We start from the raw sequence: 57,225 nt of genomic DNA, 5'->3' as shown, positions 1-57,225 counted from the left end.
TACCGAGAAGTCGACCACCCGCACCCGCATTCGCCGCGTCGTGACCAGCCGAGCCGGTGGTGTTTCCGCGTCACCGTACGAGTCGTTCAATCTGGGCGATCACGTCGGAGACGATCCGGCAGCCGTCGATGCGAATCGCCGACGTCTGGCACGCGAAATAGGCGTCGAGCCTGACCATCTCGTGTGGATGGAACAAATCCATTCGCGCAACGTCACTGTCGTGACGGAACCGACCGACGAAGTGATTCCGGTGACGGATGCTCTGGTCACCACTGTTCCCGGCCTGGCGCTCGCCACCCTCAGTGCAGATTGTGTTCCCGTTCTGCTCTCCGACGAGGAGGCCGGTGTGATCGCGGCCGTTCATGCCGGACGGATCGGTGCCCGCATCGGTATCGTCCCGCGCGTCCTCGCGGAGATGGTGCGTCAGGGCGCGGACGTTTCGCGTATCGGCGCCTTCCTCGGTCCGGCTGCGAGCGGACGCCAGTACGAGGTTCCCGCTGCGATGCGCGCGGACGTGGAAAAGCACTTGCCGGGCAGTGCAACTCGCACCGAGAAGGGCACGCCGGGGCTCGATCTGCGTGCGGGACTGCGTAAGCAGTTGCTCGCCGCGGGTGTGTCCGGTGTCGCCGAGGACCCGCGGTGCACGATCGAGGATCGCGCGTTGTTCAGTCATCGCCGAGAATCTCTGACCGGGCGTCAAGCTGCAGTGATCTGGATGGAAGCGCCCGCAGCGCAGGAAACCGTCTAGGCAGAAATGCGCGAGACGGAAATGCGGCTGACAGAAATATCGACGGCACTCGACTCGGTGAGGGCGCGATTGGCGGCCGCCTGCCTTGCCGCCGGTCGCGAGGTTTCCGACGTAGCACTGCTGCCGGTGACCAAATTCTTTCCGGCGTCCGACGCTCGAATTCTGTACGAACTGGGTTGCCGTGAATTCGGTGAGTCTCGTGAGCAGGAAGCAGTGGAGAAGGTCGCGGACTTCGACGGCGCTGCACAGACGGGCGCGATCGATGATCCGGTTCGCTGGCACATGATCGGACAGTTGCAGCGCAACAAAGCTCGGTCGGTAGCGAAGTGGGCCTATGCAATTCACTCGGTGGACAGTGCGCGACTGGCCGATGCACTCGATCGGGCTGCGCTGAGTGCTTTGTCGGACGGTGAGCGCACGGAGCCGCTCCGGGCGCTCATCCAGGTAAGTCTCGACGGAGACCCCGCGCGTGGCGGAGTTCCGACGGGCGAGCTAACGCCTCTCGCCGAGCGGATCGAATCAGCCGAAGGTCTCGAATTCGCGGGACTGATGGCAGTCCCGCCGCTTGGATCAGATCCGGACGAGCAGTTCGAAATCCTCCGCAGGGCACATCTTTTGATCCTCGAATCGCATCCCCGGGCAACCGAACTCTCGGCCGGTATGACCGGCGATCTGGAGGCTGCAGTGCGCCACGGATCAACCTGCGTGCGTGTCGGAACCGCACTGCTCGGCTCACGACCAGTAATCTCGAGGTGATCGCTCAGGTGATCGCCCAACCCGTCCACACCGCTGCGACCGGTCGCAGTCGGATTGATTCCGCCGCGCCAAGGAAGGTCGATCAATGAGCAACCTGCATAAGTTCAAGGCTTACTTCGGCATGGTTCCCCTCGATGACTACGAGGACGAATACGTGGAGGAGCCCGATCAGGCTCGCCGCGCACCCCGTCGTAGTCACGACGGCTATGCCGAGCGCGACGACCGCGAGTTCGTCGAACCTGCCTTCTCGAAGGCGAGCTATGCGCCCAGTCGTCGTGACGAAGAGGACGCGGAGTTCGATCGCTACGACTCCCGGCCCCGCGTCGACACCGTTCCCAGCCGCAGCAGCCGCCCGGCGATGGCGCCGCGCCCGGCAAGCCGTGGCAACCTCGCGGTCGACGCGCGCGCAGAGCGACCCGAAGCGCGACGTGCGCCGGTTGTCGACGACGGCGGCCCGCTCGCCAAGATCACGACACTGCGTCCGCAGAGCTACGCAGAGGCCCGCACCATCGGTGAGCGGTTCCGGGACGGCACTCCCGTCATCATGGATCTGGTCGACATGAGCAACGCCGACGCGAAGCGTCTGGTCGATTTCGCGGCCGGCCTGGCATTCGCATTGCGTGGTTCTTTCGACAAGGTAGCCACCAAAGTGTTTCTTCTCTCACCGGCCGACATCGACGTTTCCGCCGAGGAGCGCCGTCGGATCGCCGAGACGGGTTTCTACAGCCAGAAATGATGGTCTCGACCGCAGTCCGGCCCCTGAGCAGGGGTGACGTGAGCACATTCGAACGGCGGCCCGCCTCGGCGGACGCCGCATTCGGACCCATCGCCGGCCGTTACAAGACGGACTCGATGCGGACCGGTTCCGGAATTGCTGCGGTGTGTCTGTTTTGGACACACCGCAGAAGTCAGGCAGAGTGAGGGTGTGGACGCGCTTCTCTCTGTGATCTATCTGGTGCTGGTTGTCTTCTGGCTGTTGCTGATCGGCAGAGTGATCGTCGAGTTCGTTCGTTCGTTTGCCAGAGATTGGCGACCGACCGGATTGGTCGCAGTCATTCTCGAAACCATTTTTACGATCACCGATCCTCCGGTGAAACTGCTCCGCAGGTTGATCCCTCCGATCAACCTCGGTGGAGTTCGCTTGGATCTATCCATCATGGTCTTGCTTTTCATCGTCATCATCCTGATGTCGGTTGTTCGCTGAGCGCAGTCCGAGTGAGTGGTATGCCAGAATGGATGCCATAACTCATCCAGTGGTTCGCCACTACGTAGACTGTGTTGCAACTGAATGCTTGCTAGACCGCCAAATGACGCGTGAAGGGATCCTTCCATGCCGCAACTGACTCCAGCTGACGTGCACAACGTTGCGTTCAGCAAGCCGCCTATCGGCAAGCGTGGCTACAACGAGGACGAGGTCGACGCATTCCTCGACCTCGTCGAGCAGGCGCTGTCGCAGCTCATCGAAGAGAATGCGGACCTGCGCCAGCGCGTAGGTGAGCTGGATCAGGAGCTCGCGGCTGCCAAGAAGTCGCCGGCACCTGCTCAGCAGGCAGCACCCGTCGCAGCGCAGCCCAAGCCGGAGCCCGCTCGGGTCGTCGAACCGCCCAAGCCTGCACCTGTTGCAGCGCCGGTTCCCGCCGCCGCTGCCGTTGCAGCGCCGCAGAGTGGCGACACCCACATGCAGGCCGCAAAGGTCCTCGGACTGGCTCAGGAGATGGCGGATCGCCTCACCAACGATGCCAAGACCGAGTCCGAGCAGCTGCTCGGCAGTGCCCGCACCAACTCCGAGCAGCTCATGAGCGAGGCTCGCAGCAAGGCTGACGGCATGATCGCGGATGCGCGCAACAAGTCGGAGGCGATGCTCACCGACGCTCAGACTCGCTCCGAGACCCAGCTTCGCCAGGCTCAGGAGAAGGCAGACGCTCTCAAGGCGGACGCCGAGAAGAAGCACACCGAAATCATGGCGACCATCAACCAGCAGCGTTCGGTCCTCGAGGGCCGTATCGAGCAGCTCAAGACGTTCGAACGCGAGTACCGGGTGCGCCTGAAGTCCTACCTGGAATCGCAGCTCGAAGAGCTCGAACAGCGCGGCTCGGCCGTTCCGGTCGACGGTGGACAGGATTCCTACAGCCCGTCCTTCGCCAAGGGAAACAGCTGACCGAGAGCGCCCCGTCGGCTCAGCTATCGGACCGGACAAAGGTTGATACGTGCTGGTCGTGACGTTGGTTCTCGCGGGAGTTGGTTTCGCTCTCCTGATCGTCGCCCTGACCACAGGGTCGTTGATCTGGGCGTGGGCATGTATCGCGATTTGTGTAGCAGGTGCCGTCCTCCTGCTGGTCAGTGCGCTGACCAGCAGGAAGGCGGTTCCTTCGTTGGATGACCCGGCATCGGGCAGCGGAATGTCGTCGCCTTACGGTCGAGTCGAGAGTTCCTCGAATTCGTCGATCGACGATGCAGCCACCGCCAACGATGACAATCAGAGAAATGATGGCGAGTCGCCGGGTGGCCCCGACAAGTCCTAGGGCGAGTTCCGACAAGGTCCAGGACGAGTATTAGACTGTCCAACACGAATACCAGGCTGTGATCCGGCAATCACCGGGGAGCTTTCGGAAGAACGGTTCTTGTCGCTTCAGGCGCCCAGAACTCAGTAGAACCGAACGGGTGAGCCCGTCACAGCTCGATCGAGTGGCACCTCGGGATCCAAGCGCGGATCTACGGGGTGCAAACGGGGTGGTACCGCGGTGTCGGCGCACAAGCGCCACGTCGTCCCCGTGCCGAGTCCGACTGGCACGAGGAGATCGCCATGGCGAGTAACGGGTATCCCAAAGTCGACTACGGTGTCCCCGCCGACACCGGAGTCAAGTTCCCCGAACTGGAACAGAAAGTCCTGAAACAGTGGGACGACGACGACACCTTCCGTGCGTCGGTTTCCAATCGGGACGGCAGCGAAGAGTTCGTTTTCTACGACGGACCGCCTTTCGCAAACGGCTTGCCGCATTACGGTCACCTGCTGACGGGGTACGTCAAGGACCTGGTGCCGCGCTTCCAGACCATGCGTGGACGCAAGGTCGAGCGACGCTTCGGCTGGGACTGCCATGGCCTGCCCGCAGAACTCGAAGCGGAGAAGCAACTCGGCATCAAGGACAAGGCCGAGATCGAAGTCATGGGTCTGGCCAAGTTCAACGAGTACTGCAAGGCCTCGGTGCTCAAGTACACCGACGAGTGGCGCGACTACGTCACCCGCCAGGCACGTTGGGTCGACTTCGACAACGACTACAAGACCCTGGACGTCGACTTCATGGAGTCCGTCATGTGGGCCTTCAAGGAGCTGCACGACAAGGGCCTGATCTATCAGGGCTTCCGCGTGCTGCCCTACAGCTGGTACGAGCAGACTCCGCTGTCCAATCAAGAGACTCGTCTCGACGACGCGTACAAGATGCGTCAGGATCCTGCAGTCACGGTCGACATGCCGCTGGTCGCTCCGGGTTCACCATTGGACGGCGCAAACGCGATCATCTGGACCACGACTCCGTGGACACTGCCGTCCAACTTGGCCACTGCGGTTCATCCCGAGGTCGACTACGTCCAGGTGCTCGGCGAGGACGGAAAGCGGTACGTGCTCGCGGAAGCACGGGTTGCTCATTACGCACGTGAGCTGGGGGAGGACCCCGAGGTCGTTTCCCGTCACAAGGGCGCCGAGCTGGTCGGACTGTCGTACACACCGCCGTTCGACTTCTTCCTCGGACATCCGAACGCGCACGTCGTGCTTTCGGCCGACTACGTGACAACCGATTCCGGAACCGGAATCGTCCACCTCGCACCGGCTTTCGGTGAGGAGGATATGGATGTCGCCACGGCCAACGGTATCGAGGTCGTGCAGCCGCTCGATCCGGGTGGAAAGTTCACCTCGATGGTTCCGCCGTACGAGGGCTTGATGGTCTTCGACGCCAACCCGGTCATCATCAAGGACCTCAAGGCCGCTGGAAAGCTGCTGCGGCACGAGACGATCGAGCACTCGTACCCGCACAGTTGGCGCAGTGGGCAGCCGCTCATCTACATGGCGGTTCCCTCGTGGTTCGTCGCGGTCACCAAGTTCCGCGATCGCATGGTCGAGCTGAACAAGGACATCACGTGGGTGCCCGAGCACATCCGTGACGGCCAGTTCGGCAAGTGGCTCGAAGGTGCACGCGACTGGAACATCAGCCGAAACCGCTACTGGGGCAGCCCGATCCCGGTGTGGGTGTCGGACGATCCGCAGTACCCGCGTACGGACGTCTACGGATCGCTCGATCAGTTGGAGGCAGACTTCGGTGTGCGTCCGACCGATCTGCATCGCCCGATGATCGACGACCTGGTCCGCCCGAACCCCGACGACCCGACCGGGAAGTCGATGATGCGCCGCGTTCCCGAGGTGCTCGACTGCTGGTTCGAATCCGGTTCGATGCCGTACGCGCAGGTGCACTACCCATTCGAGAACCGTGAATGGTTCGAGGGTCATTTCCCGGGCGATTTCATCGTCGAGTACAACGGGCAGACTCGCGGCTGGTTCTACACGCTGCACGTGCTGGCCACCGCACTCTTCGATCGTCCGGCGTTCAAAACCGTTGCTGCGCACGGCATCGTGCTCGGCGACGACGGACTCAAGATGAGCAAGTCCAAGGGCAACTACCCGGACGTGAAGGAGGTGTTCAACCGCGACGGCAGCGATGCGATGCGATGGTTCCTGATGTCTTCGCCGATCTTGCGCGGCGGAAACCTCATCGTGACCGAGCAGGGCATCCGCGAAGGTGTGCGTCAGGCATTGCTCCCGCTGTGGAACGCCTGGAGCTTCCTGCAGTTGTACGCCCCGGAATCCGGTGTGTGGCGTACCGACTCGGAGAACATCCTCGATCAGTACATCCTGGCCAAGCTCGCTACCACCCGCGACGTGATCACCGAGGCCCTCGAGGTCAACGACATCGCCGGCGCGTGCGACGAGCTTCGGTTGTTCTGTGATGCGCTCACCAACTGGTATGTGCGACGGTCTCGTTCGCGGTTCTGGGACGAGGATCGCGACGCGATCGACACCCTGCACACCGTGCTCGAGGTCGTGACGCGTCTCGCTGCGCCGCTGTTGCCGCTGGTGTCCGAGGTGATCTGGCGCGGGCTGACCGGGGAGCGCTCGGTTCACCTGGCTGATTGGCCCGAGGCGTCGGAGCTCCCCGCGAACCCCGAGCTGGTAGCGGCGATGGACGACGTCCGGACCGTGTGCTCCACGGTGCTGAGCCTGCGCAAGGCGCAGAATCTGCGTGTTCGTCTTCCGCTGCCCGAGGTCACGGTTGCGGCGCCGGATGCCGAGCGTCTGCGTCCGTTCCTCGGACTGATCGCCGACGAGGTCAACGTCAAGAAGGTTGATCTGACCGATGACGTCGACGTGCACGGGCGCTTCGAGATCGCGGTCAATGCGCGTGCTGCAGGACCGCGTCTGGGCAAGTCCGTTCAGACTGTCATCAAGGCGGTCAAGGCGGGCGACTGGACCGAGAACGCGGACGGCGTCGTGGTTGCGGCGGGCATCGAACTGCTGCCCGAGGAGTACACGCAGAAACTGGTTGCGGCCGAGCCGGATTCGACGGCTGCACTGCCGGACGGTGCGGGACTGGTCGTACTCGATTCCGCGGTGACGGAGGAACTCGAAGCCGAGGGATGGGCGAAGGACCGTATCCGTCAGTTGCAGGATGCGCGCCGCGCCGCCGGTTTCGACGTCTCGGACCGGATCAACGTCGTGCTCGAGGTTCCGCAGGACTGCAAGGAGTGGGCGGAGCGTCATCGCGAATTGATCGCCGGTGAGGTTCTGGCCACCTCCTTCTCGGTGGGTGAAGCGGGAGACGACGCCGTCGATCTCGGTGACGGTATCCGCGCCGCGATCACGAAGGTCTAATACCGCCATAGCTACTCCGGCTCCCCGATGAATGTCTGTATGTCGGGGTGCCGGAGTAGTTTGCTCTCATGAGCACGAGCAAGGAAACCGTGGCGCGCATTCTCGAGCAGTTGGAACCGCTCGACGTGCGGGCAAGGGCGATGTTCGGCGAGTACGGACTGTATTGCGACGAGAAGATCGTGGGCTTGATCTGCGGAGACGTTCTGTTCGTCAAACCCACCGAGGTCAGTACGGAGTTCGGATCAGAGGCCGATCTGGCTCCGCCGTACCCGGGAGCGAAGGATTATTACCGGGTGACGGAGGAACGGTTGCAGGACCTCGATCACCTGCACGCCTTCATTCAACGGACTGCCGACGTATTGCCCCTGCCGAAGAAGAAGTCGCCGAAGAAGAAGGCGCGGACGTAAATTCTGCACCTACTTTTGAGAGAACCGTAACGCCCGATGAATCAAGGTGATCCCACACGAAGTCGTAGGTGGGTGCTGCATCTCGACATGGATGCGTTTTTCGCTTCCGCCGAGCAGTTGACGCGTCCCACTCTGCGAGGTCGCCCGGTGCTGGTCGGCGGCTTGGGCGGGCGCGGGGTGGTGGCCGGGGCAAGTTACGAAGCGAGAGTTTTCGGTGCGCGTTCGGCAATGCCGATGCATCAAGCACGCCGGATGGTCGGTGGTGGAGCGGTGGTATTGCCACCGCGGATGTCGTTGTATTCGGTTCTGAGTAAACGCACCTTCGACGCGTTGCGCCTTCGTATGCCGATCCTCGAGCAACTGTCGGTGGACGAGGCTTTCGGGGAACCGGTGGAGTTGGCCGGTGTCGGAGCTGACGAGGTCCGCGCGTTTTGCGAGGACCTGCGGGCGTTGATCAAAGCCGAGACCGGGTTGGTCGCTTCGATCGGGGCCGGCGCAGGTAAGCAGGTCGCCAAGATCGCGTCGGGACTGGCAAAGCCCGACGGCGTCGCAGTGATTCCTCCCGGGATGCAGCACGAGTTGCTCGATCCACTGCCGGTGCGAAAGCTCTGGGGGATCGGTCCCGTCGCCGAGGAAAAGCTCAAGCGTCTCGGCATCGAAACCATCGGTGGGTTTGCCCGCACTCCCATAGCGGAGGTGGCGTCGATACTCGGAACCACTGTCGGTCCGGGGTTGCATCGGCTTGCGCAGGGGATCGACGATCGGCCGGTCGCCGAGCGTGCCGAATCCAAGCAGATCAGCGCGGAATCCACTTTCGCCGCAGACATCGTCACGATGGCGCAACTGCGCGCCGCCGTCGAAAGTAGTGGTCGTGCAGCATTTTCCAGGCTGGAGAAGGACGGAAGAGCTGCTCGCACCGTCGTACTGAAGCTCAAGAAGTCCGATATGAGTATCTTGACTCGATCCGTGACGCTGCCGTTTGCCACCATCGACCGCCAAATCCTCATCGCGACTGCGCAGAAACAGGTCATCGATCCACAGGAATTGGGGCCGATTCGCCTGGTCGGTGTGGGATTCGCCGGTTTGTCCACCGTTCGGCAAGGATCACTTTTTCCCGAGTTGGATCAGGATGTTCCCGGCTATCCGGTCGAGACTCTCACGGGCGCCCTCGATGAGGCCGAACTCGACGTTCCGGTGGCAGCACGTGTCCCTCAGCGCTACTGGCACCCCGGTTTGGACGTGAAGCATCCAGAATACGGACACGGTTGGGTGCAGGGCGCCGGGCACGGTGTGGTCACCGTTCGCTTCGAAACCCGTTCCAGCGGAACGGGAATCGCCAGAACCTTTGCCGAATCCGATGAGGTGCTCGAGGTAGCAGATGCGGTCGACAGCCTTCTCTGAGGATGTCCTTAGACTTTTTCCGCTTACCGTTGGGTAATGTTGTCGACGATCCTCGAGCAAGCACGATGTTCGACTGACGCTCGAATGTGAACACCCGAATGGATAGGACTGAGAAGTTGAAGCTTCAGAAGATGACCGTTGCAGCCGTGGCGATCGCAGCAGCCCTGACGATGACCGCTTGTGGCTCGGATGACAAGACCGACTCGCCCACCACGACGTCGAAGACCACGACGACCACGACGGCCTCGGACTCGACAGATGCGCCGGTCGCGTTGCCGACCGCCCCTGAGCTCAACGCCAAGGTCGCCCAGGCACTCGACGAAACCGTTCCGGCCGCAGACAAGGTCAACCTCGTCCAGGGCGCCGAGGCTGATCCCGAGCTGATCAACCAGGTCGCCGCTGCCGCCAAGGCTGCCGGCGCGCAGGTCGAGATCCTCGACCCGGTCACCGACACGGGCAGCGAGACGGCAGCAGCTTCGCTGAACATCGTCGTCAACGGCCAGCCGCTGCAGCAGGGCCTGCAGGCTTCGTTCGTCTACGAAGACGGCGTCTGGAAGCTCTCGAAGACCACCGCTTGCCAGATCGTCGGCGTTGCAGGTCTGACCTCGCCGGCTTGCGCTGCTTGATCTCTCGGTAACACCTGAAACACCAGAGCGGCCGCCGACTCCCGAAGGGGAGTGGGCGGCCGCTCTTCACGTGGTAAGCGACGTCAGTGATGGAATCCCTCGGTGACGCGCGGCCGCGGCATCGGGCTGTCCAGTTCGTCGAGGAACGCGGTTTCCTCTTCGATGATGCGCAGCAGATTGGCCGCCAGGTCCATGCTCAGTCCGTTACGAACCACGATGCGCTGCACTGTCAGATCCGCGAGATCGTCCGGCATGGGGTAGGCCGGCACCAACCAGCCCTTGCCTCGCAACCGGTCCGAGAGGTCGTACAGCGTCCAGTTGGACGTGTGCCCCTCGGCGAGGCGCCACGCGAAGACCGGGATGTCGGAACCGTCGTTCCACAGTTCGAACGCGTCGAGTTTCCCGATCCCTTCGGCGAGAAATTTCGCCACGTCCTGGGAGGACTGCTGGATCGCGCGATAGCCGTCGTGGCCGAGACGCAGGAACAAGTAGAACTGCAGGATCACCTGAGCGCCGGGGCGCGAGAAGTTCAGTGCGAAGGTCGGCATACTGCCGCCGAGGTAGCTCACCTTGAAGACGAGGTCGTCGGGAAGTAGATCCTGCGATCGCCAGACCACCCAGCCGAGGCCGGGGTAGACGAGCCCGTACTTGTGCGCCGAGGTGTTGATGGAGTGGACGCGCGGGAGCCGGAAATCCCATTCGAGTTCGGGCTGAAGGAACGGTGCGATCATCGCACCGGAAGCGCCGTCGACGTGGATGGGGACGTCGAGTCCCGTCTTCGCCTGGATCGCATCGAGTGCCTTCGAGATTTCCAGGACCGGCTCGTACATCCCGGTGTACGTGACGCCCATGATCGCGACGACGCCGATGGTGTTCTCGTCGACATACTTGTCCAGATCGTGACCGTCGAGGGTGCGGTGTTCCTCGCTGATCGGCACGTAACGCGCTTCGACGTCCCAGTAGTTGCAGAACTTCTCCCAGCACACCTGGACCGCGGAACTCATGATGAGATTTGGCTTTTCGGTGGACTTGCCCGCGGCTTTTCGTGCGTGCTGCCAGCGTCGTTTCATCGCCAGGCCGCCGAGCATGCAGGCTTCGGACGAACCGATCGTCGAGGTGCCGATTGCGTCCTTGGGGGAGGGCGAGTGCCAGAGGTCGGCAAGGATGCGCCAGCAATAGGTTTCGATCGCGGCGGTCTGCGGATACTCGTCCTTGTCGATCATGTTCTTGTCGAACGACTCGGCATACAGTTTGGTGGCGTGATCGTCCATCCACGTGCTGACGAACGTCGCGAGATTGAGCCGCGCATTGCCGTCGAGCATCGTTTCGTCGTGGACGATCTGATACGCGGTCTCGGGAAGCATGCCGTCGGGTTCGAGTGTGTACTTCGATGCAACCGAATCCTCGCCAGGCCTCGAGAAGATCGGATTGACGGCTACGTAATCGGTGTGATCTGACCTTCTGGGTTCCGGCATGAACTCTGGCTCCTCACATCAGTGTGTCGCGTTGGTCTGTTTCGTACCTACTCTCACCGTTCAGTGTGGACGGGCAGTTGTCAAAGGGTCCATGATCAATCAAGTATCCGGTCTGAAGTCCTAGTCTGCACACATCGTAGAAAGCGGCGAAAGAACACACGGTGGTGACAATCATGAGTGGGCCTACGATGCGAGGCAAGGACAGGCGAGAATCAGAGGCCCTGCGCCCGCCGCGCCGCAATCGAGGACGGACTTCTGTTTCGCTGATCGCAACTGCGACGAAAGGGCCGGATCGCAGATGGCTTGCCTCCTGGAGCGATCCGCCGGTTGACATGAATTCGCAGAGTCACCGCGACTCCGACGGTCTTAGTAGCGTCACCCGGGAGATTTCGTGGCTGGAGGAACCAGGCACGATCGAACGCGAGTTGCGACAGCGCGAGTGAAGCTTCGGGCCGGATCCTGTCGGCAAACACCCTTCGGCCGACAGGATCCTGCCCATCGCTCGTCAGTGCAGCGAGCGAGTTCGCATGTCTGTCCCGCGGCGACCTGATCGCCGGTGAGCCTGTCCGCCAGCGGATTCCACATCTTCGAAAACCGTCGAACTTTGGAGGTTTGGTGATTCGGGTGTCGGGGGCGCCTGGCCTCGGCGCTCGGCTCCTTTGGTGAAATTGCGTTCAGGGCGCCGTGCTTGGTCGTGGAGCATCATCGATTCACAGGCTGGCGAGCACCAAGATCCCGGCGCTGATGGCCAAGGTGGCGACCAGCAACACCAGCGCTGAATTTCGTGTTGGCCCCGGGAAGCTGCGGCCGATCCCGAAATCGTCGGATCTGCGGCGGTGCCCTCGGTGACTGATTGCAATAATGCCGACTGCACCGATCAGCGTGCTTCCCCCGAGAATACCGATTGCGACTGGTGGGCCGGGGACATAGCGCAGGTAGATCAGCGCCGCCGTAGCCAAGGAGGTACCAGTCCGAACCCATGCCATCGTGGTCCGTTCTGGCTGTAGCCCTCGGTCGGCATGTGTGGGTTGAAGGGGTGTCACCGCGTCACCTCGACCATCAACAACGTCAGCGCGGATCCCAGTACAAGCCCCGCGGCGATGCCTGCGAACGTAGGGACTGGGAGGCTTCGCCCCAACCGCAAAGCGCGTTCGACCGCGATCCATCGATGAAATGCACTGACAGACAGCATGGTTGACCCAGTCAACACGCCAACTACCAGGGTGGCGTGAACGGTGGGGCCAACCATCTCGGAGCCGAATGCCTCGAAGCCGACGGCGGCGGCAACCAAAGCCAGGGCGGTCCGGATCCAGGCGAGGAATGTGCGTTCGTTGGCCAGGGTGAATCGAGGGTCCGGGTCTTCGCCGACCCGGAACGCACCGGGGCACCAGAACGGTCTCATTTGGCGACGGCGACGAAGGGGGCCGGCGGGGTGAGCTTCGTGAGATGATCCGCGTGATATGCGGCGAAGGCCTCGAGGACCTCCGGCTGTGTGCCGATCCAGAATGCGCCTTTCGCGAGCTGAGCGAAGATGCTCTCTGCAGCCTGCTCGGGTGTCAGGCCCTGGCCGAGGTACCGGTCGAGTTGCTCGCGAAGCGCTTCACCGGCCAGGCCGCTGGCTGAAGCACCTGAATAGATCTGGGTCCGTACCGCGCCCGGGAGCACTGCCGATACCTGAATGGGAGCGCCGACGGTCTTCACGTCCAGGTAGAGCGTCTCGGTCAGGGCTAGCACCGCGTGCTTACTCGTGAGATATGGCGATTGCAGTGCGCCCGCGCTGAGGCCACCGATAGAGCTGAGATTGAGCACGTATGCCTCCTCGCCAGACGCGATCATTCGTGGGAGGAATGCGTGGACCCCGTTGAGCACACCGCCCACATTTATCGAAAGCAACCGCTGCCAGCGGTCTATCGGAACCTCCCAAAATAGGCCAGGGGCCTCGATCCCGGCGTTGTTGACGAGCAATCGGACAGAGCCGAACCGCTCGTACGCGGCCCGGGCCAGCCCCTCCACCGACGACGGGTCACTGACGTCCGTCTGGACCGCAGTGGCCTCGGTGGCTGCCGTTGACAGTTCGGCCGCGAGTTGTTCGGCCCGGGGCATGTCGATGTCCGCTAACACCACGTTCATTCCGATGGAGGCCGCGTGTCGTGCGAGCCCCTCGCCGATTCCGGATGCCGCGCCGGTGATGACGGCGGTGCCGCCGGAGAACTTGTCATGCGTGATAGTCACTTGTGGCCTCCGTGGGGGACTGTTGCTTGACCGGTATTGTCGCGGCGGCAGGACGTGCAGTATTCGCGCCAATCGTTGCTCCGCCGGAGGCGGGGGCGCGTCCGTGACTCATCGTGAACGCCACTATGAGACCGATGGCGCCGAGTGCACCGAGTAGTAGGAAGACGTAGGTGAATCCCGCATCCGTGTAAATGATCTGGCGTGTGCCTTGGTCGACGGACCAAATGTGCGCGGAGAGGATCGCGCTGAGGATGGTGACGCCGAATGCAGCGCCGAGGCTGTTGCTGGAGCCGAGTACGCCGGCGTTCGCCCCCGTCTGAGATGGCGGTACCGCTTCGACGACAAGGTTGGCGCTGGCTGCGTAGAAGAATCCCTGGCCGACGCCGAAGATGGCGACCAGTGTGATGATCTGCCACTGTTGGTCGTGCACAAAGGCCAGCAGGCTCAGGCTGATCATGATCGCGGTCATGGCGACGATGAGGCTCGCCCGGGGGCCACTGCTGCGCGCGAGCAGTCCGGCCAGGGGGCCGCTCGCCATGGCGGCGATGCCATGTGGGAGAGTCCACAGCGCGAAGGCGAAGGCAGTGAGCCCGAACCCGTAAGAGATGCCGTCAACCCGTGGCGTCATGAGCATCAGTGGCAACGCGAACGCGTATCCACCGATAGCGAATGAGCCGAGTAAGCTTGCGAGCATCGTGCTGCGCATGGCACGCGCCCACAGCACCCGCATGTCGATCAGAGGTTGCGTGGTGTGCAATTCGTAGAGGACGAACACCGCGATCAGGACCGCAGAGACCGCGAACGCAATCAGCGTCTTTGGTGAGTCCCATCCCCAAGAGCGACCCTGGTTGATGGAGAGCATCAGCAGCAATGATCCGCCGCCCAGCAGGCCCGCGCCTACCCAGTCGAGCTGGTGGGACAGGCGCAGCGGCGATTCCGGCGCGGTGAAATAGACCGCCGGGGCGATGACGGCGACATAGGCGAGGAGGAACCAGAAGATTGCGCGGTAACCGAACTCGGTCGAGAGGTAGCCGCCGATGAGCGGGCCGGCGATACCGTTGAATCCGATGCCGGTGGACACTGCCGACAGGGCCACGGGGATCATGCGTCGTGGGAAGACATCGCGGATGAGGCCGTAAGCGAGCGGGGTCATGCCGACGCTCGCGGCCTCGAGGGCGCGCCCGAGCAGCAGAATCGGAAAGGTCGGGGCGAGGGCGCAGGTCAGCGTTCCGATGGCGAATATGCCGGCGACGATCATCAGCATGCGCTTCTTGCCGTAGATGTCTCCGAGCTTGCCGATGATCGGCAAGCTGACGACCCCGACAAGACCGAGGATGGTCACCACCCAGCCGATGTCAGGAGTGTTGAATTCGGCCGCCATGTATCGCAGTGATGGGTACACCATGCTGTATTCGAGGGGAGCGACTTCGAACAGTAGAACGATCGAGATCAACAGGCCCACATAGTATTTGGTTGATCGTTCAGGCGCTCGGCGTTGTTGCGGCGGTGGGGGGGTAGGTCGAGTCACGACAGTCTCGTTTCCTTGAGTTGTGGTTTCGTGGCGATTCGAACGTCGATCCATGAGTCCGCGGACCCGGAACATTCGGCGATGTCGGCCGTGAGGGACTTTGGTAGCACGGAGTGCGCGTATCAAGGTTGTGTCGCAATTGGTCGAAATATCGACCGATGCGGTAAGGTGATGCGCGTTACTGTAAGTGCCTTGGGAAGGATTGGTCAATGGTTGATTCCGAAGTGGCGGACCGCTCGGCAGGCAGGGAGGTCGTGTCGCCGCCCACTGCGCGCGTAGTGCAGGTTATCGACTTTTTGGTGCGTAACCAGGGGAAGCGCTTCGGTCTTTCAGAGCTTGCGCGCCGATGCGAAATCACCAAACCGACCTGTCTCGGCATCGTGACCGAACTGACCGCGTGCGGATATCTCATTCGTGACACACAGACCAAGTCTTACGGGCTTGGGCCAGCATTGGTCTCGGCCGGGCGGGCGGCCCAGCGCGATTTTGCGCTGGGCTCGATGGTGCGCGACCGTCTCGAGGGCCTGAGTGAGCAGTTCAGCGCTATCTGTATGGCATCGGCCGTGGTTGGCGACAATGTCATGGTTCTCGAGATGGTCGCGCCCCCGGGCGTCGAGCCGCCGGCCAGTGTCGGCGACGTGTATCCGTTCGCGCCGCCGCTGGGGCTCATGTTCATGCTGTGGGAACCGGACGAGGAGCTGGAACGTTGGCTGCGGAGCGAGTCCGCGCTGGCTGTCGGGACAGACTTCGAACACATCCGGCTGATGGCCGCCGAGTGCCGGGCGGAAGGATATCTGGTTGAGAACCTCTCGCCGACCGTTCAGCGGTTGCACCGGCTGATGGCCGGGGTTGCTGCGCACGACGTGCCGCCTGCCGTACTCGAGCTTGTCGGTGACCTGGTGTCGAGTCTGGGCGAGCGGAGATTCCTCGGGGAAGCGGTTCGCGCTTCCGCTGGAAAACACCCAGTCAGCCTGGTAGCGGCCCCGACCTTCGACGCGGACGGTCACCAGTCTCTCGTTTTGACCGTCTACGTCGGCGGCGAGATCAGCAACCTTGAAATCGCCAACCGAGCGTTGGCACTGAAACAGGTGGCCGACGCGGTGACATCCGACGTCGGTGGCCGCAATCCCTTTGCCGGCCGCGGACATTGACCGTTGACTGATCAGGAATTGGCTTGTAACCTCAATCCGTTCCCATATCCGACCGTGCTGGTCGATATTTAGACCGTCAATGGAAGTTGCGGCGCCCGAGTCCGATTGCTCCCGGTCGCCGCACTGCCCGGGTCGTTCAGTTCTGGGACGCAATTTGTGTGAGGCGTATCGACGCTAAGGCTGCGGCCGTGCGAGGAGGCTGTCGCCGACGTCTCTTCGGCGATGTGTGGGGCTTTGCGTCGAGCGAATCTCACTGACACGTAACGACTCCCGAGGAGTTCCTTGATGACCACCATGATCGACCAGTCTTTGAGTGTCGACGATGTCAGCGATCTGATCGCCGATGCCTTCGACTGGGGCATACATCTTGCCGGGTTTTACGAATTGCGGCACGTCTACACGGGTTTGGAGGGGCAGCCGGCATATCGCGGGCTCAATCGTCTCCAGCCGATCCTCGATTTGTTCGACGCCAAGGTTCGCATCGCCACGACAGTAAATGCCTCGACGCTCTATTCCGGTGGGATGTTCGACTTGTCGAACGATCCGGTCGTCATCGAAGCTCCGGGCGTAGCTGACGGTCGGTACTGGAGTATTCAGGCACTTGGCCCGAACATTGACTGGTTCTTCATGGCCGGATCGCAATTCACCGGAAATGGGCCGCAGCGATACGTGATCGTTGGTCCGAGGTGGAGAGGCCTCCTACCGGCCGGGTTCGCTGGCACTGAGGTCGTGCGATCACCGTCCGATGCATTCGTGCTCACTGTTCGCGTGGCAGTGACGAGTCGAACTGAGCAGGACCTGGCCGGTGCACGGGCCGCGGTGACGGGCGTCCGCGCGGCTCCACTTTCGCTGTGGCACGCCGGCGGTGGCCGCGTTCCGGACCTCGTGGATCAGCCAATTGTCAAGTCCGACTACGCCACGTTTCCGCGGATGGACCTGATTGCCGACATCGGAAAGTCGATGACCGCGATCGACTATCTACAGCTCCTGAGTTTGGTAATCAACGATCCTTCCATGACTCGCCGGTCGGATTCGGTAAAGGAGCGGGAAGCCCTCGCGAATCTCGCTCGGCTCGGGTTGCGTCCGGGGACTTGCTTCGACCCCTCGCAGATCACCGATGAACAGCGCGAGGTGATCGATCGCGGATTCGCGCGGGCGCGGACCGATGCCAGGCAGGCATTCGAGAAGACGCAGGTGGATATGAGCGGGTGGAAGTTGCAATCCAGCCTTTTCTACGACGATCTCGACTACCGTGCCAAAGCTGGTGCTAACGACGTGGCGTGGGGCACCCCAGTGCCCTTTCAGTCCCACACAATTGGTTACCTGTTCGACGACGCCGAGGGTTTCCCTCTCGATGGTGCGAACTGCTACACCATTACATTCGACGTGGAGGATTTGCCGCCGGTCACCGAGTTCTGGGAGCTCCCGGTATACGACTCTCAGGGGTACTTTATCGAAAACTCTGAGAACCGTTACAGCGCAACGAGTTACCTCGCGCGAGCCGGAGAATACGCCGTTCGGGACGGGAAGTTGACGTTCTACCTCCAGGCTGAGCGACCCTCTGATTCTGATCTTGCCAGGAATTGGCTTCCTGTCTCCGCGACGGATGGCTTCCAGATTGCGGCTCGCTTCTACGGCCCCCTGGCGCAGCTGATCGACGGCACCTATCCGATGCCCCCGGTGGTGCGCGCGGGGGCATGACCCTCGGGTTCCGGTCCCCGCCTTCGTAGGCGCGAATGGCCACTCTTTCATCGACTGTCTGTGTATGAATTGAGTTGGTGTACAAGTTGAGTCGGATCCATGATGCGAGCCGGACCCAGTGCCGAGGCGGTCCGGCAGTAGTGGAAATCTGCCGGACCGTATCGGTTCCGCGACTGTCGAAGGCAACCTGTGCGAGAAGATCCGCACCTCTGGGTATCACAACGGAAGGTGGAAGATCTCGAATCGTTTCGGGAGAAGTACGCGGCCGAGCGCGACAAACGTCTGCCGAATACCGGGGCCGACACCGTTCAGGCGATTGATTTCGAAGGTACTTTCGCATCGTTCGACAGCGATCCGAATGCGAGCGATTCTCGCACCGCACCGCCGTTGACCGCCGATCTCGACGTGCTCATCGTCGGCGCCGGCTTCGTGGGCATCAGTGCTGGCGTCGAACTGAAGAAAGTCGGTGTCACCAACTTCAAGATTCTTGATGCCGCAACGGACTTCGGCGGCACCTGGTATTGGAATCGGTACCCGGGTGTGCGCTGTGACGTCGAGTCGTACGTCTACCTGCCTTACCTGGAAGAGACCGGTTACATCCCGACTGAGCATATCTACTCGGGCTGCATGATCGGTCCAGGCTGGTTCGCAGGTCGCCGTTGGGTGGCGCCGATGCGACTCAAGGACCTGCGCTTCCCGGCGAGCGGACCGGTCGCGGCCGAGATCGCGGACGGTTCGTACCTTGCGATCTACTGGGTACACGAGCCGGAGACGGAACAGGCCGAGGCATGGGCCCGTACCCAGGTTGGCGAGCTGTACGCCGCCGGCCGCGGATTCGCCGAGCGTGAGCACGTGTGCATAATGACGCCTGCCGAATGAGGCACCCTGATCTCGATACGCCGGCGCGTGCGGACATCGAGCCGATATTTTGCGGGCCTTAACGGCCAGTCGGTCGACGCGGGCGCGGTGGCCGTCACCAATTGACATTCCCTGCTCGGCGTAGATGTTCGAGACGGTGCTGTTCACTGCGGTCGTAGATGCATTCGCACGCTCGCCAGGGTGCCGGTGAACGGAACGGAATCGAGGGCTGTCGGCGCTCTGCGAACGCCGCCGTCCTTTTGGTGTTCCAAGGCCGAAGACAGCGATCTTCCGAGCGCTGACAGACCACAGAAGCGTCAGCGAGGCAATTCCATTCACAAGAACATAGTCCGGAGGTTCGCGAGAGTGTTTCCGGCCGAACTGTTTAAGGTGACTGGGCGCGCAGGCGATCTGCGGCGGCCGATGCCATCGAGTGGAGAACATCGGGGGCGATCGGACTCGGCGCCGTCGCGGACACCTGAGTCAACGTCGTCCCGACTGCGGCCACGATCGCGTCGGCAACCAAGGTGAAACCGCCACTCTCCGTGATGATTCGGAAAGCGAAAGACGCGTCGCCGACGTTCGGGTCCGACGCTCCGCCGACGCGATAGGTGATTGTCGTTCCGTCGGCATCGGTTCCCGAATACTCCGCACACCCAGCCAGCGTGGTCTGAAGTTTCTCGAAAGCTGCTGCTGCTGCAGTGCCGTCGGCGTACGAAGCAGAGTCTTGATCGATGCTCGTGAAATCGGGGCCGGTGAACATGTCGGAGAGGTCGGCGACCGATCCGGGAGCCTGGGTGGCTATCGGCGCCAGAACCTGGGCGCAGACGGCGGGGTCGGTGCTCGACTTGTCCGCCTCCGAATTTTCCGGCGCAGGTGCGAGGCCGAGGTCGTCGACCGGGTCGGGAACTACGTCGAAGTCGGCAGGTAGCTCGGACAGGGTGAGCGCGGCTCGTTGCAGGCCGTCACGGTCGAGAGGCGCCCCGCTCAGCGGTGCGGCCGGAGCAGCCGTGAACGGCGCCAAGCCGACCTGTGGGGCGGAAACCTGCGTAGTCGTGTCGGCACCAGGCGAGTCGTCCGAGCCGCAACCGGTCACGACGAACAGTGCCGCCGTTGCTGTCAGACCAAGTGCGAGAAGCGACCGGCGTGTCACGATTCCCACCGAATGCTGTTGGAGATGGTCTGCCGGATCACCGAGGAGCTGTCCGGGTCGCCGTATGCCTGGTCGCCGCCGACGGTCATCTGTCCGTCGATCGGCAAGGGGAGTGAGAGGTCGACGGTGAGGTTTCCGGAGCCGGCCATGACGTACTGATCGATGTTCAGCGTTCCGGCGTCACCAGCCAGGTTCCAGACCGGGCTCTGCGGGGTCTGCGATACGTCCACCGCGAGCGAAAGCCGATTGCCCTCGCGCGCGGTGAGCGTGACGGTGGTTGTCTGATCGAGCAGGATTTCGCTGCTGACTTGCTGCCGAACCACCCAACGTGCGCCGACACCGACCGGAGCGTCGGGGAGTGCGACGGTCCGGTAGACCGCTTGGCCCAGCGCTTGTTCGATTGCAGCGCGGGCAGCATTGGCCGAGTTGGCGGAGGGCTTCAACCGTAGGGCGGTGATGGCGCCCGAATCCGTGACCGACAATCCGGCCGCAGACCCGTCGGCCCCGCTCAGCGCAGCCTGCAGCGTTGCATCGGGCGAGGTCATCGACGACAGCGTGAGGTCAACGACTGCGGTGGGATCGTCAGCGGTCACGTTTGCCGAGAGCGGGATCGTGATCTCCGGCGAAGAGAAATCCTGCGCCGGTTGTTGATCGATCTGCTGACTCACGACGGCCTGGGTGACGAGCGTCGCCGTCTGCGTGGTGCCGACAGGCAAGTTCGTACGCAAAACCTCGCGCGGCTCGCTTCCCGCCTCGAGAACTTCGACCGTCGCGGCGGTCACCGGAACAGTCACCTCACTCGGCGAGGAGGTCGGGGTGTTCGGAGGTTGATCCGAACCGCCGCAAGCGGTGAGAACGGTGGTGAGAGCGAGGGCAGCGAGGGCGAACGGAACGCGTCGGCCGGTCGTGGACAGCAGTGGCACGCGCTCCAGGCTAGCCGCAGTTGCAGAGTGCGTGACCCGGTGCGGTGAACATGAGGGATGATGGTTGCGTGAGTACAGACCACCCAGACCGAGATGTCAACGCGGAGGATCAGCCGATTACCGAAATCTCGAAGGCCGACGAGCCCGAAACCGTGAAACCGGAAGCCGTGAAATCGGAAGACGGTGACCTGGCGGTTGCGCCGGTCGAAAAGCCCCGCCGGCTGACCATGCTCATTGCCATCGCCGCTGTCATCCTGCTCTCGGACATTCTCACGAAGGTGTGGGCAGTCGCCGCGGTCAAACCGGGGCAGCCGATCGAAATCATCGGTGACGTGGTCACATTCACGATGGTGCGCAATCCGGGGGCAGCGTTCTCGATGGCGACGTCGATGACGTGGATCCTCACTCTCGTCGCAATCGGTGTGGTCATCGGTGTGATCAAGATCGGTCGCACGCTCCGATCACCGTGGTGGGCGCTCGGTCTCGGCCTCGTTCTCGGCGGCGCGCTGGGTAACCTCGTCGACCGATTCTTCCGCTCTCCCGGAATCATGCGCGGACATGTGGTGGATTTCGTCTCCGTCGGCTGGTGGCCGGTGTTCAACATCGCGGATTCCGCGATCGTCTGTGGCGCGATTCTGCTCGTCGTCCTGACACTGTTCGGCTTCGAACCCAACGGTGAACGCCTGCGTGATCACAAGGCGGACGACAAGAAGCTCACCGAATCGAAGGCTGCAGCCGAGGGAGAAACCAAGTGAGGGAATCCCGTTCGATGCCCGTGCCCGACGGTCTCGATGCCATGCGCGTCGATGCCGGCCTCGCGCGCCTTCTCGGACTCTCGCGCACCGTGGTCGCGACACTCGCGGAAGAAGGCTCGGTACTCGTCGACGGTGTGGCCGTCGGCAAGTCCGATCGTCTGACCGCAGGGTCGTGGCTCGAGGTAGTCCTGCCCGAACCGCCGCGGCCCCTGACCATCGAAGCGACACCGGTCGAGGGAATGGAGATCCTCTACGCCGACGACGACGTCGTGGCAGTCGACAAGCCCGTCGGAGTTGCCGCGCACGCCAGCGTCGGGTGGACGGGACCGACCGTCATCGGCGGACTTGCCGCGGCCGGTTTCCGCATCTCGACGTCCGGTGCCCACGAGCGTCAGGGCATCGTCCACCGCCTGGACGTCGGAACGTCGGGTGTCATGGTGGTTGCCACATCCGAGCGCGCGTACACGTTGCTCAAGCGCGCTTTCAAGCAGCGGACCATCGACAAGCGCTACCATGCTCTCGTGCAGGGACATCCCGACCCGAGCAGCGGAACGATCGACGCGCCCATCGGACGCCATCACGGGAACGACTGGCGATTCACGGTCACGGCCGACGGCAAGCCCAGCGTCACGCACTACGACACCATCGAGGCGTTCCAGGCAGCGAGTCTGCTGGACGTGCACCTCGAAACCGGTCGCACACACCAGATCCGTGTCCACTTTTCGGCGTTGCGCCATCCGTGCTGCGGCGACCTGACTTACGGCGCGGACCCTCGACTTGCCGAAAGGCTCGGCCTCGAGCGCCAGTGGTTGCACGCCGTGTCTCTTGGATTCGCACATCCGGCGGACGGTCGCTGGGTCGAGATCAAGAGCAAGTACCCGAAGGATCTCGAACACGCACTCGAAGTTCTCCGGTCCTCATGACACCGCGCGGGCTTACCCCCGCGCTGGCCGTCGTCGCGGTGGTGGTCGGTGTGGCGGCGGTGGTGGGCGTGGGGTTCGCGAATCCCGTGCCGACCCCGCCGATCCGGACGGACACTCTGGGTCCGGACAGCGGGGAAGCTGTCCCGGACTACCTCGACCGAGCGCGAGATTCTGTTGCGTCGGTCGACGGGCCGGCGTGGGCGTTGGTCTCGTTCACGAAGGCACTCACCGTCGGCGAGGTCATCACGTCGACCAGCAGTGTTCAGGTGCCGGGCGCTGAGGTCTCGGGCGTTCGCGTGTCCAGGGTCATGTTCCGAGTTCCGATCGAACGCGTCCAGACGCCGCTCATGTCGGTGCCCGTGCCCGACAACGACGAAGCAGTGCGCAGATCGCCCGGGGTTGCAGCCACGCGACTGGTCTCGCTCGGCGGCGACACCGATCGTCAGCAACAGGTGGCGCTCGCGTCGGCGAAGCGATTGTCCGCCGGGTGCGCCTGCGCGGTGGGCGTGCTGGTGCGAGCTACTCCCGAAGGACTCGAAGCGATCGAACATGACTCGAACGTCCGTGCAGTGGAAGCGTTGCCGTCCGACGCCTCGCCGTGGCTGGCAGCCGTCCGCCCCTTGCTGCCGGAGTACGTGGACGTCGTTGCTCCCGGCCCCGACGACGGCCCGGTCCCGTGAACTCCGGTTCTGTGAACAAGGACGAACGCGCTAGGTCCGGTTCGTCCTCGGGGATCCTCTACGGTGTGGCTGCGTTCCTGTTGTGGGGAACGTTCCCGGCATTCTTCGGACTACTCGACTTCGCCGATCCGGTCGAGATCCTGGCGCACCGGGTGGTGTGGACCCTTCTGTTGATGCTGATCGTGTTGGCCTTTGCCGGCCGCCTCGGATCGCTTCGCGGAATCAGCGCACGCACCTGGCTGCTGGTGACCGCGGCGTCAGCGGCGATCGCCGTGAACTGGGGGACGTACATCTATGCCGTGGTGTCAGGCCGCGTCGTGGAGGCGGCTCTCGGGTACTTCATCAACCCGCTGGTCACCGTTCTGCTCGGCGTCGTGATCTTCCGCGAACGACTGCGTCCCGCCCAGATTGCCGCGCTCGTTCTCGCTGCCACGGCAGTTGTGGTGATCACGGTCGACTTCGGGAAACCTCCGATCGTCGCTTTGCTGCTCGCCGGCTCGTTTGCCACCTATGGGTTGGTCAAGAAGGTGGTTCCGCTCGATCCTCGAACCAGTTTGACTGCCGAGGGAGTCGTTGCCGCACCGTTCGCGGTCGGCTACCTCGTGTTTCTCGGCCTGACCGGGGCCGGTGCATTCATCAGCAGCGGTACCGGGCACAGCCTGTTGCTGCTTGCCGCCGGCCCGGTCACCGCGCTGCCGCTGCTCCTGTTCGGCGTCGCCGCTCAGAGAGTTCCGTTGGCGACGATGGGCATGCTGCAGTACCTCACCCCGGCGCTCCAGATGGCGTGGGGTGTGGCCGTCATGCACGAGGACATGCCGGCCTCACGCTGGATCGGCTTCGTTCTGATCTGGGCTGCACTGGTGATCTTCACGACAGACACCTTCGTCGCCAGTCGACGTTCGCGGCGTTCGGTGAGGTCGAGCGCCGAACCCGAGGTTCCGGTCACGTGACCGGAGGCGGCGCACGGCGACTCCGCTACGTCGGTCGCCGGTCGTGTCGGCAGCGCGGCATACACTCGATCTCGCTCCCAGACCTTCAGAGAGGCGCACGTGGCTGACTCGTTCGTACATCTTCACAATCACACCGAGTACTCGATGCTCGACGGTGCGGCCAAGGTCGGCGCCATGTTCGAGGAGGCCGCTCGTCTCGAAATGACCGCAGTCGGCATGACCGACCACGGAAACATGTACGGCGCCAGCCAGTTCTACAACGAGGCAAAGAGCGCCGGCATCAAGCCGATCATCGGCATCGAGGCCTACATCGCACCCGAGTCTCGCTTCAACACCAAGCGAGTTCTGTGGGGCGATCGCAGCCAGAAGTCCGACGACGTCTCCGGTAGCGGTGCGTACACCCACATGACGATGGTGGCCGAGAACGCGACCGGACTCCGCAACCTCTTCAAGCTGTCGTCGCTCGCGTCCATCGAGGGCCAGCTCGGTAAATGGCCACGGATGGACGAGGAGCTCATCGCCGCGCACGCCGAGGGCATCATCGCGACCACGGGTTGCCCGTCCGGTGAGATCCAGACGCGCCTTCGTCTCGGCCACGATCGCGAGGCTCTCGAAGCTGCCGCGAAGTGGCAGGAGATCTGGGGGCCGGACAACTTCTTCCTCGAACTGATGGATCACGGTCTCTCGATCGAGCGCCGTGTGCGAGAGGGTCTGCTCGACATCGGCAAGCAACTCGGTATTCCGCCACTTGCCACCAACGACTGCCATTACGTCACCAAGGACGCCGCCGAGAATCACGAGGCGCTGCTCTGCATTCAGACCGGCAAGACGCTCTCCGACCCCACTCGCTTCAAGTTCGACGGCGACGGCTACTACCTCAAGTCCGCTGCCGAGATGCGCGCCATCTGGGACAACGAGGTACCGGGGGCATGCGACAACACCGTTGCCATCGGCGAGCGTGTGCAGTCGTACGAGGACGTCTGGGCATTCCACGACCGCATGCCGATCTTCCCGGTCCCGGAGGGACACACGCAGCAGACCTTCCTGCGCGCCGAGGTGATGCGCGGACTCGATCGCCGCTTCCCGAGCGGACCGCCGCAGGAGTACCTCGCCCGCGCCGACTACGAGATCGGCGTCATCAACGAAATGGGCTTCCCGGCCTACTTCCTCGTGGTCGGCGACCTGATCAACCACGCCAAGGACGTCGGGATCCGTGTCGGGCCCGGCCGTGGATCGGCTGCCGGTTCGTTGGTGGCCTACGCGATGGGTATCACCAACATCGACCCCATCCCGTACGGGTTGCTGTTCGAGCGATTCCTCAACCCCGAGCGTGTGTCCATGCCCGATATCGATATCGACTTCGATGATCGCCGTCGCGGCGAGATGGTTCGCTACGCGACGGACAAGTGGGGCAACGACAAGGTCGCCCAGGTCATCACCTTCGGCACCATCAAGACCAAGGCTGCCATCAAGGACTCGGCTCGCGTCCAGTTCGGCAAGCCGGGCTTCGCCATCGCCGATCAGATCACCAAGGCACTCCCGCCGCCCATCATGGCCAAGGACATCTCTGTCTCCGGTATCACCGATCCGAAGCACGAGCGGTACAAGGAGGCCGTCGAGGTTCGAGCACTCATCGACTCCAGCCCGGACGTCGCGAAGATCTACAAGACCGCGGTGGGTCTGGAAGGGCTGATCCGTAACGCCGGTGTGCACGCCTGCGCGGTCATCATGTCGTCCGAACCGCTCACCGACGCAATCCCGGTCTGGAAGCGCGCCCAGGACGGCGCCATCATCACCGGGTGGGACTACCCCTCGTGTGAAGCCATCGGCCTGCTCAAGATGGACTTCCTCGGTCTGCGAAACCTCACGGTCATCGGCGACACGCTCGAGAACATCAAAGCCAACCGCGGCATCGACCTCGACCTCGACACTTTGCCGATGGACGATGCGGCAACATACGAACTGCTCGCCCGCGGTGACACTCTCGGTGTGTTCCAGCTCGACGGCGGCGGTATGCGCGAGTTGCTGAAATTGATGCAGCCCACCGGATTCGGCGACATCGTCGCCGCCTTGGCGCTGTATCGACCGGGACCGATGGGTGTGGACGCCCACATCTCGTACGCCAAGCGCAAGAACGCCTTGGAAGACGTCAAGCCGATTCACCCCGAACTGGAGGAGCCGCTCGCGGAGATCCTCTCCGAGACCTACGGCCTGATCATCTACCAGGAGCAGATCATGCAACTGGCGCAGAAGGTGGCCGGGTACACCCTGGGTCAGGCCGACTTGCTGCGTCGCGCCATGGGTAAGAAGAAGCTGTCCGAGCTGGAAAAGGCCTACGCCGGCTTCCGGCAGGGCATGTTGGACAACAACTTCAGCGAAGCCGCCATCAAGGCGCTGTGGGACACGGTCCTTCCCTTCGCCGGCTACGCGTTCAACAAGTCGCACTCCGCCGGCTACGGACTCGTGTCGTACTGGACTGCGTACCTCAAGGCGAACTACCCGGCCGAGTACATGGCGGGTCTGCTGACCTCCGTCGGTGACGACAAGGACAAGTCCGCGATCTACCTCGCCGACTGCCGCAAGTTGGGCATCACCGTTCTCCCGCCGGACGTCAACGAGTCACGCGTCGACTTCGCGACCGTCGGCGACGACATCCGTTTCGGTATGGGGTCGGTGCGCAACGTCGGCGCCAACGTCGTCGCCTCGATCATCAAGGCGCGCACCGAGAAGTCGAAGTTCACAGATTTCTCCGACTATCTCGGCAAGATCGACGCGATGGCTTGCAACAAGAAGGTCACCGAATCGCTCATCAAGGCCGGTGCTTTCGACTCGTTGGGTCATCCGCGCAAGGGCCTGATGTTGGTCCATGCCGACGCCATCGATTCCGTGATGAGCACCAAGAAGGCGGAGGCGATCGGACAGTTCGACCTCTTCGGCGGTGCCGAGGCGGACGAGTCGATCACCTCGGTGTTCGACGTCAAGATTCCTGACGAAGAGTGGGATTCCAAGCATCGCCTGGCGCTCGAACGAGAGATGCTGGGGCTGTATGTCTCCGGTCACCCGCTCAACGGCGTCGAGCACATTCTTCGCCAGCAGTCCGACACGTCCATCGCCGCGATTTTGGAAGGCGGCGTCCAGGACGGTGCCCAGGTAACTCTCGGCGGCATCATCGCCTCGGTGGACCGCCGGGTCAACAAGAACGGTCTGACCTGGTGCATCGTGCAGCTCGAAGATCTCGTGGGTGGAATCGAGGTGCTGTTCTTCCCGCAGGCGTACGCCGTGTACGGAATGGACATCGCCGAGGATGCCATCGTGTTGGTCAAGGCTCGCGTTTCGATCCGAGACGATCGGATGTCACTGATCGGCAACGACCTTGCGGTACCTGATATTTCGGCGATCGGGGTTGCGCGTCCGCTGTCGGTCTCGCTGCCGCTTCGGCAATGCACCAAGGACAAGCTCAGTGCTCTCAAGCAGGTGTTGACCAGGCATCCGGGGACGTCCGATGTCCATGTCCGACTGATCGGCGGAACCGAAATCAGCTTGTGGAAGGTCGACGACGTCCTTCGGGTCGAACCGTCCTCGGCACTGATGGGCGACCTGAAGGCATTGCTCGGACCGAGTTGCCTGACGGTCTGACCGCCGAGCGGACCTGAACCGAACGAAGGGACCTTGCTGCTGATGCAGCAAGGTCCCTTCGTGGTTCGCGGGAGTTCGGGGGAGTGCGGTGATCAGGTGGTGCGTGAGTAGTGCACGCGCCGTACCCACCACGTGACTACAGCGGCCGTTGCGGCAGTCAGTACGGCCACCTGCATCGACTGCGTGACGGCACCGGCGACGACGAACAGCACGAACCCGACCACGAGAGCTTCGATCTTGTACAGCGGCCACCGAGTTCCGGCCAGATCGACGCAATAGTCGGGGGAGGGGCGTGATTCGCGAGTGGAGATATCGGCGGTGGTCATCTCGTCCCTTTCCGATACGGCTGTTCGAAGCTGTGGTTTCAGAGTAGCCAGAGATGAGAGTTCGGGCAAGCGAACTTTATTGATCGGCAGCTCACTTAATCGATCAACCAGGGGAGTGCGCGGGCGACAGGCCTGGTCGGCGTGGTTCGGTGGCCAAGGTGCTCGAGTGGGTGTTCACTGGTACACATGCCAATCACAGGTGAGTACGAACCCAGTCCAGCGTCGTGGGCCGCCGATCAGGTCGCACGCATCGAGAACTCCGGTGGCACCGAGGGAAACGACATGAACGGCATGCCCGTCGTCGTTCTCACGACCATCGGGGCAAAGTCCGGCAAGGTCAGGAAGACGCCGCTGATGCGGGTCGAGCACGACGGTTCGTATGCCGTTGTGGCTTCGCTCGGTGGCGCCCCGAAGAATCCGGTCTGGTACTACAACGTCAAAGCCGACCCGCACGTCACGCTGCGTGACGCGACGCAGGTCTTCGACCTGGTTGCTCGGGAAGTCACCGGCGACGAGAAGGCGGTCTGGTGGGAGCGCGCTGTCGCTGCGTACCCCGACTACGCCGATTATCAGACGAAGACCGATCGTGAGATTCCGGTGTTCGTGCTCGAACCCAAGTAACCCCGCATTCCACAAGAAGCGCTTCATCAATCACAAGTAAATCGTCACTCCCGGGGGTCGGCGATCCCGACTCCCGTGAGTGTGTCATGGAGGTCTGATGAGTCCGAAAACCGTTGCAGATCAATTGGTTCAGCAGCTCGTTGACGTGGGTGTCAGTCGGATCTACGGCATTGTCGGTGACAGTCTCAATCCCATCGTCGATGCGGTTCGTCGCACCGGTGGTTCCGAGAAGGGCGGAATCGATTGGATACACGTCCGGCATGAGGAAGCAGCCGCCTTTGCGGCCGCAGCGGATGCCCAGATCACCGGAAAACTCGCAGTGTGTGCCGGATCCTGCGGCCCCGGAAACCTTCACCTGATCAACGGCCTGTACGACGCTCATCGTTCGGGCGCTCCGGTCCTCGCGATCGCCTCGCACATTCCGAGTGCCCAGATCGGTATGGGTTACTTCCAGGAAACGCATCCCGAGCGGATCTTCATCGAATGTTCGAGTTACACCGAACTCGTCAGCACGGCAGTCCAATCACCTCGCGTGGTGCAGTCGGCGATTCAGCATTCGGTGGCTCGAAACGGCGTCTCGGTGATCGTGCTTCCCGGGGACATCGCCGATTGTCCGGCAGAAGGCACCCCGCCGACGCTCGTCGAAACCCGAAGGCCGACAGTCGTTCCGGATGCCGGTGACGTCAAGGCGTTGGCAGATGTGATCAACGGCTCGCGTAAGGTTGCGATCTTCGCCGGCGCGGGCGTGCGAGATGCGCGCGCGGAGGTTCTGGCGTTGGCCGAAACCGTCGGCGCTCCCATCGGGCATTCACTGCGTGGCAAGGAATGGATCCAGTACGACAATCCATACGACGTCGGGATGACCGGATTGCTCGGTTACGGTGCGGCGCACGACGGTATCCACGGCGCCGATCTCCTGCTCCTGATCGGTACGGACTTTCCCTACGATCAGTTCTTGCCCGACGACGTTCGCACTGCTCAGATCGACATCGCGGCCGAGCGGTTGGGGCGTCGAACCAGCCTGGACCTGGCTGTGCACGGCGACGTCGCGAGCACCTTGAGCGCACTGATTCCGCAGCTCGATCGAAAGACCGACCGCGGGTTCCTGGAGGACACGCTCGCCAAGCACAACACTCTGATGACCAAAGTGGTTGGTGCATACACGGATCCGGTCAAGCAGCGCACGCCGATTCACCCCGAGTATGCGGCCTCGATCTTGGACGATCTGGCAGCCGACGACGCAATCTTCACCGCCGACACCGGGATGTGCAACGTGTGGACGGCGCGCTATCTCAATCCGAACGGATCGAGACGCTTCATCTCCTCGGCGCTGCACGGATCGATGTCCAATGCGCTCCCACACGCGATGGGTGCTGCATGGTCGAGTCCGGGGCGTCAGGTCATCTCGGTGTCGGGCGACGGTGGATTGTCGATGCTGCTCGGTGAGTTGGTCACCGTCGCGATGTACAAGTTGCCGGTCAAGATCGTGGTGTTCAACAACTCGACGCTCGGAATGGTCAAGCTCGAGATGCTGGTCGACGGCCTTCCGGATTTCGGGGTCGACGTGCCCGCGGTCGACTACGCGGCGGTTGCTGCTGCGCTCGGTATCTTCTCGCGCCGAATCGAGAATCCTGCGGACATCGAAGCGGGCCTACGCGCCGCGCTCGATCATGACGGTCCGGCCTTGGTGGATCTGGTGACCGATCCGTTGGCATTGTCGTTGCCGCCCACCATCACCGGTGGTCAGATGAAGGGCTTCGCTTTGGCGATGTCGAAGATGGTGATGAACGGCGGCGTCGGCGAGGCAGTACAGATGGCCAAGTCGAATCTGCGGAACGTGCCCCGTCCTTCACAGTTGGATCCGCGCGGCTGACCTACCGCCACCCTGCCTCGCAGACCATGCGGGGCGGGGTGGTGGGAAGGTTGATCTCCGACGTGCGAAAATGGCGGGGTGTCTAACTCGCCCGATGTCGTAGTAACGAAGTCCACCGTCCCCGCGCTCGACGCGCAGGAGATCGACGCGGCCATCGAGCGAATTCAGCACGTCATTGCGGCGACACCCCTGCAGTACAGCGATCGTCTTTCGGCGTTGACCGGGGCACACGTGTATCTCAAGCGTGAGGACCTCCAGGGCGTTCGTTCGTACAAGATTCGTGGCGCTTACAACCTGATCGCTCAGCTCAACGAGGCTGAACGCGGTGCCGGCGTAGTGACTGCCAGTGCCGGTAACCATGCGCAGGGTGTTGCTTTCGCGTGCCGAACGATGCAGATCAAGGGTCGGATCTACGTTCCGGCAAATACCCCCAAGCAGAAGCGTGATCGCATTCGCGCCCACGGCGGAGCGTTTGTCGAACTGTTCATGATCGGTGAGACCTATGACGCCGCCGCTGCTGCGGCCGCCGAGGACGTAGCCGAAACCGGCGCAACCATGGTTCCCCCGTTCGACGACGTGCGCACCGCTGCGGGGCAAGGAACCATCGCAGCGGAGATTCTCACGCAATTGGACGCCCCTCTCGACACGATCGTCGTGCCGGTCGGCGGCGGCGGTTGCATTGCGGGCATCGCCACCTACCTGCACGAACGGTCGCCCAAGACGTCGATCGTCGGGATCGAGCCGTCCGGTGCGGCGTCAATGACGGCCGCTCTTGTTGCCGGGGGCCCGGTGACTCTTCCCGACGTCGATCCATTTGTCGACGGCGCAGCGGTCAAGAGGATCGGCGATGTTCCCTACGAGGTCGTCTCACGTCTGGGTGCCGCCGTGGTGTCGCACGCGTCGTTGCCGCTCGTGGCTCGTCAACTTCAGACACGGTCCGGTTCGGGATCGTTTGTCGTCAATCAGATCGACGAGGGCGCTATCTGCACGGCGATGCTCGAGCTGTATCAGAGCGAGGGCATCATCGCCGAACCCGCGGGAGCGCTTTCCGTTGCGGCACTTCAGAATTTGACGTTCGAGCCGGGTTCGACCGTCGTGTGCCTGATCTCCGGTGGCAACAACGACGTCTCTCGTTACGGCGAAATCCTCGAGCGTTCGCTCGTTCACCTCGGGCTCAAGCACTACTTCCTGGTCGACTTTCCGCAGGAACCGGGAGCGCTCCGTCGCTTTCTCTCGGACGTGCTCGGGCCGGACGACGACATCGCGCTGTTCGAGTACGTCAAGCGAAACAATCGCGAGACGGGTGCCGCGTTGGTGGGTATCGAACTCGGTTCCGCCGACGGGTTGGCGGCGTTACTCGAGCGGATGGAGCGCGCGCCGATGCAGTCCGAGAGGCTCGAGCCGGGAAGCCCGGCGTACCGCTATCTGACGTAAGAGACGCCCCCGGTCAGGGCCGCAGTCGCTCGACCACCTGTCGATGCAATTCGGGATCCGGCTGGGGGAGCCCGAGCATCGCCGCCAAATACAGGCCGTCGCCGACGAGCCGGATGATCTCGGCCTGCACAGGGTCGGCGATCTCGGTCTGAAGGCCCTTGTCCCAGCTCCGCATCACATGTGTGACGGCTTTCTGGATTTCGTCGTGTTGTCCGTCGACTGTTCTCAGTGCCGCGATGATCGACCGGAAGAGTGAGAGTTCTTCGCTTTCGTTCGCATCGGGGATCTGCAGATAGAACTCGGTGACCGTCGTACCGCCTGCTACGGCGTCTTCGAGTTGCTGATCCGAGCGTTCTCCGAGTCTGCGGACCATCGCCGCGAGCAGTGCTTCCTTGCTGGGGAAGTGATAGAGAAGTCCGCCCTTGGAAACCCCGGCTTCGGCGGCAACGCCTTCGAGCGTGACTTGGGCGACGCCGCTGACCAGCAGCAGCTTCTCCAGTGCGTCGAGAATTCGATCGCGAGTGTCGGCAGCCATGTGATCTGACCCTACCCGGAAATAACTTTACCGCTCGGACGGTTCGCTGTTACCGTAGACCTACTGTACCGGCTGGACGGTGCAGTGAAGTCTTTTCGAAAGAACTCAGAGAAAGTCGCAGGGGAGCAATGTCAGTGTCGGCAGATCACACGTCTGCAATCAATCCCGACGAGGTTCGGGCGACAAAGCGTGACTGGGCGGGCTTGATAGTCCTTGCCTTTGCTGTGTTGCTCATCGCAGTCGACGGCACGGTGCTCGATCTTGCGCTTCCGTTCATCAGCGCCGACCTCGAGCCGAGCAGCACGCAGTTGCTGTGGATCATCGACGTCTATTCGTTCGTGCTCGCCGGTCTGCTCATCACCATGGGTACGCTCGGCGACCGGATCGGTAGGCGAAAACTGCTCCTGATCGGCGCAGTCGGCTTCGGTCTCGCCTCGATCATCGCCGCTCTCGCTGTCAGTCCCGAGATGCTCATTGCCGCCCGCGTGCTGCAGGGTATTTCCGGTGCAACGCTGATGCCGGCCACCCTCGGTCTGATCCGTACGATCTTCGTCAATCCGCGTCAGCGCACCGAGGCGATCGGTGTCTGGGGCGCGATGGCCGGTGGCGGTACCGCGGCAGGCCCTTTGGTCGGTGGTTGGTTGCTCGAGCACTTCTGGTGGGGTTCGGTCTTCTTGATCAACATTCCGGTCATGATCGCGCTGGTTGTACTCGGCCCGATCCTGATCCCGGAGTCGAAGGACCCCAATCCGGGTCGATTCGACCTCATCAGCGCTGGTCTGTCGATGGCGACCATGTTGCCGCTGGTGTACGCGGTCAAGGAATCCGTGGTGCACGGCGTCAGCATCACGTTGCTGGTGATCGGCCTCGTTGGTCTCGCGGCGGGTTACGTGTTCGTGCGTCGTCAGCGGATGCTGAAGGATCCGATGTTGGATCTGAAGCTGTTTGCCAACGCGTCGTTCTCCACCGCCGTCATCACCAACCTGCTCTCGATCTTCGCGCTGGCAGGTGTCCTGTTCTTCGGCTCGCAGTACCTGCAGTTGGTGCTCGGTAACTCGGCGCTCGACGCCGGGCTGCTGATGCTCCCGGGTATGTTGCTCAGCGCATTCACCGCGGTTGCGGCGGCCTGGTTGATTCGCCGGTGGTCGGTGTCTCACGTGCTCAGCGCGGGCCTCGCGGTTGCCGGTATCGGTGCTGCGATGCTGCTCGCGCTCGGCGTCGACAGCGGCCCGTTGATGTTCGTGCTCGGCTTCGGTCTGGCCGGTGCTGGTGTCGGTGTCGCGTTGACGTTGACATCGGATCTCGTGGTCAGCTCGGTGGAACCCGAACGCGCCGGCGCTGCGTCCGCTGTGTCGGAGACCGCGTACGAACTCGGCATCGCGCTCGGCGTGGCGATCCTGGGCAGCGTGGTGATGGCGATCTTCCGCAAGGGAATCGACACCTCGATGCTCGAAGCAGATCAGGCGCACGCTGCACAGGGCACGCTCGGCGGTGCCCTGCAGGAAGCAACGTACCTACCTGGTGAACTCGGTTCGGTGCTTGCCGATTCCGCGAAGTCGGCGTTTGTCGACGGTATGCACGTTGCTGCCGGTGCAACAGCTTTGGTTCTGTTCGTCAGTGCCGCATTGGTGTTGCGGATGCTGCGGAGTACACCAGAGAACGCGAAGCGTTAATACCGGAATCTCGAGAGTTAGTCAGCTTTCGAGTACGACGAACGAGTGCCCCGGCACCACTGTTGCGGACGCGGTCTCGTCCTGTGTCGGCGGATCCCACCAGAGGATGGGGGTTCCGCCGGCCGGGACCGAGGCCGCGTCCGTTCCCAGATTGCACACGATCTGTAATGCGCCGCGGCGCAGGGTGATCCACTGGTCGTCCTCGTCGTAGTCGACGTGCAGGTGCCCCAGCCAAGGGTCGGTGATCTCGATTCGCTTCCTGCGCAGGGCAAGTAGATCGCGATAGCAGGCCAGGACGCGAGCGCGTGTCTCGTCGTCTCGCTCGTCCCAGTCCAGTTTCGATCGCAGAAATGTCTGTGGGTCTTGCGGATCCGGAATGTCGTCACTGTTCCAGCCGTGCGCCGCGAACTCCGCTTTGCGGCCTTTGGCAGTGGCCTCGCCGAGTTCCGGTTCCGGATGCGAGGTGAAGAACTGGAACGGAGTGGTCGCTCCCCATTCCTCGCCCATGAACAGCATCGGCGTGTACGGCGAGAGCAGGACCAGCGCCGCCTTGATCGCCAATTGTCCTGGCGTCAGATAGGCGCTCGGGCGGTCCCCGATCGCGCGGTTGCCGATCTGATCGTGGGTGCACGTGTATGCGAGCAGGGCGCTGGCGGGCTGATGCGTGATGTCGATCGGCCGGCCGTGAACCCGTCCACGGAACGAGGAATACGTTCCGGCGTGGAAGAAACCGCGCCGCAATGTATTTGCAAGGGATTCCAAGGATCCGAAGTCGGCGTAATAACCCTGGCGTTCGCCGGACACGGCCGTGTGAATGGTGTGGTGGATGTCGTCGTCCCACTGCGCGTCCAAGCCGAACCCGCCGGCCGCTCGTGGCGTGATCAGAGTGGCGTCGTTGAGATCGCTTTCGGCGATCAACGTGAGCGGTCGACCCAGATGAGCCGACAGTGTTTCCGTTCGGACGGCGAGTTCCTCGAGGATGTGCGTTCCGGTGTGATCGACCAACGCGTGGACGGCGTCGAGGCGTAGACCGTCGATGTGGAAATCACGCATCCATCGCAGGGCATTGCCGATGATGTACTCGCGAACCTCGCCCGACTGCGGGCCTCCGATGTTGATCGTTCGGCCCCAGGTGTTCGCTCCATCGGCAATGTAGGGGCCGAACTTTTCGAGGTAGTTGCCCGACGGGCCCAGGTGGTTGTAGACCACGTCAAGAATCACGCCGAGTCCGCGTTCGTGGGCCGCATTCACCAAGCGTTGCAATCCGTCCGGGCCACCGTAGATCTCGTGGACCGTGTACCAGAGCACACCGTCGTAGCCCCAGTTGTGAGTTCCGTTGAAGCCGTTGACCGGCATGATTTCCACGAAGCCGACGCCGAGGTCTACCAGGTGATCGAGACGTTCGATCGCGGCGTCGAATGTTCCTTCGGGGGTGAACGTTCCGATGTGCAGTTCGTAGACCGATGATCCTGGGAGTTGTCGTCCGGTCCACTGAGAGTCGGTCCAGGACGCCTCGTCGAGTTGGTGCAGTTGGGAGCGGAGATGCACGCCTTCGGGCTGGCGTGGTGAACGCGGATCCGGGAGTGTTTCACCGTCGACGACAAAGCCGTAGCGAGCGCGGTTGTCGCAGTCGACCTCGGCGCGCCACCACCCGTCGTCGGTCCGGTCCATCTCGTGCGTGATGCCGTCGACTTCGACCCGGACCGATTCCGGTGTTGGCGCCCAGACCTCGAATGTATGCACACGATCAGCATGCCTTGTTCGGCCGGATGTGGCAGCCCGGCGGGCTGGTTCCGTCGTCAAGGACTGTTTCTATCCGCAGGTGTTGCCGGACGGTGCAGACAGCGTGATCAGTTTCGGAGCGGGGGCGCTGCAGCATCCGCCCTCGGCTTTCCCTGTGTCGGTTTCTGCTGTGTCAGGTTCGTCGAAAATGCCTGCGCCGCCGCAGACTCCGGTCTCCGGAAGGATCAACTCGACGCGGGCCGCTGCTTCGTGATCGCCGGCGAGCTCGGCTGCGATGCTGCGAACCTGCTCGTAGCCGGTCATCGCCAGGAAGGTGGGTGCTCGGCCGTAGCTTTTCATTCCAGCCAAGTACACCCCCGGCTCCGGATGGCGAAGCTCCTTCGCGCCATGCGGGTAAACGGTGCCGCACGAGTGGACGTTCGGGTCGATCAGCGGAGCAAGCTCGACCGGTGCTTGTAAGACCGGGTCGAGGCCGAGTCGAATTTCCGAGAGCCAGGACAGATCGGGGCGGAAGCCGGTCAGCGTTATGACGTTGTCCACGTTCTCGATGCGATCACCCGCATCGGAGGCGAGTATGAGTTGTCCCGAAGGGGTAGTTGTCACCTCTGCGGTGCGGAAGCCGGTGACGACTCTCAACAGGCCATCCTCGACGGCCTTCTTTGCACGCAAGCCCAGGGCGCCGCGCGCGGGCAGTTCGTCAGCGTCGCCGCCTCCGAATGCAGAGCCGATGTTTCCTCGGCGGACCGCCCAGGTGATGCGGGTGCTCGGAGCCTGCTCCGCCAACCCTGACAGCGCAACGATCGCCGTCAGCGCGGAGTGGCCACTACCTGCGATGACGGTGTGCGTTCCGGCGAACTGTGCCCGCACTGCCGGATCGTCGAGATCAGGAACCCGGTACCGGATCGCAGTACCCACAGCGCCTTCGCCGAGTGCAGGAAGACCTTCACCACCGAGCGGGTTCGGGGTGCCCCAGGTGCCGGACGCATCCACAATGGCCTGGGCGAACATCCGATCCTCGGTTCCGTCCCGGCGCCGCAGGTGAATCGAGAGGGGTTCGCTGTCGCGTCCGGCGTCGACGACCAGGTCACGTCCGCGTCGAGCGACGCCGATCACCTCGGTGTCGAACTGGACCAGGTCGGCGAGGGCCGAGGCGAGTGGTTCGAGGTAGAGCTCGCGCCATTGCCGGCCGGTCGGATAGGTCTGCCCGTCGGGTGAGCTCCATCCATTCTGGTCGAGGAGTCGCCGCGCGGCGGGGGAGACGAGTTCGGACCACCGGGAGAACAGTCGAACGTGATTCCACTCGGAGATCGCAGCACCGGCTGTGGTTCCGCGCTCGAATACAAGGGGTGTGAGTCCGCGCTCGCGCAGTTCTGCTGCGGCTGCCAGGCCGATCGGGCCGGCCCCGATCACGACAACGGGTAGGGGGTTCATTTTCGTGCCTTTCATCGACGATTATCGATCTACGGAGAACTGTATCGACGATCATCAATGTAGGCAACCATCGACAGCTGTCGATATAGTGGAGAGATGACTTCGCTGCAGACTCCGACGGTGCGAGTCGGCGATTCGGACTGGGATCAGATCCGTTCTTCCGTCCTCGCGCAGGGCGATGCCGATACCTACGCGCAGTGGTTCGCCTGCCTTGCCGAGCCGATGCGCGTCCGATTGCTTCACCGGGTAGCGAGCGCGGTCGGTGGTATTACCGTCGGAGCGCTCGCCGAGGCGTTGGGGATCGGGCAACCGACGGTGTCGCACCACCTGCGCAAGCTCGCCGATGTGGGTTTTGTGACCATGCGTAAGGAAGGGACGAGCACGGTCGTCGCGATGAGTCCGACGTGTTGCGTTGCCTTGCCGCAGGCGGCGGATGTGGTGATGGGAGTCCTTGCTCCGCGTCCGTGCTGCCCGAGTGATCTGCCCGACGATGTCTCTGTCCGGGCCATGATCGACGACGACTGGGATGCGGTTCGCCGTATTTACGGCGAGGGTATCGACACCCGAAATGCCACCTTTGCCGCTGAGGTCCCCTCGCGTGAGCATCTCCACGAACGGTGGCTGCCGCAGCATCGATGGGTGGCGACTATCGGGGGTGTTGTTGTCGGATGGGCTGCGTTGAGTCCGGTTTCCGAGCGTGACTGCTACCGCGGGGTTGCCGAGAACTCCGTGTACGTTGCGGACGGCATGCGTGGTCGTGGCGTCGGAAAGGCGTTGTTGCGTAAGCAAGTCATGGCCGCCGACGCCGACGGACTCTGGACTCTGCAGACGTCGATGTTCCCGGAGAACCGTGCCTCCATCTCGCTCCATCATTCGGCCGGGTTTCGAACGGTCGGCCTTCGCGAGAAGATCGCCGAACTCGACGGCGTGTGGCGCGACACTGTTCTGCTCGAGCGTCGAACGGCGATCGCCGAGGGATGAGTCCGGGATCCGGCTGACCGGATGCCCGATTGCGCGTTGATTCGATATCTGTCAATATCGAAGAATGTCGAATCAAGAGCTGCCGGACTCCGAGGCTTGCTGCACCCCGCTCGTTCGTGAACCGTTGACCGAGGATTGGGCCGGCGACTTGTCTCGGATGTTCAAGGCCCTCGGCGATCCGGTTCGTCTCCGCTTGCTCAGCTTGGTGGCAAGTCACGAGGGTGGTGAAGCCTGCGTCTGCGACATCTCCGACTCGTTCGATCTGTCTCAGCCGACTATCTCGCATCACCTGAAGGTGTTGCGCCAGGCCGGGCTGCTCGATTGTGAACGACGCGGGACCTGGGTGTACTACTGGGTTATTCCGGCTGCGCTGCAACAGCTTTCCGCCGTTCTGCTGGTAGAAGGTGCGAGCGTGAGTGCCGCGGACGCGTGCGCTGAGGTCACCGCATGAGCAACACCGCTGCCACCACCGAACACCCCGAAGTCGTCGGAAAACTCTCCACCCTCGACCGCTATCTGGCGGTCTGGATCGGCGTGGCCATGGTCGTCGGCCTGCTGGTTGGACGCTGGATCCCCGGTGTGAACACTGCCCTGGACAAGGTGCAGATCGACGGCATCTCGCTACCGATCGCCCTCGGTCTGCTGATCATGATGTACCCGGTCCTGGCGAAGGTCCGCTACGACCGCCTCGACACAGTCACCGGGGACAAGAAACTCCTCGCCGGCTCCCTGTTCCTGAACTGGGTTCTCGGCCCGGCGCTGATGTTCGCCCTCGCCTGGCTGTTTCTGCCTGACCTGCCGGAATACCGAACCGGTTTGATCATCGTCGGTCTCGCTCGCTGCATCGCGATGGTGATCATCTGGAACGACCTGGCCTGCGGAGACCGCGAAGCCGCCGCGGTGCTGGTCGCCATCAATTCGGTGTTCCAGGTGATCATGTTCGCCGTGCTCGGTTGGTTCTACCTCTCGGTCCTGCCCGGGTGGCTCGGCCTCGAACAGACCACCATCGACACCTCGCCCTGGCAGATCGCCAAATCCGTTCTGATCTTCCTCGGTATCCCGCTGCTGGCAGGTTTTCTGTCCCGCTTCTTCGGCGAACGCGCCAAAGGCCGCGACTGGTACGACAACAAGTTCATCCCCAAGATCAGCCCCTGGGCGCTCTACGGTCTGCTGTTCACCATCGTCGTGCTCTTCTCGATGCAGGGCGAACAGATCACCTCCCAGCCTTGGGATGTCGTCCGGATCGCGCTGCCCTTGCTCGCGTACTTCGCGCTCATGTGGGGCGGAGGCTACATCCTCGGCGCCGCAATCGGATTGGGCTATGAACGCACCACGACCCTGGCGTTCACCGCCGCGGGCAACAACTTCGAACTCGCGATCGCGGTAGCCATCGCCACCTACGGCGCCACCTCGGGGCAAGCTCTTGCCGGTGTCGTCGGCCCGCTGATCGAGGTACCGGTGCTCGTCGGGCTGGTCTATGTCTCCCTTGCTCTACGCAAACGCTTTGCAGTCGAAGAGGTTTCATCCAGTCGAGAAAGAGCGAGGTCATGAGCAAACCATCGGTGTTGTTCGTCTGCGTCCACAATGCCGGTCGATCTCAGATGGCCGCGGGATTCCTGAGCCATCTCGCAGGCGACGCCATCGAGGTCCGTTCCGCCGGATCCGCACCCGCCGAGACCGTCAATTCGGCAGCGGTCGAGGCGATGGCAGAGCGCGGTATCGACATCTCAGCGCAGTCTCCGAAGATCCTCACTGTCGACGCCGTCCAGGATTCGGATGTCGTCATCACCATGGGCTGCGGCGACACGTGCCCGATCTTCCCCGGCAAGAGTTACCGAGACTGGGTTCTCGACGACCCGGCCGGACAGGGCCTTGAAGCAGTTCGCCCGATCCGTGACGAAATCGAGCGGCGCGTTCAAGCTCTGATCGACGAACTCACCACTGCCGCGAAGTCTTCCTGACCGATCGGGGACTCGACAGGATCATTCGCCCGCGGGCTCGATGTGTTCGGCACCGAGGACGGAGAGTCGGTATTCCTGTGCGTCCTGCTCGGTTTCGAAATCTTTCTCTTCGAGGAGATTCCGGTCGGCGTCGAGGTATCGGTAAGTAGTCATTCCTCCACCGTGTCACTGATGAACGATTCGTGCTCGGATACCGGTTCGATTTCGTCGACGGCTATTTGAATCAGCCTTCCGTAGCGCCGGATCAGATCCTCCGACGACAGTGAATCCTCACCGAGGAGTTCGAGCGTCCGCATGCCGGTGGCCAGTCCGAGCAGCAGTGAGACGACGATCTGGCTGCGTACCAAACCGGGCTCCGTGTCGCCGATGCGGCGCGCGATCCCGTGAACGTATCGTTGCTTGATCTCGGCCCGAGCGGCGGCCGGATCTGGCGCCTCGTGAACGTGTACTGCGAGCATTGCCCACGGATCGGTTTCGTCGGATTCTCTACGAGCGACAAGTTTCTCGACCAGTTGACAGCCGATGTCTCCGGTGGCGTCGGCATTCGGATCCTCGTCCATCGGAGGTGCGGACGGGATCGCAGCCGAGTACAGCCGAGCTTTGCTGCCGTAGATCTTCATGACCAGGGCAGGGGAGTAGCCGGCTGCGACCGCGATGTCCTTGATGGTCGTCGATGCGTAACCTCGTTCCGCGAACAAGGCTTTCGCTGCTGTGAGGATGCTGGCTTCGCCGCTGCTCATGTCGCTCGCCTCCGCCTCGATACCCGATCGCCATGCGTTCGGTTGCTCGTACTGGCGTTCATACTGTCGTCAACGGCTCGGCATCGACGGGTACGTCGAAATCGACGACGGTGGACTGCGCGATGACCGCTATCTGACGAGCCAATGTGCCGTGTCCGCTCTCGGTCAGCGCGGTCAGGATGTACCGGCCGGATGTGGGAAGTGCGATTCCGTAGTGCCCGGTTCCGTCGGTGACCGTGGATGCGACGAATTCGCCGGTCGGTTTCGTGAGCGTGACGACGGTTCCCGAGGTTGTTCGGCCGCCGACTCCGACCTTGCCGGAGATGGTGAGGCGGTCACCGAGTTCGACGGTGTGCGTCGATTGCGCGCTGTCGAAGCTGATTACCTGTGATCTCGGGGACCAACCGTCGGCGCTCGTGACCACCAGGTACCGGCCGGGCCGGGGTAGGGCGAGGGAGAAGTTGCCCTCGTTGTCGGCGCGACTCCAGTCGATCGGTCGCCCCTCCATGTCCATCACGGTGACAACGGCCTGCCGGATCGGTCGGCTGTCGGCCCGGATCACACGACCGGCAACCACAATTTCCGTTTCGGACACGGCGGCGTCGGGAAGCTCGAACCCTTCCGGGGTCACCGGGCGAAGTGCCGCTTCCGGTTTTGCGCCGCGGCGAGGAATGAACGCAGCGGCAGCGGCAGCAGCCACGGCGGCGAGGGCGGCCAGCCAGAAGATGTTCTTGAAGGCGTCGATCGACGGAAGGCCCTCGCCCGGCCCGGACGGGATGACCATCGACGTGAGCATGGCGGCAACCACCGCGCTGGACGTGGAAGTACCGACTGAGCGGAGCAGCGAATTGAGGCCGTTTGCCGACGCGGTTTCGGTAATCGGAACCGATCGCATGATCAGCATCGGCATCGCGGAGTAGGCAATTGCGGTTCCGATGCTGACCACCGCCGCGCTGATGATGATCAGTGCTATCGAACCGGTCAGGAACACTCGCGCGATGTAGGCGAGCGCGAGCACCGTGCCGCCGACGATCAGGGTGATCTTGGCTCCGAATCGCTTCGTGATGTTCGCGGAGACGGGCGCGAAGAAGACCATCGCGAGGCCTGCCGGAATCATGCACAGTCCGGCCGCCATCACGCCCAGTTCGAAGCCGTAGCCGGAGATCTTCGGCATCTGAAGTTGTTGGGTGGTGGAGAGGTTGTTCGCGTACATCGAGAAGCCGACGAGGATCGAGGCGACGTTGGTCAGCAGAACAGGCCGCTTGGCCGACGTTCGTAGATCGACCATCGGCTGGGTGACGCGGAGTTCGTAAGGGAACCACAATGCGAGAGTCACGATTCCGATGACGAACATCAGCAATGTCAGTTCGCTCGTCCATCCCCAACGGGCGCCCTTGGAGATGGCGAGGAGGATCGCCGTGAGTGCTGTCGAGAGCATGACCGCGCCCAGGAAGTCGAATTTGCCGCGGGTACGAACACTCGATTCCGGGACGACGACGGCTACCGCGATGATCAGCAGGACGCCCACGATCGCCGAGAGCCAGAAGATGGCGGGCCAGCCCAGATGCTCGAAGATCAACCCGGACAGCGGGAGCCCGAGTGCGCTGCCGATTCCGAGAGTGGCACTCATCAACGCTGTTGCCGACGCCACCTTCTCCTTGGGCAGTTCGTCGCGCATGATGCTGATTCCGACGGGGATCATCGAGATCGCGAAGCCCTGGAGACCACGTCCGATCAGCAGGGCGACAAAGTTGCCGCCGATCGCCGCCACCAGTGATCCGACCACGATCATCGTCATCGAGATCAGCATCATGCGTCGTTTTCCGAACATGTCTGCCAGGCGGGAGACGATCGGAGTGGCGACGGCACTCGTGAGGAGCGTGACGGTGACGAGCCAGGAGGCGTCGTCAGCGCTGACGCCGAGGATCTTCGGGAAATCGGGCAACAACGGAATGACCATCGTTTGTTGCAGCGCGACCACGGTGCCGGAAAGACAGAGAATTGCGGTAATGAGCCGACTTGAACGGCGAGTGGTCGGAGACGAGTGCAATGCCAAGAGACGGTCCTTCACGCGGCGATGGTGAACGGGAATTCACCCATGAGTGAACCACTGTTCACCCGTCACTGTCACCTTCGGTGAATATGCGATTTCTCACGACGGCAACTCGCCCCAGGGTTTCCGAGTCGGCATGGCGGGAACAACGTCAGTGGTTGGTCTGCGCCTGCGCGAGCGGGCAGCGAGGAGGAGTGATGCATGCCGAAGTGGGTGACCGTCTCCACGTCCAGGGGCGCGTTGTGGGGCAGGCGGAGGTAACTGCCGAGGTTCTCGAGGTGCACGGCGAGGACGGCGGTCCTCCCTATCTGGTCAGGTACGACAACGGCCACGAGGCGTTGGTGTTTCCCGGTAGCGACGGCTGGATAGACCACCCCGGAAAAGGCTCCTGAGCTGCACGATTCTTTCCATGCATGGTCGTTGCATCGAATGCGGCTAAAGTGTGCGCAATGGAGGGCAGACGCCAGTACCACTCCCGCGTGCGTGAAGCTTCCGCGCAGCGAACGCGTGAACTCATTCGTGATGCGGCGACGGCCTTGTTTGTTCGAGACGGGTATGTCAGTGCCACCGTCAAGCAGATTGCCGCCTCGGCCGGCGTCGCCGATCGGACGGTGTTCACAGCCTTCCCTGGCGGGAAACTCGAGATCTTCGAAGCGGCCCTCGCTGCGGCGCTCGATGCCGAAGAGGTTCCACTCGGCGCGCCGAACCTGGCCTCGGACCCCGATGACGTTCGCCGGATCGTCTCCCAGATCGTGGCTCAGGGCATCGGACTGCTCGAACGTGCCGGCGCTCTGATGATGGTCGCGGTCGAATCCTCGGGTGCGGATGCCGACATGCGTCGACTATCCGAGGAGTCGTCGGATCAGTCGGCCGTCAATGCGATGTCGATAGCCGAGGGTCTCTCCGAGCATGGCTTGTTGAGGCCTGAGATTTCGCTCGAGAAAGCCGCGGGCATACTTGCCGCTTTCGTCTCGCCTCAGCTTCATCAGCAATTGCGTCGGGTCAGTGGGTGGGACGTCGATGCGTACCGAGGATGGCTCGAGTTCAACATTCGCCAGAATCTAATGTACTAATTGGTCTGTTTTCGTTAGCATGGCGAGGGTTTTTTATTCTCGGGAGGAATCGCCAGCGTGCCCTATGCCTTGTTCGGCCTCATCACGATGTTGCTGTGGATTTTCTGCATCGTCGACGCCATCACGAGAGATGACGCCTACATCCAGTACCTACCCAAGGTCGTCTGGATTCTGATCATCATCTTCCTTCCTACTTTGGGATCGGTTCTGTGGCTGGTGGTCGGGCGCGGACAGAACGCGCCCCGCGGTTACGTCGGCCCAACCGGTTACGGCGAATACGAGCGCCCGGGACGTGCCGTTGCGCAGGATCCGGCGGCGGACGAAGCCTTCTTGCGTCAGTGCCGCGAGCGGGCGGAAGAGCAGCGTCGAATTGCCAAGCAGCAGCGCCGCGACGGCGACGCTGATCGGATGTGAGTTATCGGTAGGCCGTGAGTCGGTCCAACACGAGCCGAAGCGGCGGCCACGACGATCGGCCGCGACGCGTCACCGCATAGGCAGTGAGGATGACGGGCGGATCGACGAGTGGTTCGACGCGCACGCCTTCGCGAGTCTTGCGTTCGAGCGGCATCAGCCCCACGCCGTAACCACTGAGGATCAAGAGTTCGACCAAGTCGAGACTGTCGATCTGGTGAGTGATCCGAGGGGTGAACCCGGCCAGCGACGCGAGGGTTCGCACAGCGCGCTCGTCTGCCGTGTTGCGTGAGTTCACTATCCATGACGTGTCGGCGAAGGCGCGGAGATCGATTCCGGATTCTGTGGACTTGTCGGGAGCTTTGGCGTCGTCGGGAACACACAGTCCCCATGGCGTCGACCAGAGCGGAATTGCTTCGAGTAGTGGGCTCGGCGACGCGGGGGCAAGGTTGTAGTCGTACGTCAGTGCGAGGTCTAGATCGTCGCGTTCGAGGAGTGCAAAAGCCTCGACGGGTTCGTATTCGTAGATCATCACGTCCACCTGCGGGTGACTGCGTTGCAGGCTCCGAGCGACGGGGAGCATCGCGGTTCTGATCGCAGTTGCGAATCCGCCGACTCGCAGGGTCCCCACCGGTTCCGCGTCCGGATCGAGGTCCAGGCGAGCTGCATCGACGGCTGCCAGGATGGTGACGGCATGATCGGCCAGTCGTTGACCGGCCGGCGTCAGCCGCACCCGGCGACCGTCGGGCTCGATCAGTGCGGTACCGGTCTCCGCGGTCAAGGCCGCGAGTTGTTGGGACACTGTCGACGTCGTGAGGTTGTGCGCTTCGGCGACCGCACGCATCGAACCCAAGCGGGAGAGTTCGAGGAGGAGATGGAGTCGACGGGTTTCCATCCTTCGATCATTCACTAATCGTGAACATAATGTAGGTCAAAATCGCGTGGACACGAACGGTTGGCCTCCCGTTCAATTCAGCTATGGATACGAAAGCGCGGGCCGGAGTGGGCCTGGCTGTTTTGGCGATGTTGTGCGTGCAGCTCGGGCTCGCCGTGTCGGTGGGCCTGATCGATCAGCTCGGCGCAGACGGAGCGGCGTGGCTACGACTCGCCTGGGCAGGCATCATTCTTCTGATCATCGTCAGGCCCCGCCCTTCGGCGTTCACTCGCAAGGCGTTTCTGGCTTGCGTGGTTCTGGGTGTGGTCACCGCAGGCATGACGCTCCTGTTCATGGCAGCGGTGGAGCGCCTTCCGCTGGGAACAGCAAGCGCATTGGAATTCTTGGGTCCGCTGACGGTTGCTTTGCTCCGGGGGCGTGGCCGCGTTCTGTGGCCGGTTCTGGCAGGCGTGGGCGTCGTGCTTCTCACCGAACCGTGGGCCGGGACAGTCGATCTGGTCGGTGTGGCGTACGCACTCGGTGCGGCGCTCTGCTGGGCGATGTACATTTTGCTCACCCAGCGCGTCGGCGACGAGGTTGCCGGTATCAACGGGCTGGCGGTGTCGATGGCGGTAGCCGGGTTGGCCGCGACAATTGCCGTAGGCCACTCGGCTATCGGGCGGCTGACTCCGCATCTGATTCTCGTGGGCCTCGGACTCGCGATCTTGCTGCCCGTCGTGCCGTTCGTTCTGGAGATGGTCTCGTTGCGAAGGCTGTCCACGGCGGCGTTCGGCACGCTGATGAGTCTCGAGCCTGCTTTCGCGCAGCTTATCGGTCTGGTTGTGCTGCAACAGGTTCCGAGTGTTCTGGCCGTGGCAGGTATCGCGTGCGTCGTCGTCGCAGGGATCGGCGCGGCCCGCGGTGGTGCTCGAGGTGGCGCCCGGAAGCCGACTGAGCCACCCTCCGATTCCGAGCGAACGTACCTTTCGGCGCCTTCATGAGACCGAGAGTGCCGTTCGCTCAGGTCGCGTTCGCTCAGTGCGAGTGCGCCGCGGCGATTGCTCCGTCGAACACGTCGGCGACCTCGCCGAGGGAATCGAGAATCGGCTGACCGGATCGTTCGACGCGAGCCCGCACCAGCGAGCCCTCGAGCGCGGACACTGCCAGGACGGCAAGCCGTTCCGCTCGCGCACGTCCGACCCCGGACGCGATCAGTGTGTCGCGCAGTAGCGAAGTCCACTGTCGATACACCGCCTGTCCGGCGGCTGTCACGCTCTCCGAATCGGGGGCAAGTTCCAACAACACCGTCGTGATCGGCGAGCCTTCGTGGAAATCCGAATCGCTCACCCATCCGGCGAGCAACCGCGCGTACTCGCGCAGTAGCGACCCGGCGTCCGATTGGCTGTCGGCGAGTTCGGTCAGGGTGTCGGTGACCAATTGCCCGCCGACGCGGACGACCTCTTCGCCGATCTGCTCTTTGCCGCCGGGAAAGTAGTGGTAGAGCGAACCTTTCGGCGCCCCGCTCGACTTGAGGATCTCGTTGAGGCCCGTTGCCGCATACCCCTGGCGGCGAAACAGATCGGCCGCAGCTCGTACGAGTGCTTCGCGGTGTTTCGGGGGAGTCGCCACGAGTTGGAGCTTAAACACCCCAGCGATCCACCACAATCTATGTAGACTGGTCTACATGGGAAATTCTGAAATGCTCGAACAGTTGCGCGCGGTCAACGCCTCGGCGGCCTTCAACCGGTGGGCCGGATTCGAAGTCACGGAGGCCGAACCGGGTCGCGTTTGTCTGCGGCTCGAATGGCGTGAGGATCTGGGCCAGTACTCGGGACACCTGCACGCTGCGCTCGTGGCGGGACTCGTCGACACCGCGTGCGGATTTGCTGCTTTCACCCAGGTAGGTGTCGTGGCGGCGTCCAACTGCGCGGTCAATTTCGTGAGTCCGGGCGTCGGAACCGCATTTGTCGCTACGGCGCGCTCGGTCAAGGCCGGGCGCAAGCAGGTGTTCGTCACTGCCGAGGTACATGCCGAACGCGAAGGCGAATCCGTGCTCGTCGCGTTCGGCACCACCCTGTTGGTTCCACTCGCCCCTCAGACACAGGGAACCGCAAGCAACGTCAGGGAATGAGGATGAACTTTCCCGCGGGGTGCGAACTCTGCAACTCGGTGTGAGCGAGTGCCACGTCCGCTAGCGGGAAGGTCTTGGCGACCTTCACGATGAGGTGTCCGGAACCGGCTTGTTCGACAAGTTCGGATCGTGCCTTCAAACGCGCTTCCGCACTTGCCGGATTGCCTCCGCCGACGGAAGCGAAGCCGTCGGTCTGGGCGCGTCCGAACGCGACGATGGTGACGATGCGACTCTTGTCGGTGACCAAAGCCAGAGATGCATCGACGGCTTCGTCCGTTCCGGCGGTGTCGAACGCCGCATCGACGCCGTTCGGCGCGAGTTCACGGACACGCGCTTCGAGGCCGTGGCCGTAGAGCACAGGCGTGGCGCCGAGCGAGCGCACGTAATCCTGATTCGAGGCTCCCACAGTGCCGATCACCGTAGCTCCGCGACCAACTGCCAGCTGAACAGCGATCGCGCCGACGCCGCCGGACGCGCCGTGGATGAGAACGGTGTCGCCGGAACCGACCCGAATGGTGTCGAGGGCGTCGACTGCAGTTCCGCCGACCAGAAGGAGGCCGGCTGCCTGTTCCCAGCTGATGCCTGCGGGCTTCGCGGTGACAGAGGAGACCGGCACGACTACTTGTTCGGAGTAGAGGCCGTTGCCGGGGCTGACGATCACTTCGTCGCCGACGTTCACATTTGTGACGCCGTCGCCGACAGCCGAGACGACGCCCGCTGCCTCGCCGCCGAGGCGGATGGGAAGTTTCTCGGGGTCGGTGCCGAAAGCGCCGCTGTAGAGCTTGAAGTCGAAGGGATTGACGCCGATCGCCTTCACGTCGACCAGGACTTCACCTGATTTCGGTGCCGGTAAATCGACGTCCACCAGCTTCAGGACCTCGGGCGTGCCGTACGTCTGCGCTACAACAGTTTTGGTCATGTCTCGCGCAACCGTCCTCGGGGAAGCGATATTCCCCGAGGACGGGAAAAACTCGAGAAGATTCGATCAGCGGATCAGGGTGCCCAGATCGAGCGGCATCGCGATGCCGGTGATGTGATGGGCCTCGTCGGAACCGAGGAACGCGACGGCGGCGGCGATGTCCTCCGGCTGGCTGACCGGGTCGGGCAAGGTCTGCATGAAGATCGGACCGAGTGTGTGGGCGTTGGCGTCGATGAGCGGCCGCATGTCCGTCATCTGCATTCCGGTTTCCACGCCGTGTGGGTGGATGGTGTTGACCCGAATGTTGTACTGCCCCAACTCCGAGGCCATCGTCTTGGCCAGACCGGTGATGCCGTGTTTGCTCGCGACGTAATGGCCGAGGAAGGGGAGGCCGCGCAGGCCGGCGACGGAGCTGGTGAAGATGATCGAGCCACCGGTGCCTTGCTTGATCAGGTGCGGGATCGCTGCCTTGGCGGTGTGGAAGACGCCGGTCAGGTTGACGTCGAGCGTTTCCTGCCACTGCTCGGGCGTGATCTCCCAGGACATGTTGGCAGAACAGATTCCGGCGTTCGCGACGACGACGTCAAGTCGCCCCAATTCGTCGATGCCGGCCGCGAGCGCCGCGGACAGCGCAGAGAAGTCGCGAACGTCGGTCTTGGTAGCGACAATTCGACGGTCCAGGGCCTTGACCAGTTCGACTGTCTCGGCCAGGTCGTCGTCGGTGGCGCCGGCATACGAGGTGGATTCGAATTGAACACACGCGTCGACGGCGATGATGTCTGCGCCCTCTTCTGCCAGCCGGACAGCTTCGGCGCGCCCCTGACCACGGGCGGCTCCGGTGATGAAGGCAACTTTTCCGGTGAATCGACTGGCGGCCATGCTCAAACCTCCGACTAGTGGTGATGATCTGCTCTTCGGAAGTTAGCGCGACGAAGTTCTTTTCGGGGGTGAATGCCCAGTCAGCGGAAACCGCTCAGCGCACCCTGGTCAACAGGGCACATGGCCCGGCAGCGAAGATGTCCCGCGCATCCGAAGACAAGACGGGTTGTCCGCTCAGTGCGTCGACCCATTCGCCATCTGGCAGGTCCACTCGCGTATCTCTCCAACCGTGCGACGAGAGTCTGAGCGAATGTCGCGTCGCCAGAGCAACGACCATAGGCGGATCACCTGCCGGGCCGCGCGAGAAGCCGACCAGATGACCGGATCCGGAACCTGAAGCGAAGACCGGCCGGTACTCACCGTGATCGAACCACGAGGGGTTCTCCCGCCGCAGTGTCAGTGCCGTGCGAACGAGGTGCAACTTTGCGGTTCCTGTTGCGTCGATCGGCGCGGCGCCGGAATCGAGCAGTGATCGCCTCGTTCCGTAGTCGACAAGCCGCCGGTTGTCCGGATCGACCAACGAGTCCTCCCACAGCTCAGTGCCCTGGTAGACGTCGGGAACGCCGGGCCCGAGAAGTTGGAGCAGCTTTTGGCCCAGAGAGTCCGACCAGCCGTGACGCGCGATCCGGCCGACGAATTCGCTGACCGAATCACCGACCGGGCCGTCGATCACCTCGTCGATCCAGCGGTGCACTGCCGACTCGAAGTCGACGTCCGGATCGTTCCAGGAAGTTCTGGCGCCGGACTCGCGGACGGCTTTCTCCGCATAGGCGTGCAAACGCTCGCGCAGCTCTGGAACCGAGGCTGCCGAGCGGCCGTCCGCCGGCCACACACCGATGATGTTCTGCCACAAGAACAATCCGGTAAGCGGATCAGGGCTGGGGCACACGTCTTCCCACTCGCGAATCAGCCGGGCCCACAGCGTCGGCACCTGAGACACAACACCGATCCGTGCCCGTACGTCCTCGCCGCGTTTGGTGTCGTGAGTGGACAGACTCGTCATCGCGCGCGGCCACCGCTTCGCTCGGTCCGCGTTGTGGAGATGGAATTCGGCGACGGAGACGGCAAGCGATGCCGGGTTGCCGCCGACTTCCTGACGTGAGACCAGGCGCGCCGTCCGATAGAAGAGTCGATCTTCGACGGACTTGGCCATGACAGCGCCACACACCTGCTGGAAGCGAACTGAGGCTTCACCGCTGTTCACCAGGGATTGCGCCAACACGTTGAACGATGGTTCATGTCCGGGAGCCAATTCGTGCATGTCGCCGACGATCCGAGCGGCCAAACCGGCGAGGGGACTGTAGTCGGATCGGTACACCGGCATCCGAGCGATCGCGACGACAACTGCGTCGTTCAGTTCGGTCTCACTGCAACGACTTCCGGTTTCGCGTCGGATTGCACGCACGAGCCTGCGAACCTCCGGTGCAAGGTCACCGCGCCCGGTGTCGCGTTTGAACTGACGTTCGGTGTGATGCAACCATGCACTGTCCCCGTCGTCGCCGGTCAGATCTGCCGAGAGTTCGGTCAATTCGAGTTCGGCGGCGGGATCGACGAAAACGCCGCCCAGCTGATTGAGGGCGTCGTATCCGGTGGTGCCGTCGATCGGGAGCATCGGATCGAGTGGTTCCGTATGGCCGAGGATCTTTTCGATCACGAGCCACTGATCTGGTCCGATCAGTTCTCGCAGGCGCCCGAGATATTCCGCCGGATTCGCGAGTCCGTCCGGGTGATCGATGCGAACGCCGTCGATCAGTCCTTCGTCGACCCACGACTTTACTTGCCGATGGCAGAGTTCGAAGACTTGGGGGTCCTCCTGGCGCAGCGCAGCGAGTTCGTTGACGGCGAAGAACCGTCGGTAATTGACGATCCCGGCGTTCCACGGTACGAGTCGGTACGACTGCCTGGAGTGCACCTCCTGTGGAGATCCGAATTCAGTACCGGCAGCGATGGGGAAGCGGTGCTCGTAGAACGCGAGAAGTGTTTCCTCGCCATCTTTCTCGACAGTCAGTGCGTCGAGATCGTCCGGGCTACCCAGTACCGGGAGTGAGAGTTTGCCGTCGGCGCCGTTGGCTCCGTTGTCCTCGGCCCAATCGACGTCGAAGAAATCCGCGTACTCCGACGACTGCCCGTGCGTGAGAACGTCCCACCACCAAGCATTTTCGCGAGGTTTGGCGACACCGACGTGGTTGGGGACCAGATCGACGATCAGGCCCATCCCACGTGATCGAACGGCGCGCGAGAGCTCCACCAGGGCCTCGCGGCCACCAAGTCCTTCGGACACGGTTGTCGGATCGGTGACGTCGTAGCCGTGCGTCGATCCGGACGTCGCAGTGAGGATGGGGGAGAGATAGAGATGTGAGACCCCCAATGCCTCGAAGTAGTCCACCTGTGCGGCCGCATCACGAAGAGTGAATGCATCCGGTCGCAACTGCAGTCTGTAGGTGCTGGTTATCGGGGCCATGTGCACGTCTCCCTCAGGCGGTTCTGCGAAGTACCGTCAATGCTCGCGCTTTTACATCCAATGTTGTTCCGGCTTTGATCACGGTATCGCTCTCACCGGTGGGGACCGAGGTGTCCAGTACGACGGTCCACTCCGACGCGTAGTCCGCGTTGGGGGTGGAGAATTCGAGATCTTCGTAGTGGGCGTTGAAGCAGAGAAGGAACGAATCTCCCGTGACGCGCTCGCCGCGGTAGTTCGGTTCCGGGATCGCGTCACCGTTGAGAAAGACAGCCAACGACTTGCCGAAACCGCTGTCCCAGTCGGCCGGAGTCATCTCTTCGCCAGACGGCGTGAGCCAGGCGATGTCGCGACTCTGGTCGCCGCTTCGAATAGGTCGCCCCTCGAAGAATCGACGACGCCGGAAGACCGGGTTCTTGGCGCGCAAGGCAATTGCGCGCTTGGTGAACTCGACGAGGTCGGCGTTGGTTTCCGCGAGAGTCCAATCCATCCATGACAGTTCCGAATCCTGGCAGTAAACGTTGTTGTTACCCTGCTGAGTTCGGCCCATCTCATCGCCGTGAGCAAGCATCGGGGTGCCCTGGCTGAGCATCAGCGTAGCCAGTATGTTTCGGCTCTGACGTCCACGCAGTTCGAGGATTTCCGGGTCGTCGGTGGGGCCTTCGACTCCGCAGTTCCACGATCGGTTGTGCGATTCGCCGTCGTTGTTGTTCTCACCGTTGGCTTCGTTGTGCTTCTCGTTGTACGAGACGAGGTCGTGCAGGGTGAAACCGTCGTGAGCGATGACGAAGTTGATGCTCGCGCCAGGGCGACGTCCGGTGGCCTCGTAGAGATCAGAGGATCCGGTGAGACGTGAGGCGAACTCCCCGAGCGTTGCCGGCTCACCACGCCAGTAGTCGCGGACGGTGTCGCGGTATTTGCCGTTCCATTCGGTCCACAGGCCGGGGAAGTTGCCGACCTGGTAACCGCCTTCGCCGACGTCCCACGGTTCGGCGATCAGCTTCACCTGACTGACGATCGGATCCTGTTGCACGAGATCGAAGAAGGCCGAAAGGCGGTCCACGTCGTGCAGTTCACGGGCGAGTGTCGAGGCGAGGTCGAAGCGGAAACCGTCGACGTGCATCTCCGTGACCCAGTACCGCAGAGAGTCCATGATCAATTGCAGCGTATGCGGATGACGGGCGTTGAGGCTGTTGCCCGTTCCGGTGTAGTCCATGTAGTGCTCTTCGTCGCCGTCGACCAGGCGGTAGTAGGCGGCATTGTCGATTCCGCGGAAGCTGATGGTCGGCCCCATGTGATTGCCCTCGGCGGTGTGGTTGTAGACCACGTCGAGGATCACTTCGATACCCGCCTGGTGGAAGCTGCGCACCATGGCTTTGAATTCCGCTACGGCCGCATCGGGTTTCGTGGCCGAGGAGTAGTCGGTGTGTGGAGCGAGAAAGCCGAAGGTGTTGTAACCCCAGTAGTTTCGCAGACCTTGGTCGAGAAGCACCTGATCGTGCATGAACTGGTGGACCGGCATCAGTTCGATCGCCGTGACACCCAGATCGGTGAGGTGCTCGATGATCACCGGATGAGCGAGCCCCGCGTACGTGCCGCGCAATTCCTCCGGAACTCCGGGATGCGTCGCGGTCATACCCTTGACGTGCGCTTCGTAGATGACCGTCTCGTGATACGGACGCTTCGGCGAGTGGTCGGACGCCCAATCGAAGAACGGGTTGATGACGACGGTCGACATCGTATGGCCGAGCGAATCATGTTGGGGGAAAGGGATGGTGGCGGGTTCGTCGACGAGTGGTTCCGGCTCGAAGGGTTCGGGCTCGAGGATCTCGTCCGATTCCTGATCGCCCGTGGGCGAGTCGTCTTCGAGGCCCACCTCGTCCGATTCGGCTTCCGAACTCGTTTCGTCGGTAGCCTCTTGCGGCCCCACGGCGGGAGATTCGTCGTCTCCTGAAGGTTCGGGGTCCGCCGCCGATTCGACGTCGTACGAGAACAGCGAACGGTCTCCGTCGAAGTCTCCGTCGAACGCTTTTCCGTACGGGTCCAGCAGGAGTTTGCTCGGATCGCATCGCAGACCTGCAGCCGGATCGTACGGCCCGTGTACGCGGTAGCCGTATCGCTGGCCGGGGGATACCGACGGAAGGTACGCATGCCAGACGTAACCGTCGACCTCGTCCATCCGAATGCGGGTTTCGGTTCCGTCCTTGGCGATCAGGCACAGCTCGACGGCCTCGGCGACCTCGGAGAAGAGCGAGAAATTGGTCCCAGCGCCGTCGTAGGTGGCACCGAGTGGGTACGCACTGCCAGGCCATACCGGGATGGGAGTGGCTGAGGTCTCGCTCGGCGGTTGATCCATGAATCAGACCCTATCGGGTGCAGCCGATCGAATCTCGTCGACTGTCTACGGTGCCGATCACCGTTTCGCCTGGCTGCGGGCGGTTGCAAGCATTCCGGCTGTGATCTGTTCCACCTCTGCCTCCGAACACAGGTACGGAGGCATCGCGTATACGAGGTTGCGGAACGGCCGGAGCCAGACGCCGGCGTCGACGGCTGCATCGGTCGCGCTCTGCATGTCGACCGGCTGTTCGAGTTCGATCACTCCGATTCCGCCTTTGACGCGGACGTCGACGACCCCAGGAATTGTGACGGCTTCGGCGAGGCCTCGAGCGAGGCCACGTTCGAGGGTTGCGACGTCACGCCGCCAGTCCATCGCAAGCAGAAGTTCGGTCGACGCCACCGCGACGGCGCACGCGAGTGGATTGCCCATGAAGGTGGGGCCGTGCATCAGCCCGCCGCCCTCACCGGCAGTGATGGTCTCCGCGATCTCCGTGGTGCACAGCGTTGCCGCCAGACTCATATACCCGCCGGTCAGTGCCTTGCCGACGCACATGACGTCGGGACTGACGCCGGCGTGATCGGCGGCGAACAATTCTCCGGTGCGTCCGAATCCGGTCGCGATCTCGTCGAAGACCAGGAGGACTTGGTACTTGTCGCAGAGGTTACGCAGGTCGATCAGGTACGCGGGATCGTGGAAACGCATTCCGCCGGCGCCTTGGACCACTGGTTCCACGATCACCGCTGCGAGGTGCTCGTGATGCTCGGCCAAGAGCGATTCCAACTCCTGCACGTATTCGGGGAGATAGCCCGCCGGGGGAGCCTGCGCGAAGACCTGAGGGCGCAGGACGTCGGTCCAGAGAGAATGCATGCCGCCGTCGGGATCGCAGACGCTCATGGGGGTGAAGGTGTCACCGTGGTATCCGCCGCGCCAGGTCATCAAACGATTCTTCGACGGCTTTCCGAGGCTCCGCCAGTACTGCAGGCACATCTTCACTGCGACTTCGACGGCCACCGAACCGGAGTCGGAGAGGAACACCTTGTCGAGGTGAGGTGGTGTGATGTCGACGAGCAGTCGCCCGAGGCGAGCGGCGGGTTCGTGCGTCAGTCCGCCGAACATGACATGGCTCATTTTGCCGAGCTGCCGTGCGGCGGCGGTGTCGAGCACGGGATTGCGGTAGCCGTGAATGGCGGCCCACCACGAGCTCATCCCGTCGACCAATCGGCGGCCGTCGGAGAGCGTCAGGGTAGCCCCCTGCGCAGAGTCGACGATCAGCGGACGAGTCGACGCGGGAAACGATCCGTACGGATGCCAGAGGACATCGGCATCGATGGCGGAGACGTCATGGGGATCAAGTCCGGTTGTGAGCACGGATGCACCCTAACCATTGAGTTGAACGGTGTTCAAGTATGGTCGGAAAAGTGAACACCTCGCTGAATTGGCTGACGGCCGTCGAAGCGGACCGCAGGGCCGCTGGACTGCGTCGCGAACTCCGTCCTCGCACGGTCGACTCCCCGTTGATCGACCTGGCGTCGAACGATTACCTCGGACTCGTGCGGCACCCCGATGTGATCGAGGGTGCCGCGGCGGCTCTGCGCCGTTGGGGCGCGGGCGCCACGGGCTCTCGTCTGGTCACCGGCACCACCACCGAACACGAACTGCTCGAAGTCGAACTGGCCGAGTTCGTCGGGGCGGACTCCGGACTTGTCTTCTCCTCCGGTTACACAGCCAATCTCGGCGCGGTGACGGCGCTCTCGGGTCCAGGGTCGTTGATCGTCTCCGATGCGGGATCGCATGCCTCGCTGGTGGATGCCTGCCGCCTGTCACGTGCTCGGGTCGCCGTTGCTCCGCATTCGGACGTGGGCTTTCTCGCCGACACGTTGCGCAGCAGAGTGGAAGAGCGAGCGCTGGTCGTCACCGATTCGGTCTTCAGTGCCGACGGAGACCTCGCGCCACTGCGGCAGATGCATCAGGTGTGCCGCGAGTACGGGGCGATCCTGTTGGTCGACGAGGCGCATGGCATCGGTGTGCGCGGTGCCGGTGGACGTGGACTCGTCCACGAGTCGGGCCTGGCCGGTGAACCCGACGTCGTCGTGACGGCAACACTGTCCAAGTCGCTCGCCAGCCAGGGCGGAGTTGTGCTCGGTGACAACAAGATCCGCGCGCATCTCATCGACGCGGCAAGAACGTTCATCTTCGACACCGGTCTCGCACCGGCCGCCGTAGGCGCGGCCAGGGCTGCACTCGCCGTACTCCAGCGTGAGCCGACGCGAGCGCTCGACGTCCTGGCCCGGGCATCCGAGTTGGCGGACGTCACCGGTGCTCCGTCGCCTGAATCTGCTGTCGTCTCAGTCGTTCTCGGTGATCCGCAGCGGGCGTTCGATGCCGCGTCGGCGTGCCGGGATCAGGGGTTGCATGTCGGTTGCTTCCGCCCGCCGTCGGTTCCGGAAGGAACGTCACGGCTGCGTCTGACCGCACGAGCGACGCTGTCCGCATCCGAGATGGAGCAGATCGCTCTCGTACTGCGCGAAGTATTGGCCGGAGCCCGAGCATGAGCATTTTCCTGGTGACCGGAACGTCGACCGACGTCGGAAAAACAGTGGTGACAGCCGCATTGGCATCGGTGGCCTTGCAGTCGGGCAAGTCGGTTGCAGTGCTCAAACCGGCCCAGACCGGCGTCGACGTGGACGGTGCGGGTGATCTGGCCGAGATCGAGCGTCTGACCGGCGGCGGCGTGACGCTGGTCGAGTTGGCGCGGTATCCCGAACCTTTGGCGCCGGATACTGCTGCCCGTCGAAGTGGTCTGCCGTTGTTGGCGCTCGACGAAGTAGTCCGAGTTGCTCGCGACCTGGACACCACCCACGACCTGACCCTGATCGAAGGCGCCGGCGGCTTGCTGGTCCGCTTGGGCGTCGACGGGTTCACCGCTCGCGATCTTGCCGCGGCTCTGGCAG

At 62.9% G+C, this 57,225-nt stretch carries 54 protein-coding genes (2 of these 54 only partly in view); 33 read left to right on the top strand and 21 right to left on the bottom strand.

Features of this window, described 5'->3' with window-relative positions:
- From pgeF to BH682_RS16655, 10 genes are all read left to right on the top strand, one after another.
- Positions 1–748 carry the 3' portion of a peptidoglycan editing factor PgeF gene (pgeF, locus tag BH682_RS16705; RefSeq protein ID WP_007733207.1) on the top strand. Its footprint begins 20 nt before the window's first position, so only the last 748 of its 768 coding nucleotides appear in the window; its start codon lies off the left edge, out of view; its stop codon occupies positions 746–748.
- 6 nt (positions 749–754) lie between these two features.
- On the top strand, positions 755–1,504 hold the full coding sequence (locus BH682_RS16700; protein ID WP_030537030.1) for a YggS family pyridoxal phosphate-dependent enzyme: 750 nt from the start codon (positions 755–757) through the stop codon (positions 1,502–1,504).
- 85 nt (positions 1,505–1,589) lie between these two features.
- Positions 1,590–2,240, top strand: coding sequence for a cell division protein SepF (locus tag BH682_RS16695; protein ID WP_003941752.1), 651 nt, complete (start codon positions 1,590–1,592; stop codon positions 2,238–2,240).
- 189 nt (positions 2,241–2,429) lie between these two features.
- On the top strand, positions 2,430–2,708 hold the full coding sequence (locus BH682_RS16685) for a YggT family protein (RefSeq protein WP_003941780.1): 279 nt from the start codon (positions 2,430–2,432) through the stop codon (positions 2,706–2,708).
- 126 nt (positions 2,709–2,834) lie between these two features.
- A complete protein-coding gene (gene wag31 / locus BH682_RS16680) occupies positions 2,835–3,662 on the top strand; it encodes a DivIVA-like cell division protein Wag31 (RefSeq protein WP_003941722.1) in 828 nt (275 codons plus the stop codon).
- Positions 3,663–3,711: 49 nt separating this feature from the next.
- Positions 3,712–4,026: a hypothetical protein gene (locus BH682_RS16675; RefSeq protein ID WP_075833426.1), complete on the top strand. Its 315-nt coding sequence runs from the start codon at positions 3,712–3,714 to the stop codon at positions 4,024–4,026.
- Positions 4,027–4,307: 281 nt separating this feature from the next.
- Positions 4,308–7,421: an isoleucine--tRNA ligase gene (gene ileS / locus BH682_RS16670; RefSeq protein ID WP_047270136.1), complete on the top strand. Its 3,114-nt coding sequence runs from the start codon at positions 4,308–4,310 to the stop codon at positions 7,419–7,421.
- 68 nt (positions 7,422–7,489) lie between these two features.
- On the top strand, positions 7,490–7,828 hold the full coding sequence (locus tag BH682_RS16665) for a TfoX/Sxy family protein (protein ID WP_003941748.1): 339 nt from the start codon (positions 7,490–7,492) through the stop codon (positions 7,826–7,828).
- A gap of 36 nt (positions 7,829–7,864) precedes the next feature.
- A complete protein-coding gene (locus BH682_RS16660; protein WP_075833424.1) occupies positions 7,865–9,229 on the top strand; it encodes a DNA polymerase IV in 1,365 nt (454 codons plus the stop codon).
- Positions 9,230–9,360: 131 nt separating this feature from the next.
- On the top strand, positions 9,361–9,855 hold the full coding sequence (locus tag BH682_RS16655) for a hypothetical protein (RefSeq protein ID WP_223304502.1): 495 nt from the start codon (positions 9,361–9,363) through the stop codon (positions 9,853–9,855).
- 83 nt (positions 9,856–9,938) lie between these two features.
- On the opposite strand, the gene BH682_RS16650 is transcribed toward BH682_RS16655, so the two are convergent.
- The 5 genes from BH682_RS16650 to BH682_RS16630 all read right to left on the bottom strand — a co-directional run bounded on the left by BH682_RS16650 (position 9,939) and on the right by BH682_RS16630 (position 15,015).
- Positions 9,939–11,330, bottom strand: a complete 1,392-nt coding sequence (locus BH682_RS16650) for a glutamate decarboxylase (protein ID WP_042921836.1) — start codon at positions 11,328–11,330, stop codon at positions 9,939–9,941.
- A gap of 710 nt (positions 11,331–12,040) precedes the next feature.
- Positions 12,041–12,373, bottom strand: coding sequence for a DUF202 domain-containing protein (locus BH682_RS16645; protein WP_143542535.1), 333 nt, complete (start codon positions 12,371–12,373; stop codon positions 12,041–12,043).
- Positions 12,370–12,732, bottom strand: coding sequence for a YidH family protein (locus tag BH682_RS16640; protein WP_054781930.1), 363 nt, complete (start codon positions 12,730–12,732; stop codon positions 12,370–12,372). Before BH682_RS16640 ends, BH682_RS16645 begins: the two co-directional genes overlap by 4 nt.
- Positions 12,729–13,562 carry an SDR family NAD(P)-dependent oxidoreductase gene (locus BH682_RS16635; RefSeq protein WP_063316146.1) on the bottom strand — a complete coding sequence of 278 codons (834 nt, stop codon included), beginning with the start codon at positions 13,560–13,562 and terminating at the stop codon, positions 12,729–12,731. Before BH682_RS16635 ends, BH682_RS16640 begins: the two co-directional genes overlap by 4 nt.
- Positions 13,546–15,015 carry an MFS transporter gene (locus BH682_RS16630; protein ID WP_232354221.1) on the bottom strand — a complete coding sequence of 490 codons (1,470 nt, stop codon included), beginning with the start codon at positions 15,013–15,015 and terminating at the stop codon, positions 13,546–13,548. The genes BH682_RS16635 and BH682_RS16630 overlap by 17 nt, the downstream gene beginning before the upstream one ends.
- A 284-nt stretch (positions 15,016–15,299) precedes the next feature.
- Here BH682_RS16630 and BH682_RS16625 point away from each other — a divergent pair, with 284 nt between their 5' ends.
- The 3 genes from BH682_RS16625 (at position 15,300) to BH682_RS16615 (ending at position 18,821) form a co-directional block, all read left to right on the top strand.
- The gene (locus BH682_RS16625; protein WP_063316144.1) at positions 15,300–16,241 is read left to right on the top strand and encodes a helix-turn-helix domain-containing protein; all 942 of its coding nucleotides are present in this window, start codon (positions 15,300–15,302) and stop codon (positions 16,239–16,241) included.
- 285 nt (positions 16,242–16,526) lie between these two features.
- Positions 16,527–17,942 (top strand): DUF1254 domain-containing protein, encoded by a 1,416-nt coding sequence (locus BH682_RS16620; RefSeq protein ID WP_063316143.1) that lies wholly within the window; start codon positions 16,527–16,529, stop codon positions 17,940–17,942.
- A gap of 228 nt (positions 17,943–18,170) precedes the next feature.
- On the top strand, positions 18,171–18,821 hold the full coding sequence (locus tag BH682_RS16615) for an NAD(P)-binding protein (protein ID WP_087503813.1): 651 nt from the start codon (positions 18,171–18,173) through the stop codon (positions 18,819–18,821).
- Positions 18,822–19,185: 364 nt separating this feature from the next.
- Here the strand turns inward: BH682_RS16615 and BH682_RS16610 are convergent, their stop codons facing one another.
- Complete coding sequence (locus BH682_RS16610) at positions 19,186–19,953, bottom strand: sensor domain-containing protein (RefSeq protein WP_223304503.1); 768 nt, start codon at positions 19,951–19,953, stop codon at positions 19,186–19,188.
- A complete protein-coding gene (locus tag BH682_RS16605) occupies positions 19,950–20,876 on the bottom strand; it encodes a hypothetical protein (protein ID WP_063316140.1) in 927 nt (308 codons plus the stop codon). The genes BH682_RS16610 and BH682_RS16605 overlap by 4 nt, the downstream gene beginning before the upstream one ends.
- A 68-nt stretch (positions 20,877–20,944) precedes the next feature.
- On the opposite strand from BH682_RS16605, the gene lspA reads away from it, so the two are divergent.
- From lspA to dnaE, 5 genes are all read left to right on the top strand, one after another.
- Positions 20,945–21,631 (top strand): signal peptidase II, encoded by a 687-nt coding sequence (gene lspA / locus BH682_RS16600; RefSeq protein WP_003941684.1) that lies wholly within the window; start codon positions 20,945–20,947, stop codon positions 21,629–21,631.
- Positions 21,628–22,554 (top strand): RluA family pseudouridine synthase, encoded by a 927-nt coding sequence (locus BH682_RS16595; RefSeq protein ID WP_007733161.1) that lies wholly within the window; start codon positions 21,628–21,630, stop codon positions 22,552–22,554. The genes lspA and BH682_RS16595 overlap by 4 nt, the downstream gene beginning before the upstream one ends.
- Entirely contained in the window at positions 22,551–23,234 is a 684-nt protein-coding gene (locus BH682_RS16590; protein ID WP_065352581.1) for a hypothetical protein, read from the top strand. Before BH682_RS16595 ends, BH682_RS16590 begins: the two co-directional genes overlap by 4 nt.
- The gene (gene rarD, locus BH682_RS16585) at positions 23,231–24,184 is read left to right on the top strand and encodes an EamA family transporter RarD (protein ID WP_411561117.1); all 954 of its coding nucleotides are present in this window, start codon (positions 23,231–23,233) and stop codon (positions 24,182–24,184) included. Before BH682_RS16590 ends, rarD begins: the two co-directional genes overlap by 4 nt.
- Positions 24,185–24,283: 99 nt before the next feature.
- A complete protein-coding gene (gene dnaE, locus BH682_RS16580; RefSeq protein ID WP_003941755.1) occupies positions 24,284–27,820 on the top strand; it encodes a DNA polymerase III subunit alpha in 3,537 nt (1,178 codons plus the stop codon).
- Positions 27,821–27,912: 92 nt separating this feature from the next.
- On the opposite strand, the gene BH682_RS16575 is transcribed toward dnaE, so the two are convergent.
- The gene (locus BH682_RS16575; protein ID WP_003941759.1) at positions 27,913–28,146 is read right to left on the bottom strand and encodes a hypothetical protein; all 234 of its coding nucleotides are present in this window, start codon (positions 28,144–28,146) and stop codon (positions 27,913–27,915) included.
- Positions 28,147–28,332: 186 nt separating this feature from the next.
- On the opposite strand from BH682_RS16575, the gene BH682_RS16570 reads away from it, so the two are divergent.
- The 3 genes from BH682_RS16570 (at position 28,333) to ilvA (ending at position 32,074) form a co-directional block, all read left to right on the top strand.
- Positions 28,333–28,767, top strand: coding sequence for a nitroreductase family deazaflavin-dependent oxidoreductase (locus tag BH682_RS16570; protein WP_003941666.1), 435 nt, complete (start codon positions 28,333–28,335; stop codon positions 28,765–28,767).
- A gap of 97 nt (positions 28,768–28,864) precedes the next feature.
- Positions 28,865–30,640 (top strand): pyruvate dehydrogenase, encoded by a 1,776-nt coding sequence (locus BH682_RS16565; protein WP_075833420.1) that lies wholly within the window; start codon positions 28,865–28,867, stop codon positions 30,638–30,640.
- A 78-nt stretch (positions 30,641–30,718) separates the two neighbouring features.
- Positions 30,719–32,074: a threonine ammonia-lyase IlvA gene (gene ilvA / locus BH682_RS16560; RefSeq protein WP_007733150.1), complete on the top strand. Its 1,356-nt coding sequence runs from the start codon at positions 30,719–30,721 to the stop codon at positions 32,072–32,074.
- A gap of 13 nt (positions 32,075–32,087) precedes the next feature.
- On the opposite strand, the gene BH682_RS16555 is transcribed toward ilvA, so the two are convergent.
- Positions 32,088–32,609 (bottom strand): TetR/AcrR family transcriptional regulator, encoded by a 522-nt coding sequence (locus BH682_RS16555; protein WP_007733148.1) that lies wholly within the window; start codon positions 32,607–32,609, stop codon positions 32,088–32,090.
- 128 nt (positions 32,610–32,737) lie between these two features.
- Here BH682_RS16555 and BH682_RS16550 point away from each other — a divergent pair, with 128 nt between their 5' ends.
- Positions 32,738–34,282 carry an MFS transporter gene (locus BH682_RS16550; protein WP_075833418.1) on the top strand — a complete coding sequence of 515 codons (1,545 nt, stop codon included), beginning with the start codon at positions 32,738–32,740 and terminating at the stop codon, positions 34,280–34,282.
- 21 nt (positions 34,283–34,303) lie between these two features.
- Here BH682_RS16550 and treZ read toward each other — a convergent pair whose 3' ends face one another.
- On the bottom strand, positions 34,304–36,025 hold the full coding sequence (gene treZ, locus BH682_RS16545) for a malto-oligosyltrehalose trehalohydrolase (protein ID WP_003941746.1): 1,722 nt from the start codon (positions 36,023–36,025) through the stop codon (positions 34,304–34,306).
- A gap of 69 nt (positions 36,026–36,094) precedes the next feature.
- Positions 36,095–37,456 carry an NAD(P)-binding domain-containing protein gene (locus tag BH682_RS16540; RefSeq protein ID WP_042921825.1) on the bottom strand — a complete coding sequence of 454 codons (1,362 nt, stop codon included), beginning with the start codon at positions 37,454–37,456 and terminating at the stop codon, positions 36,095–36,097.
- 96 nt (positions 37,457–37,552) lie between these two features.
- On the opposite strand from BH682_RS16540, the gene BH682_RS16535 reads away from it, so the two are divergent.
- The 4 genes from BH682_RS16535 (at position 37,553) to BH682_RS16520 (ending at position 40,398) form a co-directional block, all read left to right on the top strand.
- On the top strand, positions 37,553–38,437 hold the full coding sequence (locus tag BH682_RS16535; protein ID WP_075833416.1) for a helix-turn-helix domain-containing GNAT family N-acetyltransferase: 885 nt from the start codon (positions 37,553–37,555) through the stop codon (positions 38,435–38,437).
- Positions 38,438–38,501: 64 nt separating this feature from the next.
- Entirely contained in the window at positions 38,502–38,888 is a 387-nt protein-coding gene (locus BH682_RS16530; RefSeq protein ID WP_003941739.1) for an ArsR/SmtB family transcription factor, read from the top strand.
- A complete protein-coding gene (arsB, locus tag BH682_RS16525; protein WP_003941673.1) occupies positions 38,885–39,988 on the top strand; it encodes an ACR3 family arsenite efflux transporter in 1,104 nt (367 codons plus the stop codon). Before BH682_RS16530 ends, arsB begins: the two co-directional genes overlap by 4 nt.
- The gene (locus tag BH682_RS16520; protein WP_054781566.1) at positions 39,985–40,398 is read left to right on the top strand and encodes an arsenate reductase ArsC; all 414 of its coding nucleotides are present in this window, start codon (positions 39,985–39,987) and stop codon (positions 40,396–40,398) included. The genes arsB and BH682_RS16520 overlap by 4 nt, the downstream gene beginning before the upstream one ends.
- A gap of 21 nt (positions 40,399–40,419) precedes the next feature.
- Here the strand turns inward: BH682_RS16520 and BH682_RS37075 are convergent, their stop codons facing one another.
- Genes BH682_RS37075 through BH682_RS16510 form a run of 3 tightly spaced genes read right to left on the bottom strand, consistent with a single transcriptional unit; the run spans position 40,420 to position 43,209 of the window.
- Positions 40,420–40,551: a hypothetical protein gene (locus BH682_RS37075; RefSeq protein WP_007733137.1), complete on the bottom strand. Its 132-nt coding sequence runs from the start codon at positions 40,549–40,551 to the stop codon at positions 40,420–40,422.
- A complete protein-coding gene (locus tag BH682_RS16515) occupies positions 40,548–41,138 on the bottom strand; it encodes a TetR/AcrR family transcriptional regulator (protein WP_003941800.1) in 591 nt (196 codons plus the stop codon). Before BH682_RS16515 ends, BH682_RS37075 begins: the two co-directional genes overlap by 4 nt.
- Positions 41,139–41,196: 58 nt before the next feature.
- Complete coding sequence (locus BH682_RS16510) at positions 41,197–43,209, bottom strand: MFS transporter (RefSeq protein WP_003941782.1); 2,013 nt, start codon at positions 43,207–43,209, stop codon at positions 41,197–41,199.
- A gap of 179 nt (positions 43,210–43,388) precedes the next feature.
- Here BH682_RS16510 and BH682_RS16505 point away from each other — a divergent pair, with 179 nt between their 5' ends.
- The 3 genes from BH682_RS16505 to BH682_RS16495 are packed head-to-tail and all read left to right on the top strand — an operon-like array spanning position 43,389 to position 44,678.
- Positions 43,389–43,583, top strand: coding sequence for a DUF1918 domain-containing protein (locus tag BH682_RS16505; protein WP_003941743.1), 195 nt, complete (start codon positions 43,389–43,391; stop codon positions 43,581–43,583).
- A gap of 57 nt (positions 43,584–43,640) precedes the next feature.
- Positions 43,641–44,264 (top strand): TetR/AcrR family transcriptional regulator, encoded by a 624-nt coding sequence (locus tag BH682_RS16500; RefSeq protein WP_030537114.1) that lies wholly within the window; start codon positions 43,641–43,643, stop codon positions 44,262–44,264.
- A gap of 57 nt (positions 44,265–44,321) precedes the next feature.
- Complete coding sequence (locus BH682_RS16495; protein ID WP_003941757.1) at positions 44,322–44,678, top strand: PLD nuclease N-terminal domain-containing protein; 357 nt, start codon at positions 44,322–44,324, stop codon at positions 44,676–44,678.
- A 1-nt stretch (position 44,679) separates the two neighbouring features.
- Here the strand turns inward: BH682_RS16495 and BH682_RS16490 are convergent, their stop codons facing one another.
- Positions 44,680–45,570, bottom strand: coding sequence for a LysR family transcriptional regulator (locus tag BH682_RS16490; RefSeq protein ID WP_042921818.1), 891 nt, complete (start codon positions 45,568–45,570; stop codon positions 44,680–44,682).
- Positions 45,571–45,653: 83 nt separating this feature from the next.
- On the opposite strand from BH682_RS16490, the gene BH682_RS16485 reads away from it, so the two are divergent.
- A complete protein-coding gene (locus tag BH682_RS16485; protein WP_042921816.1) occupies positions 45,654–46,550 on the top strand; it encodes an EamA family transporter in 897 nt (298 codons plus the stop codon).
- A 34-nt stretch (positions 46,551–46,584) separates the two neighbouring features.
- Here the strand turns inward: BH682_RS16485 and BH682_RS16480 are convergent, their stop codons facing one another.
- The gene (locus tag BH682_RS16480) at positions 46,585–47,178 is read right to left on the bottom strand and encodes a TetR/AcrR family transcriptional regulator (protein WP_003941729.1); all 594 of its coding nucleotides are present in this window, start codon (positions 47,176–47,178) and stop codon (positions 46,585–46,587) included.
- A gap of 55 nt (positions 47,179–47,233) precedes the next feature.
- Here BH682_RS16480 and BH682_RS16475 point away from each other — a divergent pair, with 55 nt between their 5' ends.
- Positions 47,234–47,680, top strand: a complete 447-nt coding sequence (locus BH682_RS16475; protein ID WP_223304504.1) for a PaaI family thioesterase — start codon at positions 47,234–47,236, stop codon at positions 47,678–47,680.
- Here BH682_RS16475 and BH682_RS16470 read toward each other — a convergent pair.
- From BH682_RS16470 to BH682_RS16450, 5 genes are all read right to left on the bottom strand, one after another.
- Complete coding sequence (locus BH682_RS16470) at positions 47,670–48,599, bottom strand: NADP-dependent oxidoreductase (protein ID WP_075833414.1); 930 nt, start codon at positions 48,597–48,599, stop codon at positions 47,670–47,672. The two genes, BH682_RS16475 and BH682_RS16470, sit on opposite strands and share 11 nt — an antisense overlap.
- A gap of 66 nt (positions 48,600–48,665) precedes the next feature.
- Entirely contained in the window at positions 48,666–49,478 is an 813-nt protein-coding gene (locus tag BH682_RS16465; RefSeq protein ID WP_007733124.1) for a mycofactocin-coupled SDR family oxidoreductase, read from the bottom strand.
- Between the two features lie 94 nt (positions 49,479–49,572).
- On the bottom strand, positions 49,573–51,939 hold the full coding sequence (gene treY, locus BH682_RS16460) for a malto-oligosyltrehalose synthase (protein WP_063316130.1): 2,367 nt from the start codon (positions 51,937–51,939) through the stop codon (positions 49,573–49,575).
- A gap of 13 nt (positions 51,940–51,952) precedes the next feature.
- Positions 51,953–54,292, bottom strand: coding sequence for a glycogen debranching protein GlgX (glgX, locus tag BH682_RS16455; protein ID WP_030537109.1), 2,340 nt, complete (start codon positions 54,290–54,292; stop codon positions 51,953–51,955).
- Between the two features lie 57 nt (positions 54,293–54,349).
- Positions 54,350–55,642 (bottom strand): adenosylmethionine--8-amino-7-oxononanoate transaminase, encoded by a 1,293-nt coding sequence (locus BH682_RS16450; RefSeq protein ID WP_007733120.1) that lies wholly within the window; start codon positions 55,640–55,642, stop codon positions 54,350–54,352.
- Between the two features lie 38 nt (positions 55,643–55,680).
- Between BH682_RS16450 and BH682_RS16445 the strand changes: the two genes are divergently transcribed.
- The gene (locus tag BH682_RS16445; protein WP_007733119.1) at positions 55,681–56,826 is read left to right on the top strand and encodes an 8-amino-7-oxononanoate synthase; all 1,146 of its coding nucleotides are present in this window, start codon (positions 55,681–55,683) and stop codon (positions 56,824–56,826) included.
- Positions 56,823–57,225: the 5' portion of a dethiobiotin synthase gene (gene bioD, locus BH682_RS16440; RefSeq protein ID WP_075833413.1), read on the top strand. It continues 281 nt past the right edge of the window; 403 of the gene's 684 nt are visible here — the first part of the coding sequence; it begins with the start codon at positions 56,823–56,825; its stop codon lies off the right edge, out of view. The genes BH682_RS16445 and bioD overlap by 4 nt, the downstream gene beginning before the upstream one ends.

Origin of the sequence: Rhodococcus sp. YL-1, from assembly GCF_001942025.1 — a bacterium.
GTDB classification, from domain to species: Bacteria; Actinomycetota; Actinomycetes; order Mycobacteriales; family Mycobacteriaceae; genus Rhodococcus_F; species Rhodococcus_F qingshengii.
The sequence above is the reverse complement of the archived record's forward strand: the minus strand, read 5'-3'. Positions and strand labels throughout refer to the sequence as shown.

Bases quoted from the DNA above. Each gene is read 5' to 3' on its own strand.
- BH682_RS16700 (WP_030537030.1), top strand. From the start codon at position 755: ATGCGCGAGACGGAAATGCGGCTGACAGAAATATCGACGGCACTCGAC.
- BH682_RS16695 (WP_003941752.1), top strand. From the start codon at position 1,590: ATGAGCAACCTGCATAAGTTCAAGGCTTACTTCGGCATGGTTCCCCTC.
- wag31 (WP_003941722.1), top strand. From the start codon at position 2,835: ATGCCGCAACTGACTCCAGCTGACGTGCACAACGTTGCGTTCAGCAAG.
- ileS (WP_047270136.1), top strand. From the start codon at position 4,308: ATGGCGAGTAACGGGTATCCCAAAGTCGACTACGGTGTCCCCGCCGAC.
- BH682_RS16665 (WP_003941748.1), top strand. From the start codon at position 7,490: ATGAGCACGAGCAAGGAAACCGTGGCGCGCATTCTCGAGCAGTTGGAA.
- BH682_RS16660 (WP_075833424.1), top strand. From the start codon at position 7,865: ATGAATCAAGGTGATCCCACACGAAGTCGTAGGTGGGTGCTGCATCTC.
- BH682_RS16655 (WP_223304502.1), top strand. From the start codon at position 9,361: ATGACCGTTGCAGCCGTGGCGATCGCAGCAGCCCTGACGATGACCGCT.
- BH682_RS16650 (WP_042921836.1), bottom strand. From the start codon at position 11,330: ATGCCGGAACCCAGAAGGTCAGATCACACCGATTACGTAGCCGTCAAT.
- BH682_RS16640 (WP_054781930.1), bottom strand. From the start codon at position 12,732: ATGAGACCGTTCTGGTGCCCCGGTGCGTTCCGGGTCGGCGAAGACCCG.
- BH682_RS16625 (WP_063316144.1), top strand. From the start codon at position 15,300: ATGGTTGATTCCGAAGTGGCGGACCGCTCGGCAGGCAGGGAGGTCGTG.
- BH682_RS16620 (WP_063316143.1), top strand. From the start codon at position 16,527: ATGACCACCATGATCGACCAGTCTTTGAGTGTCGACGATGTCAGCGAT.
- BH682_RS16590 (WP_065352581.1), top strand. From the start codon at position 22,551: ATGACACCGCGCGGGCTTACCCCCGCGCTGGCCGTCGTCGCGGTGGTG.
- BH682_RS16575 (WP_003941759.1), bottom strand. From the start codon at position 28,146: ATGACCACCGCCGATATCTCCACTCGCGAATCACGCCCCTCCCCCGAC.
- BH682_RS16570 (WP_003941666.1), top strand. From the start codon at position 28,333: ATGCCAATCACAGGTGAGTACGAACCCAGTCCAGCGTCGTGGGCCGCC.
- BH682_RS16565 (WP_075833420.1), top strand. From the start codon at position 28,865: ATGAGTCCGAAAACCGTTGCAGATCAATTGGTTCAGCAGCTCGTTGAC.
- BH682_RS16555 (WP_007733148.1), bottom strand. From the start codon at position 32,609: ATGGCTGCCGACACTCGCGATCGAATTCTCGACGCACTGGAGAAGCTG.
- BH682_RS16550 (WP_075833418.1), top strand. From the start codon at position 32,738: ATGTCAGTGTCGGCAGATCACACGTCTGCAATCAATCCCGACGAGGTT.
- BH682_RS16540 (WP_042921825.1), bottom strand. From the start codon at position 37,456: ATGAACCCCCTACCCGTTGTCGTGATCGGGGCCGGCCCGATCGGCCTG.
- BH682_RS16535 (WP_075833416.1), top strand. From the start codon at position 37,553: ATGACTTCGCTGCAGACTCCGACGGTGCGAGTCGGCGATTCGGACTGG.
- BH682_RS16530 (WP_003941739.1), top strand. From the start codon at position 38,502: ATGTCGAATCAAGAGCTGCCGGACTCCGAGGCTTGCTGCACCCCGCTC.
- arsB (WP_003941673.1), top strand. From the start codon at position 38,885: ATGAGCAACACCGCTGCCACCACCGAACACCCCGAAGTCGTCGGAAAA.
- BH682_RS16520 (WP_054781566.1), top strand. From the start codon at position 39,985: ATGAGCAAACCATCGGTGTTGTTCGTCTGCGTCCACAATGCCGGTCGA.
- BH682_RS37075 (WP_007733137.1), bottom strand. From the start codon at position 40,551: ATGACTACTTACCGATACCTCGACGCCGACCGGAATCTCCTCGAAGAG.
- BH682_RS16515 (WP_003941800.1), bottom strand. From the start codon at position 41,138: ATGAGCAGCGGCGAAGCCAGCATCCTCACAGCAGCGAAAGCCTTGTTC.
- BH682_RS16505 (WP_003941743.1), top strand. From the start codon at position 43,389: ATGCATGCCGAAGTGGGTGACCGTCTCCACGTCCAGGGGCGCGTTGTG.
- BH682_RS16500 (WP_030537114.1), top strand. From the start codon at position 43,641: ATGGAGGGCAGACGCCAGTACCACTCCCGCGTGCGTGAAGCTTCCGCG.
- BH682_RS16490 (WP_042921818.1), bottom strand. From the start codon at position 45,570: ATGGAAACCCGTCGACTCCATCTCCTCCTCGAACTCTCCCGCTTGGGT.
- BH682_RS16485 (WP_042921816.1), top strand. From the start codon at position 45,654: ATGGATACGAAAGCGCGGGCCGGAGTGGGCCTGGCTGTTTTGGCGATG.
- BH682_RS16475 (WP_223304504.1), top strand. From the start codon at position 47,234: ATGGGAAATTCTGAAATGCTCGAACAGTTGCGCGCGGTCAACGCCTCG.
- BH682_RS16470 (WP_075833414.1), bottom strand. From the start codon at position 48,599: ATGACCAAAACTGTTGTAGCGCAGACGTACGGCACGCCCGAGGTCCTG.
- BH682_RS16465 (WP_007733124.1), bottom strand. From the start codon at position 49,478: ATGGCCGCCAGTCGATTCACCGGAAAAGTTGCCTTCATCACCGGAGCC.
- treY (WP_063316130.1), bottom strand. From the start codon at position 51,939: ATGGCCCCGATAACCAGCACCTACAGACTGCAGTTGCGACCGGATGCA.
- glgX (WP_030537109.1), bottom strand. From the start codon at position 54,292: ATGGATCAACCGCCGAGCGAGACCTCAGCCACTCCCATCCCGGTATGG.
- BH682_RS16445 (WP_007733119.1), top strand. From the start codon at position 55,681: ATGGTCGGAAAAGTGAACACCTCGCTGAATTGGCTGACGGCCGTCGAA.